The sequence below is a fragment of the Enterobacter sp. 50793107 genome, from assembly GCF_001463365.1.
Lineage (GTDB): Bacteria > Pseudomonadota > Gammaproteobacteria > Enterobacterales > Enterobacteriaceae > Enterobacter > Enterobacter cloacae.
Map to the genome: position 1 here is coordinate 57,105 of NZ_LNII01000122.1, position 57,119 is coordinate 114,223.

57 protein-coding genes (2 of these 57 cut by a window edge) are annotated in these 57,119 nt (G+C 55.3%); 45 read left to right on the forward strand and 12 right to left on the reverse strand.

The window, feature by feature from the left end; all coding sequences use genetic code 11:
• Positions 1-903 carry the 5' portion of a flagella biosynthesis regulator Flk gene (flk, locus tag APU11_RS15995; protein WP_029881743.1) on the reverse strand. 102 nt of this gene lie to the left of the window's left edge, so the window shows 903 of its 1,005 coding nt (coding positions 1-903); the start codon lies at positions 901-903; its stop codon lies beyond the left edge, outside the window.
• A 113-nt stretch (positions 904-1,016) separates the two neighbouring features.
• Between flk and pdxB the strand changes: the two genes are divergently transcribed.
• From pdxB to hisP, 15 genes are all read left to right on the forward strand, one after another.
• Complete coding sequence (gene pdxB, locus APU11_RS16000; RefSeq protein ID WP_060578646.1) at positions 1,017-2,153, forward strand: 4-phosphoerythronate dehydrogenase PdxB; 1,137 nt, start codon at positions 1,017-1,019, stop codon at positions 2,151-2,153.
• Between the two features lie 67 nt (positions 2,154-2,220).
• Entirely contained in the window at positions 2,221-3,234 is a 1,014-nt protein-coding gene (locus APU11_RS16005; RefSeq protein ID WP_013098141.1) for an aspartate-semialdehyde dehydrogenase, read from the forward strand.
• Positions 3,234-4,046 (forward strand): tRNA pseudouridine(38-40) synthase TruA, encoded by an 813-nt coding sequence (gene truA / locus APU11_RS16010; RefSeq protein ID WP_013098140.1) that lies wholly within the window; start codon positions 3,234-3,236, stop codon positions 4,044-4,046. The genes APU11_RS16005 and truA overlap by 1 nt, the downstream gene beginning before the upstream one ends.
• A gap of 28 nt (positions 4,047-4,074) precedes the next feature.
• Positions 4,075-4,734 (forward strand): DedA family protein, encoded by a 660-nt coding sequence (locus APU11_RS16015; RefSeq protein WP_020690622.1) that lies wholly within the window; start codon positions 4,075-4,077, stop codon positions 4,732-4,734.
• Between the two features lie 154 nt (positions 4,735-4,888).
• Positions 4,889-5,794 carry an acetyl-CoA carboxylase, carboxyltransferase subunit beta gene (gene accD, locus APU11_RS16020; RefSeq protein ID WP_013098138.1) on the forward strand — a complete coding sequence of 302 codons (906 nt, stop codon included), beginning with the start codon at positions 4,889-4,891 and terminating at the stop codon, positions 5,792-5,794.
• A 70-nt stretch (positions 5,795-5,864) separates the two neighbouring features.
• A complete protein-coding gene (gene folC / locus APU11_RS16025; protein WP_013098137.1) occupies positions 5,865-7,133 on the forward strand; it encodes a bifunctional tetrahydrofolate synthase/dihydrofolate synthase in 1,269 nt (422 codons plus the stop codon).
• Positions 7,123-7,818 carry a cell division protein DedD gene (gene dedD, locus APU11_RS16030; RefSeq protein ID WP_014832787.1) on the forward strand — a complete coding sequence of 232 codons (696 nt, stop codon included), beginning with the start codon at positions 7,123-7,125 and terminating at the stop codon, positions 7,816-7,818. The genes folC and dedD overlap by 11 nt, the downstream gene beginning before the upstream one ends.
• Before the next feature lie 213 nt (positions 7,819-8,031).
• Complete coding sequence (gene cvpA / locus APU11_RS16035) at positions 8,032-8,520, forward strand: colicin V production protein (protein ID WP_000262116.1); 489 nt, start codon at positions 8,032-8,034, stop codon at positions 8,518-8,520.
• A 36-nt stretch (positions 8,521-8,556) separates the two neighbouring features.
• Positions 8,557-10,074: an amidophosphoribosyltransferase gene (gene purF / locus APU11_RS16040; protein WP_014832786.1), complete on the forward strand. Its 1,518-nt coding sequence runs from the start codon at positions 8,557-8,559 to the stop codon at positions 10,072-10,074.
• Between the two features lie 90 nt (positions 10,075-10,164).
• Positions 10,165-10,734, forward strand: a complete 570-nt coding sequence (locus tag APU11_RS16045; RefSeq protein ID WP_020690624.1) for a UbiX family flavin prenyltransferase — start codon at positions 10,165-10,167, stop codon at positions 10,732-10,734.
• 290 nt (positions 10,735-11,024) lie between these two features.
• Entirely contained in the window at positions 11,025-11,807 is a 783-nt protein-coding gene (gene argT / locus APU11_RS16050) for a lysine/arginine/ornithine ABC transporter substrate-binding protein ArgT (RefSeq protein ID WP_013098132.1), read from the forward strand.
• 226 nt (positions 11,808-12,033) lie between these two features.
• A complete protein-coding gene (hisJ, locus tag APU11_RS16055; protein WP_008502592.1) occupies positions 12,034-12,816 on the forward strand; it encodes a histidine ABC transporter substrate-binding protein HisJ in 783 nt (260 codons plus the stop codon).
• An 87-nt stretch (positions 12,817-12,903) separates the two neighbouring features.
• A complete protein-coding gene (locus tag APU11_RS16060; RefSeq protein WP_013098131.1) occupies positions 12,904-13,590 on the forward strand; it encodes a histidine ABC transporter permease HisQ in 687 nt (228 codons plus the stop codon).
• Positions 13,587-14,303, forward strand: a complete 717-nt coding sequence (locus tag APU11_RS16065; protein WP_008502590.1) for an ABC transporter permease — start codon at positions 13,587-13,589, stop codon at positions 14,301-14,303. Before APU11_RS16060 ends, APU11_RS16065 begins: the two co-directional genes overlap by 4 nt.
• Before the next feature lie 8 nt (positions 14,304-14,311).
• Complete coding sequence (gene hisP / locus APU11_RS16070; RefSeq protein ID WP_058651814.1) at positions 14,312-15,085, forward strand: histidine ABC transporter ATP-binding protein HisP; 774 nt, start codon at positions 14,312-14,314, stop codon at positions 15,083-15,085.
• A gap of 130 nt (positions 15,086-15,215) precedes the next feature.
• Here hisP and APU11_RS16075 read toward each other — a convergent pair whose 3' ends face one another.
• The 4 genes from APU11_RS16075 to yfcG all read right to left on the reverse strand — a co-directional run bounded on the left by APU11_RS16075 (position 15,216) and on the right by yfcG (position 17,750).
• Positions 15,216-15,725, reverse strand: coding sequence for a GNAT family N-acetyltransferase (locus APU11_RS16075; RefSeq protein ID WP_058651767.1), 510 nt, complete (start codon positions 15,723-15,725; stop codon positions 15,216-15,218).
• A 44-nt stretch (positions 15,726-15,769) separates the two neighbouring features.
• Entirely contained in the window at positions 15,770-16,663 is an 894-nt protein-coding gene (locus APU11_RS16080; protein ID WP_013098128.1) for a TIGR01777 family oxidoreductase, read from the reverse strand.
• Between the two features lie 13 nt (positions 16,664-16,676).
• Positions 16,677-17,045, reverse strand: a complete 369-nt coding sequence (gene folX / locus APU11_RS16085; protein ID WP_013098127.1) for a dihydroneopterin triphosphate 2'-epimerase — start codon at positions 17,043-17,045, stop codon at positions 16,677-16,679.
• A 75-nt stretch (positions 17,046-17,120) separates the two neighbouring features.
• Complete coding sequence (gene yfcG, locus APU11_RS16090; RefSeq protein ID WP_023621684.1) at positions 17,121-17,750, reverse strand: GSH-dependent disulfide bond oxidoreductase; 630 nt, start codon at positions 17,748-17,750, stop codon at positions 17,121-17,123.
• 140 nt (positions 17,751-17,890) lie between these two features.
• Between yfcG and yfcF the strand changes: the two genes are divergently transcribed.
• The 3 genes from yfcF to yfcD are packed head-to-tail and all read left to right on the forward strand — an operon-like array spanning position 17,891 to position 19,753.
• Positions 17,891-18,535, forward strand: a complete 645-nt coding sequence (gene yfcF / locus APU11_RS16095; protein ID WP_013098125.1) for a glutathione transferase — start codon at positions 17,891-17,893, stop codon at positions 18,533-18,535.
• A 56-nt stretch (positions 18,536-18,591) separates the two neighbouring features.
• Complete coding sequence (gene yfcE, locus APU11_RS16100) at positions 18,592-19,143, forward strand: phosphodiesterase (RefSeq protein ID WP_023621685.1); 552 nt, start codon at positions 18,592-18,594, stop codon at positions 19,141-19,143.
• 55 nt (positions 19,144-19,198) lie between these two features.
• Positions 19,199-19,753 (forward strand): NUDIX hydrolase YfcD, encoded by a 555-nt coding sequence (gene yfcD, locus APU11_RS16105; protein ID WP_013098123.1) that lies wholly within the window; start codon positions 19,199-19,201, stop codon positions 19,751-19,753.
• A 3-nt stretch (positions 19,754-19,756) separates the two neighbouring features.
• On the opposite strand, the gene APU11_RS16110 is transcribed toward yfcD, so the two are convergent.
• Positions 19,757-20,776 (reverse strand): LacI family DNA-binding transcriptional regulator, encoded by a 1,020-nt coding sequence (locus APU11_RS16110; RefSeq protein WP_013098122.1) that lies wholly within the window; start codon positions 20,774-20,776, stop codon positions 19,757-19,759.
• 235 nt (positions 20,777-21,011) lie between these two features.
• Here APU11_RS16110 and APU11_RS16115 point away from each other — a divergent pair, with 235 nt between their 5' ends.
• The 5 genes from APU11_RS16115 to APU11_RS16135 all read left to right on the forward strand — a co-directional run bounded on the left by APU11_RS16115 (position 21,012) and on the right by APU11_RS16135 (position 24,994).
• On the forward strand, positions 21,012-21,455 hold the full coding sequence (locus APU11_RS16115; RefSeq protein WP_013098121.1) for a PTS sugar transporter subunit IIA: 444 nt from the start codon (positions 21,012-21,014) through the stop codon (positions 21,453-21,455).
• A gap of 80 nt (positions 21,456-21,535) precedes the next feature.
• The gene (locus tag APU11_RS16120) at positions 21,536-21,808 is read left to right on the forward strand and encodes a PTS sugar transporter subunit IIB (protein WP_013098120.1); all 273 of its coding nucleotides are present in this window, start codon (positions 21,536-21,538) and stop codon (positions 21,806-21,808) included.
• 21 nt (positions 21,809-21,829) lie between these two features.
• Positions 21,830-23,221: a PTS ascorbate transporter subunit IIC gene (locus APU11_RS16125; protein WP_023622509.1), complete on the forward strand. Its 1,392-nt coding sequence runs from the start codon at positions 21,830-21,832 to the stop codon at positions 23,219-23,221.
• The gene (locus tag APU11_RS16130; protein WP_060578647.1) at positions 23,218-24,048 is read left to right on the forward strand and encodes a transketolase; all 831 of its coding nucleotides are present in this window, start codon (positions 23,218-23,220) and stop codon (positions 24,046-24,048) included. Before APU11_RS16125 ends, APU11_RS16130 begins: the two co-directional genes overlap by 4 nt.
• The gene (locus APU11_RS16135; protein ID WP_013098117.1) at positions 24,041-24,994 is read left to right on the forward strand and encodes a transketolase family protein; all 954 of its coding nucleotides are present in this window, start codon (positions 24,041-24,043) and stop codon (positions 24,992-24,994) included. Before APU11_RS16130 ends, APU11_RS16135 begins: the two co-directional genes overlap by 8 nt.
• Before the next feature lie 114 nt (positions 24,995-25,108).
• Here the strand turns inward: APU11_RS16135 and pta are convergent, their stop codons facing one another.
• Positions 25,109-27,250 (reverse strand): phosphate acetyltransferase, encoded by a 2,142-nt coding sequence (pta, locus tag APU11_RS16140; protein ID WP_058651765.1) that lies wholly within the window; start codon positions 27,248-27,250, stop codon positions 25,109-25,111.
• A 76-nt stretch (positions 27,251-27,326) separates the two neighbouring features.
• A complete protein-coding gene (ackA, locus tag APU11_RS16145) occupies positions 27,327-28,529 on the reverse strand; it encodes an acetate kinase (RefSeq protein WP_013098115.1) in 1,203 nt (400 codons plus the stop codon).
• Positions 28,530-28,865: 336 nt separating this feature from the next.
• On the opposite strand from ackA, the gene yfbV reads away from it, so the two are divergent.
• The 4 genes from yfbV to APU11_RS16165 all read left to right on the forward strand — a co-directional run bounded on the left by yfbV (position 28,866) and on the right by APU11_RS16165 (position 32,486).
• Complete coding sequence (yfbV, locus tag APU11_RS16150; RefSeq protein WP_020690637.1) at positions 28,866-29,321, forward strand: terminus macrodomain insulation protein YfbV; 456 nt, start codon at positions 28,866-28,868, stop codon at positions 29,319-29,321.
• Positions 29,322-29,413: 92 nt separating this feature from the next.
• Positions 29,414-29,908 carry a YfbU family protein gene (locus APU11_RS16155; RefSeq protein WP_013098113.1) on the forward strand — a complete coding sequence of 165 codons (495 nt, stop codon included), beginning with the start codon at positions 29,414-29,416 and terminating at the stop codon, positions 29,906-29,908.
• Positions 29,909-29,919: 11 nt separating this feature from the next.
• Positions 29,920-30,579: a sugar phosphatase gene (locus tag APU11_RS16160; RefSeq protein WP_038420266.1), complete on the forward strand. Its 660-nt coding sequence runs from the start codon at positions 29,920-29,922 to the stop codon at positions 30,577-30,579.
• A gap of 74 nt (positions 30,580-30,653) precedes the next feature.
• Entirely contained in the window at positions 30,654-32,486 is a 1,833-nt protein-coding gene (locus APU11_RS16165; RefSeq protein WP_020690639.1) for an SLC13 family permease, read from the forward strand.
• Positions 32,487-32,539: 53 nt separating this feature from the next.
• Here APU11_RS16165 and yfbR read toward each other — a convergent pair whose 3' ends face one another.
• A complete protein-coding gene (gene yfbR, locus APU11_RS16170; RefSeq protein WP_038420264.1) occupies positions 32,540-33,139 on the reverse strand; it encodes a 5'-deoxynucleotidase in 600 nt (199 codons plus the stop codon).
• Positions 33,140-33,256: 117 nt separating this feature from the next.
• Positions 33,257-34,471, reverse strand: a complete 1,215-nt coding sequence (alaA, locus tag APU11_RS16175; protein ID WP_013098109.1) for an alanine transaminase AlaA — start codon at positions 34,469-34,471, stop codon at positions 33,257-33,259.
• Positions 34,472-35,418: 947 nt separating this feature from the next.
• Between alaA and lrhA the strand changes: the two genes are divergently transcribed.
• The 14 genes from lrhA (at position 35,419) to nuoN (ending at position 51,927) form a co-directional block, all read left to right on the forward strand.
• Entirely contained in the window at positions 35,419-36,357 is a 939-nt protein-coding gene (gene lrhA, locus APU11_RS16180) for a transcriptional regulator LrhA (RefSeq protein ID WP_028028060.1), read from the forward strand.
• A gap of 630 nt (positions 36,358-36,987) precedes the next feature.
• Entirely contained in the window at positions 36,988-37,428 is a 441-nt protein-coding gene (gene nuoA, locus APU11_RS16185; protein ID WP_014171000.1) for an NADH-quinone oxidoreductase subunit NuoA, read from the forward strand.
• Between the two features lie 15 nt (positions 37,429-37,443).
• Positions 37,444-38,118 (forward strand): NADH-quinone oxidoreductase subunit NuoB, encoded by a 675-nt coding sequence (nuoB, locus tag APU11_RS16190; RefSeq protein WP_003861482.1) that lies wholly within the window; start codon positions 37,444-37,446, stop codon positions 38,116-38,118.
• An 89-nt stretch (positions 38,119-38,207) separates the two neighbouring features.
• Positions 38,208-40,010: an NADH-quinone oxidoreductase subunit C/D gene (nuoC, locus tag APU11_RS16195; protein WP_013098106.1), complete on the forward strand. Its 1,803-nt coding sequence runs from the start codon at positions 38,208-38,210 to the stop codon at positions 40,008-40,010.
• Between the two features lie 2 nt (positions 40,011-40,012).
• The gene (nuoE, locus tag APU11_RS16200; protein WP_003861486.1) at positions 40,013-40,513 is read left to right on the forward strand and encodes an NADH-quinone oxidoreductase subunit NuoE; all 501 of its coding nucleotides are present in this window, start codon (positions 40,013-40,015) and stop codon (positions 40,511-40,513) included.
• Positions 40,510-41,847, forward strand: a complete 1,338-nt coding sequence (nuoF, locus tag APU11_RS16205; protein ID WP_003861487.1) for an NADH-quinone oxidoreductase subunit NuoF — start codon at positions 40,510-40,512, stop codon at positions 41,845-41,847. Before nuoE ends, nuoF begins: the two co-directional genes overlap by 4 nt.
• A 54-nt stretch (positions 41,848-41,901) precedes the next feature.
• Positions 41,902-44,625, forward strand: coding sequence for an NADH-quinone oxidoreductase subunit NuoG (nuoG, locus tag APU11_RS16210; RefSeq protein WP_058651764.1), 2,724 nt, complete (start codon positions 41,902-41,904; stop codon positions 44,623-44,625).
• Positions 44,622-45,599, forward strand: coding sequence for an NADH-quinone oxidoreductase subunit NuoH (gene nuoH, locus APU11_RS16215; RefSeq protein ID WP_013098104.1), 978 nt, complete (start codon positions 44,622-44,624; stop codon positions 45,597-45,599). Before nuoG ends, nuoH begins: the two co-directional genes overlap by 4 nt.
• Positions 45,600-45,612: 13 nt before the next feature.
• Positions 45,613-46,155 carry an NADH-quinone oxidoreductase subunit NuoI gene (gene nuoI / locus APU11_RS16220; RefSeq protein WP_003861491.1) on the forward strand — a complete coding sequence of 181 codons (543 nt, stop codon included), beginning with the start codon at positions 45,613-45,615 and terminating at the stop codon, positions 46,153-46,155.
• Positions 46,156-46,165: 10 nt separating this feature from the next.
• Positions 46,166-46,720, forward strand: coding sequence for an NADH-quinone oxidoreductase subunit J (nuoJ, locus tag APU11_RS16225; RefSeq protein WP_008500212.1), 555 nt, complete (start codon positions 46,166-46,168; stop codon positions 46,718-46,720).
• A complete protein-coding gene (nuoK, locus tag APU11_RS16230; RefSeq protein WP_003861496.1) occupies positions 46,717-47,019 on the forward strand; it encodes an NADH-quinone oxidoreductase subunit NuoK in 303 nt (100 codons plus the stop codon). Before nuoJ ends, nuoK begins: the two co-directional genes overlap by 4 nt.
• Positions 47,016-48,857, forward strand: a complete 1,842-nt coding sequence (nuoL, locus tag APU11_RS16235) for an NADH-quinone oxidoreductase subunit L (protein ID WP_014832758.1) — start codon at positions 47,016-47,018, stop codon at positions 48,855-48,857. Before nuoK ends, nuoL begins: the two co-directional genes overlap by 4 nt.
• Positions 48,858-48,933: 76 nt before the next feature.
• Positions 48,934-50,463 (forward strand): NADH-quinone oxidoreductase subunit M, encoded by a 1,530-nt coding sequence (gene nuoM / locus APU11_RS16240; RefSeq protein ID WP_013098102.1) that lies wholly within the window; start codon positions 48,934-48,936, stop codon positions 50,461-50,463.
• Between the two features lie 6 nt (positions 50,464-50,469).
• Positions 50,470-51,927: an NADH-quinone oxidoreductase subunit NuoN gene (gene nuoN / locus APU11_RS16245; protein WP_058651763.1), complete on the forward strand. Its 1,458-nt coding sequence runs from the start codon at positions 50,470-50,472 to the stop codon at positions 51,925-51,927.
• Between the two features lie 92 nt (positions 51,928-52,019).
• Here the strand turns inward: nuoN and APU11_RS16250 are convergent, their stop codons facing one another.
• Entirely contained in the window at positions 52,020-53,024 is a 1,005-nt protein-coding gene (locus tag APU11_RS16250; protein ID WP_013098100.1) for a chemotaxis protein, read from the reverse strand.
• Between the two features lie 64 nt (positions 53,025-53,088).
• The gene (gene rbn / locus APU11_RS16255; RefSeq protein WP_058651762.1) at positions 53,089-54,006 is read right to left on the reverse strand and encodes a ribonuclease BN; all 918 of its coding nucleotides are present in this window, start codon (positions 54,004-54,006) and stop codon (positions 53,089-53,091) included.
• A 70-nt stretch (positions 54,007-54,076) separates the two neighbouring features.
• Here rbn and APU11_RS16260 point away from each other — a divergent pair, with 70 nt between their 5' ends.
• The 4 genes from APU11_RS16260 to menD form a co-directional block, all read left to right on the forward strand.
• The gene (locus APU11_RS16260; protein ID WP_058651761.1) at positions 54,077-54,538 is read left to right on the forward strand and encodes a GNAT family N-acetyltransferase; all 462 of its coding nucleotides are present in this window, start codon (positions 54,077-54,079) and stop codon (positions 54,536-54,538) included.
• A gap of 53 nt (positions 54,539-54,591) precedes the next feature.
• On the forward strand, positions 54,592-54,897 hold the full coding sequence (gene elaB, locus APU11_RS16265) for a stress response protein ElaB (protein WP_028028061.1): 306 nt from the start codon (positions 54,592-54,594) through the stop codon (positions 54,895-54,897).
• Between the two features lie 95 nt (positions 54,898-54,992).
• Positions 54,993-56,288, forward strand: a complete 1,296-nt coding sequence (menF, locus tag APU11_RS16270) for an isochorismate synthase MenF (RefSeq protein WP_058651760.1) — start codon at positions 54,993-54,995, stop codon at positions 56,286-56,288.
• A gap of 88 nt (positions 56,289-56,376) precedes the next feature.
• On the forward strand, positions 56,377-57,119 hold the start of the coding sequence (gene menD, locus APU11_RS16275; protein WP_058651759.1) for a 2-succinyl-5-enolpyruvyl-6-hydroxy-3-cyclohexene-1-carboxylic-acid synthase. 928 nt of this gene lie beyond the right edge of the window; only the first 743 of its 1,671 coding nucleotides appear in the window; its start codon is at positions 56,377-56,379; the stop codon falls past the right edge of the window.

Genomic DNA, 57,119 nt, shown 5'->3' on the forward strand with positions numbered 1-57,119 from the left:
CAGCGGGCTGTAGATCGGCTGAATATCCCTGACTTCCGGCACGCCGCCTTCGCGCTCGGCGCGGCGAATAAAAATCTGATTCAGCAAATCTTGCACCTGCGCGGTGGTCAGTACCGTTTGCGGCGTGGCCTGCCAGGTCTGCTGGGCGTAATCCCGAATCACCTCAAATTCATGCGGCTCCAGCGGCTGCTTCAGTGCCGCCTGTAGCGTATGCAGGGTAGGGGTACTTTGGGTGCTCAACGTCTGGCGAGCCTGTAGCCAGGTGACCAGATGCGTAAACTGTTTGGCCGGGATCAGCTCACCCGCTTTCACGCCGGAAAGCTCCAGCATCGACTGCCATATAAGCTTTGTTGATTCGCCGGTGGCGGCGGCCAGCCTGGTCACCATCTGGTTCAACGTATTGTGTTCAGCAGGCAGCAGCGGACGCTCGGTTGACGGACGCTGTTGCGGTTGCGGAATGGTCAGCTGATTGGTTTGCAGCAGCGTCAGCACGGTTTTCAACTGGTCTGGCGTTAGCTGGCTCAGGGCGGTCTGGCCAAACTGCTGGCGAATGAAATCACTGACTGCCTGACGGTTGTTGCCCTGGCCCAACAGCTCGGTCAGTTGTGCAACTATCTGGCGAGTGGTGTGATTTTGCTGTGCGGTGGTAATACGCTGATTCAGATTTTGCTCGGCCGCAGGGAAGTGGCGCGACTGCAACGGTGCATCGTTGCGGACGCCTAAATCATGCTTTACCCCGGCCCAGACTTCCGCATTTTGCTGTGAAGTGAGCGCGATCAGGCGCGTGATCAGGCGCTCCAGCACGGTGCGCTGTTGCGTGGAAAGCGGTTGTTCACCTGCAACGTTTGGCGTGACAGGGCCTTCACCCGGAGGGCGTGGTGGCGTACCTGAAATAGGCTGCATCGTCAAAAATCCTTAAAGTCAAAACTCAGCGTAAACCCGGCATGCATATATGCCTGGCGGCCAGATTATGGCACACTTGGCAGGTTTTCTTCCTCTCAAACAGGTACTCAGACGTGAAAATCCTCGTTGATGAAAATATGCCTTACGCCCGCGAGCTCTTTAGCCGCCTTGGTAATGTTAAGGCTGTCCCTGGTCGACCCATTCCGGTAAACGAGCTGGATGATGCCGATGCCCTGATGGTGCGCTCGGTGACCAAAGTAAATGAGGCGTTGCTCTCCGGCAAAGCGATTAAATTCGTCGGAACCGCAACGGCCGGGACGGATCATGTGGATGACAAATGGCTTACGCAGGCGGGGATCGGGTTTTCCGCCGCGCCTGGCTGTAACGCCATTGCGGTAGTGGAATACGTTTTCTCTTCTCTGCTGATGCTGGCAGAGCGCGACGGTTTTGCGCTGAAAGACCGCACCGTAGGCATTGTCGGGGTGGGCAACGTGGGAGGACGCCTGCAAAAACGCCTTGAGGCGTTAGGCATTCGCACCCTGCTGTGTGATCCGCCGCGTAAAGACAACGGTGATGAAGGCGACTTCCGCCCCCTGGATGAGCTGGTTGAAGCATGTGACGTCATCACCTTCCATACGCCCCTCTTCAAAGAGGGGGCCTATAAGACGCTCCATCTTGCTGACGAGGCGCTGATCCGTCGTCTGAAGGCTGGCACTATTCTGATAAATGCCTGTCGTGGCCCGGTCGTCGATAACGCCGCGTTGCTGAAATGTCTGGAAGAGGGGCAGGATCTCAGCGTGGTGCTGGACGTCTGGGAGCCGGAGCCCGATCTCAACGTTGCGCTGCTGAACAAGGTTGACGTTGCAACCGCGCATATAGCGGGTTATACGCTCGAAGGAAAGGCCCGTGGCACCACCCAGGTCTTTGAGGCCTATAGCGCCTTTATTGGCCGTCCGCAGCAGGTGGCGCTGGACACTTTACTCCCCGCGCCTGAATTTGGCCGCATTACCCTGCATGGCCCGCTCGATCAGGCAACGCTGAAAAGGCTGGTTCATTTGGTGTATGATGTGCGCCGCGATGATGCGCTGCTGCGTAAAGTGGCGGGGATCCCGAGGGAGTTTGACAAGCTGCGCAAGAATTACGTTGAGCGCCGTGAATGGTCTTCTCTGTATGTCATGTGCGATGACGCGTCGGCGGCAGCGCTGCTGCATAAACTGGGTTTTAACGCCGTTCATCACCCGGCGCATTAATGTCTTCTTAACGCTCCCTGTTGGATACTCCGACAGGGACGCTTTTTTATTTCTGGAGTAAACCACCATGTCTGAAGGCTGGAACATTGCCATTTTAGGTGCCACGGGTGCCGTGGGTGAAGCCCTGCTCGAAACCCTTGCTGAGCGTCAGTTCCCGGTGGGTGATATCTATGCACTGGCCCGCACCGACAGCGCCGGTGAGCATCTGCGTTTTGGCGGCAAATCCGTCATGGTTCAGGATGCCGCCGAATTCGACTGGACGCAGGCGCAGCTGGCCTTTTTTGCGGCAGGTGCTGAAGCCACCGCGTCGTACATTGAAGACGCGACGAATTCTGGCTGTCTGGTGATCGATCTGAGCGGCCTGTTCTCGATGGAGCCGGATGTCCCGCTGGTGGTGCCGGACGTGAACCCGTTTGTCCTGGCCGACTACCGTAACCGCAATATCATTGCGGTTCCCAATAGCCTGACCAGCCAGCTGCTGACCGCTCTTAAACCTTTAATCGACGATGGCGGTCTGTCGCGTATCACCGTGACCAGCCTGCTTTCCGCTTCTGCGCAAGGCAAAAAGGCCGTCGACGCGCTGGCCGGACAGAGTGCGAAGCTCCTGAACGGCATCCCGATTGATGAAGACGATTTCTTCGGCCGTCAGCTGGCATTCAATATGCTGCCGCTGCTGCCGGATCGTGAAGGCTCCGTGCGTGAAGAGCGCCGTATCGTCGACGAAGCGCGCAAAATTCTGCAGGACGAGGGGCTGATGATCTCCGCAAATGTCGTGCAGTCGCCGGTCTTTTACGGTCATGCGCAGATGGTAGGTTTCGAAGCCCTGCGTCCGCTGGCCGCAGAAGAAGCGCGTGATGCGTTCGGCCGCGGTGAAGACATTGTGCTCTCCGAAGAGAGTGAATTCCCGACGCAGGTTGGCGATGCCACCGGCAGCGCACACCTCTCGGTGGGCTGCGTACGGAATGATTACGGTATGCCGGAGCAGGTTCAATTCTGGTCCGTAGCCGATAACGTGCGCTTCGGCGGCGCGCTGATGGCGGTCAAAATCGCTGAAAAACTGGTGCAGGAGTATCTGTACTGATGTCAGACGTGGAACAAAAGCCGGTTCATAAAGTCGCCCTCGGTATCGAGTACGACGGCAGTAAATATTATGGCTGGCAGCGTCAAAATGAGGTGCGCAGTGTCCAGGAAAAACTGGAGAAAGCGCTCTCTCAGGTGGCGAACGAACCGATTAACGTCCTGTGTGCAGGACGCACTGACGCCGGTGTCCACGGAACGGGGCAGGTGGTTCACTTTGAAACCACCGCCGTGCGCAAGGACGCTGCCTGGACGTTGGGTGTAAATGCGAATTTACCTGGTGACATTGCGGTGCGCTGGGTGAAAGCTGTGCCGGATGATTTTCATGCGCGTTTCAGCGCCACCGCGCGCCGTTATCGCTATGTCATCTACAATCAGCGTCTTCGTCCGGCGGTACTAAGCCAGGGCGTGACGCATTTTTATGAACCGCTGGATGCAGAACGTATGCATCGTGCGGCGCAGTGTCTGATTGGTGAAAATGACTTTACCTCGTTCCGTGCGGTGCAGTGTCAGTCCCGCACGCCGTGGCGTAACGTCATGCACATAAACGTCAGCCGTTTTGGCGCGTATGTGGTGGTGGATATCAAAGCCAATGCCTTTGTACATCATATGGTGCGGAATATTGTGGGCAGCCTGATGGAAGTGGGTGCCGGACACCAGCCGGAGAGCTGGATTGCAGAACTGCTGGCAGCGAAGGACAGAACGCTTGCGGCAGCAACGGCGAAAGCGGAAGGGCTGTATCTGGTCTCGGTGGACTATCCGGACCGGTTTGACCTGCCAAAACCGCCAATGGGCCCGCTGTTCCTGGCGGACTAAACAAAGGTGCAATTAAGGCTTAGACAATATGGACGTAATACGTTTTCTGATTGATTTCATTCTGCATATTGATGTTCACCTGGCGGAGCTGGTCGCGCAGTATGGCGTCTGGGTGTATGCCATTCTGTTCCTCATTCTGTTCTGTGAAACCGGTCTGGTAGTCACGCCGTTTCTGCCGGGGGATTCGCTGCTGTTCGTCGCAGGGGCGTTATCTGCGCTGCCTGGCAACGATTTGAATGTGCACGTAATGGTGGTGCTGATGGTGATCGCCGCAATTGTCGGTGACGCGGTCAACTACACCATTGGACGGGTCTTCGGTGAGCGCTTATTCAGCAATCCGGACTCAAAAATATTCCGTCGTAGCTATTTAGATAAAACCCATGCGTTTTATGAGCGCCACGGTGGAAAAACCATTATCCTTGCGCGTTTTGTGCCTATTGTGCGTACATTTGCGCCATTTGTGGCGGGAATGGGGCACATGTCCTATCGTCATTTTGCGGCATACAACGTCATTGGCGCGCTGCTGTGGGTGCTGCTCTTTACCTATGCAGGCTACCTGTTTGGCGATCTCCCTGTGGTTCAGGAAAACCTTAAGTTACTGATTGTAGCGATTATTGTGCTTTCTGTTTTACCGGGTGTTATCGAAATTATTCGTCACAAGCGCGCGGCAGCAAAGCAAGCGAAGTAAATGCACGCAGGCGGTTCGACCACTTTTTTATCCAAAGTTTCGGGCTGTTATGTTTTAATGTGCAACATTCATGGTCTGTTGGAGGCAAAAATGGCATTATTCGCCTCTTACAGCAAAACTGGCATACGACCAGGTTCAGGCAGAAAGGTTATCAATGAGCTGGATTGAACGAATTAAAAGCAACATTACCCCAACGCGTAAAGCGAGCATTCCTGAAGGGGTATGGACGAAGTGTGATAGCTGTGGTCAGGTTCTGTATCGCGCAGAACTGGAACGCAATCTTGAGGTGTGTCCGAAGTGTGACCACCACATGCGCATGACGGCGCGTAATCGCCTGCACAGCCTGCTGGACGAAGGTTCTCTGGTAGAACTGGGTAGCGAGCTTGAGCCAAAAGATGTGCTCAAGTTCCGTGATTCCAAAAAATATAAAGATCGTCTGGCCTCTGCACAGAAAGAGACCGGCGAGAAAGACGCGCTGGTCGTGATGAAAGGCACCCTGCACGAGATGCCGGTAGTGGCCGCCGCGTTTGAGTTCTCCTTCATGGGTGGCTCAATGGGTTCCGTGGTCGGTGCGCGCTTTGTGCGTGCTGTTGAGCAGGCGCTGGAAGACAACTGCCCGCTGATCTGCTTCTCCGCCTCTGGCGGTGCACGTATGCAGGAAGCGCTGATGTCCCTGATGCAGATGGCGAAAACCTCTGCTGCGCTGGCTAAAATGCAGGAGCGCGGCCTGCCGTACATCTCTGTACTGACCGACCCAACCATGGGGGGCGTTTCCGCAAGCTTTGCGATGCTGGGCGATCTGAACATCGCTGAGCCAAAAGCGCTGATCGGCTTTGCTGGTCCTCGCGTTATCGAGCAGACCGTACGTGAAAAACTGCCGCCGGGCTTCCAGCGCAGTGAGTTCCTCATTGAGAAAGGCGCGATTGACATGATCGTCCGCCGCCCGGAAATGCGCCTGAAACTGGCAAGCATCCTGGCGAAGCTGATGAATCTGCCAGCGCCGAACCCGGATGAGCCGCGCGAAGGCGTGGTAGTACCGGATCAGGAACCCGAGGCCTGATAACTGAAAAGGGCAGGGCCGGTTGGCGCTGCCCTTTTGCTTTATAAACTGTTAATGACAACCGGGCATCATGGAAAATAAAAGCATTCCCCAAGCCACGTCGCCCCTGGCCACGTGGCTTTCTTATCTGGAAAACCTGCACAGTAAAACCATTGATATGGGGCTTGAACGCGTAAGCCAGGTTGCTGCGCGTCTCGATGTGCTGAAACCTGCGCCGTTTGTTTTTACCGTCGCCGGAACCAACGGTAAAGGCACCACCTGCCGTACGCTGGAAGCTGTCCTGATGGCTGCCGGTTACAAGGTTGGTGTCTACAGCTCTCCGCACCTGGTACGTTATACCGAGCGGGTTCGCGTGCAAAACAGCGAACTGCCAGAGTCTGCGCATACGGCGTCGTTCGCAGAAATTGAAGCGGCGCGCGGTGAGATCTCATTAACCTATTTCGAATACGGCACTCTGTCGGCGCTGTGGCTGTTTAAACAGGCGCAGCTGGACGTGGTGATTCTGGAAGTGGGCCTCGGCGGGCGTCTGGATGCCACCAATATGGTGGATGCCGATGTGGCGGTGGTCACCAGCATTGCCCTGGATCATACCGACTGGCTGGGCCCCGATCGCGAAAGTATTGGCCGTGAGAAGGCCGGTATTTTCCGCACGAATAAGCCCGCGGTGGTTGGCGAGCCGGATATGCCGCACACCATTGCCGACGTGGCGAAAGAGAAGGGCGCTCACCTGCTGCGCCGGGGTGTGGACTGGCAGTATGAGGTTCAGAACAACGGCTGGCGCTATCGCGATGCGCAGGGAACGCTGGAAAATCTGCCCCTGCCGCAGGTACCGCAACCTAATGCCGCCACCGCCCTGGCGGCACTGCGCGCAAGCGGGCTGGCGGTGAGCGAACAGGCCATCCGCGACGGTATTCAGAATGCGATTCTGCCCGGGCGTTTTCAGATTGTCAGCGACGCTCCGCGGCTGATACTGGATGTCGCACATAACCCGCATGCTGCGGCGTATCTCGCCGCGCGTCTCAAATCGTTACCAAAAACCGGGCGCGTGCTGGCGGTTATCGGTATGCTTCATGATAAAGATATCGGCGGTACGCTGGCCTGCATGGAGAGTGTGGTCGATAGCTGGTATTGTGCTCCTCTGGAGGGGCCGCGCGGTGCGACGGCTGAGCAGTTGCTGGAACATCTCGGCAAAGGCGCAATCTACAATAGCGTGGCTCAGGCCTGGCAAGCCGCGATGGCGGATGCTAAACCAGAAGATACCGTGCTGGTGTGTGGTTCGTTCCACACGGTGGCACATGTCATGGAAGTGATGGACGCGGGGAGAACCGGTGGCGAGTAAGTTTCAGAACCGTTTAACAGGAACCATTGTGCTGGTCGCGCTCGGGGTGATTATCCTCCCGGGTCTGCTCGACGGGCAGAAAAAGCATTACCAGGATGAATTTGCAGCCATTCCGCTGGTGCCGAAGCCGGGCGATCGCGACGAACCGGATATGCTGCCTGCGGCGACCCAGGCGCTGCCTGCTCAGCCGCCGGAAGGGGCGGCTGAAGAAGTGCGTGCCGGGGATGCGGCCGCGCCGTCCCTCGATCCGTCTCGTCTGGCGGCGAATAACAACATCGAAATCGATCCGGTGCCGGTAGAGCAGCCGAAACCGGTTGAAAAACCGAAGCCGGTGGAAAAAACACAGCCGAAACCGCAGCGGGATAAAGCAGCAGAACAGCTGGCCGCGGCTTCAGAGACGCCGCCTGCGGCAAAACCGGCCCAGCAAGAGGCTGCACCGACGGGTAAAGCCTACGTTGTACAGTTGGGTGCGCTGAAAAATGCCGATAAGGTCAATGAGGTAGTGGGTAAGCTGCGCAGTGCGGGTTATCGCGTTTACACTTCACCTTCCACGCCGGTGCAGGGTAAAATCACCCGTATCCTTGTGGGGCCAGAAGCGTCTAAGGATAAGCTCAAAGGCTCGCTCGGTGAGCTGAAGCAGATCTCTGGCCTGAGCGGTGTGGTGATGAACTACAGCGCGAACTGATAAGGTTCCCCTCACCCCAGCCCTCTTCCCAAAGGGGAGAGGGTGAGGGGGAGTGGCAGACGTCCAAAGAGACGTAATAAGCCAACGGCGTTGAACATTTTTTCAGCGCCTTTTTTATTTACGCGCGGGAAGGAAATCCCTACGCAAACGTTTTCTTTTTCTGTTAGAATTCGCCCCGAACTGGATGACAGGGCGTTAAATCGTGGGACACATATGGTCTGGATTGATTACGCCATCATTGCGGTGATTGGTTTTTCCTGTCTGGTTAGCCTGATCCGTGGCTTTGTTCGTGAAGCGTTATCGCTGGTGACTTGGGGTTGTGCTTTCTTTGTTGCCAGTCATTACTACACTTACCTGTCTGTCTGGTTCACGGGCTTTGAAGATGAACTGGTCCGAAATGGAATCGCCATCGCGGTGCTGTTTATCGCGACGCTGATTGTCGGCGCTATCGTAAATTACGTGATAGGTCAGCTGGTCGAGAAAACCGGTCTGTCAGGAACGGACAGGGTGCTCGGGATCTGTTTCGGGGCATTACGAGGCGTGCTGATTGTGGCCGCGATACTGTTCTTCCTGGATACCTTTACCGGGTTCTCCAAAAGTGAAGACTGGCAGAAATCGCAGCTCATTCCAGAGTTCAGCTTCATCATCAGGTGGTTCTTTGACTATCTGCAAAGCTCGTCGAGTTTCTTGCCCAGAGCGTAACCCGCTCTGAGATGTGGCTTAACGAGGAAAAGACGAATGTGCGGTATTGTCGGTATCGCCGGTTTCATGCCGGTAAACCAGTCGATTTATGACGCGTTAACGGTGCTTCAGCACCGTGGGCAGGATGCTGCGGGTATCATCACCATTGATGCAAACAACTGCTTCCGTTTACGTAAGGCGAATGGCCTGGTAAACGATGTGTTTGAAGCCCGCCATATGCAGCGTCTGCAAGGTAATATGGGGATCGGTCACGTTCGTTATCCTACTGCTGGCAGTTCCAGCGCCTCTGAGGCACAGCCTTTCTACGTCAACTCACCGTATGGCATCACGCTTGCTCACAACGGCAACCTGACCAACGCGCATGAGCTGCGTAAAAAGCTGTTTGAAGAGAAACGTCGCCACATTAACACCACCTCTGATTCAGAAATCCTGCTCAACGTGTTCGCGAGCGAGCTGGATAACTTCCGCCACTATCCGCTGGAAGCAGACAATATCTTTGCCGCCGTTGCTGCGACAAACCGCCAGATCCGCGGTGCCTACGCCTGCGTGGCGATGATTATCGGTCACGGAATGGTCGCCTTCCGCGATCCAAACGGTATCCGCCCGCTGGTGCTTGGTAAGCGTGACCTGGGTGATGGCCGTACCGAATATATGGTTGCCTCTGAAAGCGTGGCGCTGGACACCCTGGGCTTCGAATTCCTGCGTGATGTAGCCCCTGGCGAAGCGGTCTATATCACTGAGAAGGGCCAGCTGTTTACCCGCCAGTGTGCAGACAACCCGGTCAGCAACCCGTGCCTGTTCGAATACGTGTATTTCGCCCGTCCGGACTCGTTTATCGATAAGATCTCCGTCTACAGCGCCCGCGTGAACATGGGAACCAAGCTGGGTGAGAAGATTGCCCGCGAGTGGGACGATCTGGACATCGACGTGGTCATTCCTATCCCGGAAACGTCCTGTGATATCGCGCTGGAAATCGCTCGCATTCTGGATAAGCCATACCGTCAGGGTTTCGTGAAGAACCGCTACGTTGGCCGTACCTTTATCATGCCGGGTCAGCAGCTGCGCCGTAAGTCCGTGCGTCGTAAACTCAACGCTAACCGCGCTGAGTTCCGCGACAAGAACGTGCTGCTGGTGGATGACTCCATTGTGCGTGGCACCACCTCAGAGCAGATTATCGAGATGGCGCGTGAAGCCGGTGCGAAGAAAGTGTATCTGGCCTCTGCGGCACCGGAGATTCGCTTCCCGAACGTGTATGGCATTGATATGCCTACCGCGAACGAGCTGATTGCCCACGGCCGTGAAGTGGACGAGATTCGACAGATCATCGGTGCCGATGGCCTGATTTTCCAGGATCTGAACGATCTTATCGACGCGGTGCGCGCCGAGAACCCGGATATTCAGCAGTTTGAATGTTCCGTGTTTAACGGGGTTTACGTCACCAAAGATGTTGATCAGCAGTATCTGGACTATCTCGATTCGCTGCGCAACGACGATGCGAAAGCCGTCCAGCTGCAAAACGATCTCGAAAGCTTAGAGATGCACAACGAAGGTTAATTGTGCAGGCAAGTGAGGGCCTTCGCCCTCACTTGCAACTCCCCGCAAAATCCTGCACAGTCTGCCCTGAAATCAGTAAGGGCGAAAATCATGAAACGACTCATTGTTGGGCTTAGCGGCGCCAGTGGCGCGATCTACGGCGTGCGTCTGTTGCAGGTGCTGCGTGACGTGGCGGAAGTCGAAACCCATCTGGTGATGAGCCAGGCGGCGCGTCAGACCCTCTCCCTCGAAACCGATCTCTCCCTGCGCGATGTCCAGGCGCTGGCGGATGTGGTACACGATGCCCGCGATATCGCTGCCAGCATCTCCTCCGGCTCGTTTAAAACCGCGGGCATGGTGATATTGCCCTGTTCAATTAAGACCCTCTCCGGCATCGTTAACAGCTATACCGACACGCTGGTGACGCGTGCGGCAGACGTGGTGCTGAAGGAGCGTCGCCCTCTGGTGCTTTGTGTGCGCGAAACGCCGCTGCATCTGGGGCATCTGCGTTTAATGACCCAGGCCGCTGAACTGGGCGCGGTGATCATGCCGCCGGTGCCGGCGTTTTATCATCGTCCGGCCTCGCTCGATGACGTGATTAATCAGACAGTGAACCGCGTGCTGGATCAGTTTGATATCGACCTGCCCGAAGACCTCTTCACCCGCTGGCAGGGCGCCTGATTCTGTGCACAAACAGCGTGCATGAACAGAGACGATGCCCTGTTTCAGGGCAAAATTGCAACGGCGATCATATCCTCGACATTTAATTCGTTTTTTCCCTTTTTCTCTTTCCGGTTCGTTCGGCAGACCTGCTATCTTTCACCATTAAGGCAATATCGCAACGTTTTATTAACATATTTAACGTCGAAGTTTTGACCCGACGGCAATGTGGCATAAGACCTGCAAGAGAAGCCTGCAACACAACACACAACACAATACATAATAAAATCACGGTACTTGAGGGTAAATGTATGAAGAAGACGGTTCTGGCTCTGTCTTTGCTGGTGGGGTTAAGTGCAGCCGCAGGTAGCTATGCAGCGCTTCCACAGACAGTGCGTATCGGTACAGACGCAACCTACGCGCCATTCTCTTCCAAGGATGCGAAAGGCGATTTCGTAGGGTTTGATATCGATCTGGGTAATGAGATGTGCAAACGCATTGCGGTGAAATGCACATGGGTGGGCAGCGACTTTGACGCGTTAATTCCGTCGCTGAAAGCCAAGAAAATCGACGCCATTATCTCTTCTCTTTCCATCACCGAAAAACGTCAGCAGGAGATTGCCTTCTCTGACAAGCTCTACGCCGCGGATTCCCGTCTGATTGCGGCAAAAGGCTCCCCCATTCAGCCAACCATTGACTCCCTGAAAGGTAAGCATGTCGGCGTGCTGCAGGGGTCGACTCAGGAAGGTTATGCCAATGCAAACTGGCGTGAGAAGGGCGTTGACGTGGTGGCTTACCAGAACCAGGATCTGATTTATTCTGACCTGGCGGCCGGTCGTCTGGATGCGGCATTCCAGGATGAGGTTGCCGCAAGTGAAGGCTTCCTGAAACAGCCGGCAGGTAAAGACTACGCCTTTGCTGGCCCGTCCGTGAAAGACAAAAAATACTTTGGTGACGGCACCGGTATTGGCCTGCGTAAAGATGATACCGAGCTGAAAGCCGCCTTCGACAAAGCGTTTGCAGAACTGCGCAAAGACGGTACCTACGACAAACTGGCGAAGAAATACTTCGACTTCAACGTCTACGGTGATTGATACTCGATGATTGTGCACTGTTCTGGTGCGTTGCGGGTGTGATTGATCCAATATGGTGCGTTTCGTGCACCGTATTGGATCGCTGTGTGCATACTTACGCATTTATCATGCAAAAAATCTCGCCTGAAAGGCATTAATCTTTGCCTGATGGCGTGGATTGATGGCACATTAGCACCACCCCGTCGTCGTAAAAATCACGTAAGAAGACAGTTTGTTGAGGACAGATATGAAAAAACTCGTGTTGTCGTTATCTCTGGTGCTGGCCTTTTCCAGCGCTACCGCGGCGTTCGCAGCAATTCCGCAGAAAATTCGTATTGGTACCGACCCTACCTATGCCCCGTTCGAATCTAAGAATTCGAAGGGTGAACTGGTCGGTTTTGACATTGATCTGGCCAATGAGCTGTGCAAACGCATCAAAGCGCAGTGTACCTACGTTGAGAACCCGCTGGATGCGCTGATCCCTTCGCTGAAAGCAAAAAAAATCGACGTTATCATGTCCTCACTTTCCATCACTGAAAAACGTCAGCAGGAGATTGCCTTCACCGACAAACTCTATGCGGCAGATTCTCGTCTGGTGGTGGCTAAATCGTCTGACATCCAGCCAACCCTCGAATCACTGAAGGGCAAACGCGTGGGCGTGCTGCAGGGCACTACCCAGGAAACCTACGGTAATGAACACTGGGCACCGAAGGGGATTGAAATCGTCTCTTATCAGGGCCAGGAAAATATCTACGCTGATCTGACGGCAGGCCGTATCGACGCCGCTTTCCAGGATGAAGTCGCTGCGAGCGAAGGCTTCCTGAAGACGCCGGTAGGTAAAGATTACAAATTTGGCGGTCCATCCATTAAAGATGTGAAGTTGTTTGGTGTCGGCACCGGTATGGGTCTGCGTAAAGAAGACAACGAGCTGCGCGAAGCGCTGAACAAAGCGTTTGCTGAAATGCGCGCTGATGGCACGTACGACAAACTGGCGAAAAAGTACTTCGATTTTAATGTTTACGGCGGCTAATCGCCCCGTCAAATAACGTGCGGCCCCTCCCGCTCAGGGAGGGGATAAGACACGGTCCATCACTCACGATACGACAGGGCTCGCGGTATGCTGTACGGATTTTCTGGCGTTATTTTACAGGGCGCGCTTGTCACCCTTGAGCTGGCTATCAGCTCCGTGGTGCTGGCGGTGCTGATAGGTCTGGCAGGCGCAGGGGCGAAGCTTTCGGCTAACAAACCGCTGGCGCTGATTTTTGAAGGTTATACCACGCTGATTCGCGGCGTTCCCGATCTGGTGCTGATGCTGCTTATCTTTTACGGGCTGCAGATCGCGCTTAACAGCGTGACGGACGCCATGGGAATGGGGCAGATCGATATCGACCCGATGGTGGCCGGTATTATCACTCTCGGTTTTATCTACGGCGCGTACTTTACCGAAACTTTCCGCGGCGCTTATATGGCGGTACCGAAAGGACACATAGAAGCGGCGACCGCCTACGGTTTTACCTCCTCCCAGACGTTTCGCCGGATTATGTTCCCGGCCATGATGCGCTACGCGCTTCCGGGCATTGGCAACAACTGGCAGGTTATCCTCAAGGCCACGGCGCTGGTCTCTCTGCTGGGTCTGGAAGATGTGGTTAAGGCCACGCAGCTTGCCGGTAAAAGTACCTGGGAGCCGTTCTACTTTGCGGTGGTGTGTGGCGTGATCTATCTGGTCTTTACGACCGTCTCCAATGGTGTGCTGCTTCTGCTCGAACGTCGCTACTCCGTGGGTGTGAAGAGGGCTGACCTGTGATTGAGATTATTCAGGAATACTGGAAATCGCTGCTGTGGACGGACGGCTATCGCTTCACTGGCGTGGCCATTACGCTGTGGCTGCTGATCTCTTCGGTGGTGATGGGTGGCATTCTGGCGGTGTTTCTTGCCATCGGCCGCGTGTCGAACAATAAATTTATTCAGTTCCCGATCTGGCTGTTTACCTACGTATTCCGTGGTACACCACTTTACGTACAGTTGCTGGTGTTCTATTCGGGCATGTATACGCTGGAGATTGTGAAAGGCACCGAGATGCTGAACGCCTTCTTCCGCAGCGGCCTGAACTGTACGGTGCTGGCGTTGACGCTCAACACCTGCGCCTACACCACCGAGATTTTCGCCGGGGCTATCCGCTCCGTTCCTTACGGAGAAATCGAAGCGGCGCGCGCGTACGGCTTCTCGTCGGTGAAACTGTACCGCTGCATTATTCTGCCGTCGGCGCTGCGTATCGCATTGCCAGCCTACAGTAACGAAGTGATTTTAATGCTCCACTCCACCGCGCTGGCCTTTACCGCCACGGTGCCGGACCTGCTTAAAATCGCCCGCGATATTAACTCTGCGACCTATCAGCCGTTTACCGCGTTTGGCATTGCGGCAGTGCTCTATTTGATTATTTCATACGTCCTGATTAGCCTGTTCCGTAAGGCAGAAAAGCGCTGGTTGCAGCATATAAAACCCTCTTCGACGCACTGAGAATGATGATGGCTGAGAACAAATTAAACGTAATTGATTTGCACAAACGCTACGGCGAACATGAAGTGCTGAAAGGGGTGTCGCTGCAGGCAAATGCAGGCGACGTGATCAGTATTATCGGATCATCTGGCTCGGGGAAAAGTACCTTCCTGCGCTGCATCAACTTCCTCGAAAAGCCGAGTGAAGGCTCAATTGTGGTGAGCGGGCAGAATATCAATCTGACCCGGGATAAAGACGGCCAACTGAAGGTGGCAGATAAGAACCAGCTGCGCCTGCTGCGCACGCGACTGACAATGGTGTTCCAGCACTTCAACCTCTGGAGCCACATGACGGTGCTGGAGAACGTGATGGAAGCACCGGTTCAGGTGCTGGGTTTAAGCAAGCAGGAGGCCCGTGAGCGCGCGGTGAAATACCTGGCAAAAGTGGGTATCGATGAGCGACAGCAGATAAAGTACCCGGTGCATCTCTCTGGTGGTCAGCAGCAGCGTGTCTCTATCGCCCGCGCGCTGGCGATGGAGCCTGAAGTATTGCTGTTCGACGAACCGACCTCAGCACTTGACCCGGAACTGGTTGGCGAAGTGCTGCGCATCATGCAGAAGCTGGCGGAAGAGGGTAAAACCATGGTCGTGGTAACGCACGAGATGGGCTTTGCCCGCAACGTCTCGAACCACGTGATCTTCCTGCATCAGGGGAAAATCGAAGAGCAGGGACATCCGGATGCGGTGCTGGCGAATCCGCAAAGCCCGCGTTTGCAGCAGTTCCTGAAGGGCTCTTTGAAGTAGGTTTTGCCTTTCTCCCTCTCCCTTTGGGAGAGGGCCGCGGTGCAGCCCAATCGCCCGGTGGCGCTTCGCTTACCGGGCCTACAGGCTGGGTTTTCTCCCTCTCCTGTGGGAGAGGGCCGGGGTGAGGGCATCAGACCGCACCGCACTCCAGCCGATACACCCAGTCGTCATACCGTACGCCGTCAATCTCGTACGCCTTCTCCAGCACCTGCGTACGCACAAATCCCGCTTTCTCCAGCACCCGCACCGACCCGCCGTTGTCCGCCAGTACGTAGGCGTTAATCGCTTTCACGCCGGTCTGGTTAAACGCATATTCACATACCGCCCGCAACGCCTCACTGGCGATACCTTTCCCCTGTGCAGCAGGCACAACCGTATAGCCAATATCCGCCTCTTCACGATTCTCTGGGCTGATATGCAGGCCGATATCGCCCAGTGGCGTGTCATCATCATGAAAACGAATCACAAAAACGTGCGCCGCCGTTAAGCGCGCAGCAAATACGCGCCGGGTCTCTTTTTCCGGCGCGATGGCGGCCATGTAACGCATGATATTGCGATCTTCCCGCAACGAGCGGAAGAAGGCCCAGTCAGTGGGTTCGAAAGGGGTGAGGTGAAGCCGGGGTGTGGTGATGGTTGCCATTGTTACGCCATTTCATCGGGACATGGCGTACAAATGTAACATATTCATCCCACCACATCCCTCAACGCCTCTTCTAAGTCATACCAGCGAAACGCAAACCCGGCCGCTTCAAGCCGTTTCGGTAGCGCACGCTGCCCGCCCAGCACCAGCACGGACGCTTCACCCATCATCAGACGAATCACGGTTGCGGGCACGCGCAAAATCGCCGGGCGATGCAGAGCATGGCCCAGCGCGTGGGCAAACTGCTCGTTACGCACCGGGTACGGCGCAACCATATTGAACGGCCCACGCAGATCGTTATCCAGCAGCCAGAGAATACCGTTGACCATATCGTCGATGTGGATCCACGGCAGATACTGACGGCCATTACCGATGGGGCCGCCCAGTCCGAGCCGGAACGGAGGAAGCATCTTCGCCAGAATGCCGCCTTTCGGCGCGAGAACGACGCCGGTACGCAGCAGGCACACGCGGGTATTATCGCTCTGGGCAGCACAGGCAATACGTTCCCACTGGGCGCAGAGCTTATGGGTAAACTCGTTGTGCGGCGGCTCTTCTTCGGTCACGACCACCTCACCGAGATCGCCGTAATAGCCTACCGCAGAACCGGAAATCAGTACCGATGGCGGGGTATGGCTGTTACGGATGAGCTCGACCAGCTTTTCGGTGATGTTCCAGCGGCTGCTGCATAACAGCTGTTTTTGCTCTTCCGTCCAGCGTTTGTCGGCGATAGGTTCACCGGCCAGGTTGATGACGGCGTCAAAACCGTCCAGATTCTGCCGGTCAGCCAGATTTTTCCAGATGTCGATACCGGCACCCAGCACCTGGCGCGCTTTCTCAGGGCTGCGCGTTACCACGGTAATGTCGTGATGTAACGCCTGCAGGCGCGCAATGAGATGACGGCCAATCAGGCCTGTACCGCCGGTCAGCAGAATCTTCATACAACCTCCAGGTTTATGCCCGGCGCTGCCAGCTTAACGTCATGGAGACGGAGTCGGCATAACGCAGGGCGTGAAGTTTATCGATCTCTACTTCAGCATAAGTGACCCAGTGATGTTCGCGTGCGATGTCGAGCACATCCTGAGTTAATTTTTCCAGCAGAGAGAAGCGGTTATTTTCCACGTACTGAATAATGCTTTTCGTAATCGTGCGATAGTTCAGCGCGTCATTGATATCTTCACTGCCTCTCGCTTTGTCTGCCGGATAGTGGATAACCACATTAATCACGATATCCTGACGGTTGGCGATCTCCTCGTCTTTGATACCGATAAAGGTACGTAAGCGTAAATTTTTTATACGAATAATAGCGTCATGCTGCGACATTGCAGGTCTTCTCCGTGTCAGTATTTCCTCCCCATAATACATGAGAGCCTGACACGCGCCCAACCGGGCGCAGGCCTAAATCTCCTGGATTTTTTTCATCGCACGCTCGGTCGCCGGGCGGGTGCGGATACGTTCAAACCAGTTGTTAACCGCCGGGTAAGAGGCTAAATCAATACGGTGACGTTCATGGGTATTCACCCACGGCCAGCAGGCGATATCGGCGATACTGTAATGATCGCCCCCGAGCCACGGTGATTTTTCCAGCCGACGGTTCAGTACGCCGTACAGCCGCTGCGTTTCCACCTGATAGCGCTCTATCGCATATGGGATGGGTTGTGGCGCGTAAGCGGTAAAGTGGTGGTTCTGCCCCAGCATCGGGCCCAGGCCGCTTGTCTGCCAGAACAGCCACTGTAGCGTGTGGTGACGCTCGCGCAGTTCCCCGCTCAGCAGTTTGCCGGTTTTCTCCGCCAGATAGAGCAAAATCTCCCCCGATTCAAACAGGCTCAACGGTTTGCCGCCATCAGCTGGCAGGTTATCGATGATGGCCGGGATTTTGTTGTTCGGTGAGATGGCCAGAAAGAGAGGCCTGAACTGATCGCCTTTGCTGATATCCACGCGGATGATCCTGTATTCCAGCTCGGCTTCTTCAAGAAAGAGGGTGATCTTATGGCCGTTTGGAGTAGGGGCGTAATAAAGGTCGATCATTCTCAACTCCTGTCAGTGTGAAGTGTAATGCCATGACCAATCAGTATAGGTGGTTGTGCAAAATCGTGAGTTTTCATCAAGTGACAGCGGCGTAAAGAGACTATATGTTGAGGGAATACCGATCAGCCGATGAGGATGTTATGAACCAGCCTGTAATCACGTTGTGGTCCGATGCCCAATTCTTTTCACCCTATGTCATGAGCGTGTACGTGGCGCTGGCGGAAAAAGGGCTGTCATTTAGCCTGAAAACCGTAGATCTGGACGGCGGTGAACACCTGAAACCGCAGTGGCAGGGTTACGATCTGACCCGGCGCGTGCCGGTACTGGACATTGATGGTTTCGCCCTGAGCGAATCGTCTGCGATCGATGAATACCTGGAAGATCGGTTCGCGCCACCAGAGTGGGAGCGTATTTATCCTCACGATCTGCAAAAGCGGGCCCGGGCACGGCAAATCCAGGCGTGGTTACGCAGCGATTTGGTGCCGATTCGCGTTGAACGCTCCACGGATGTGGTATTTGCGGGTGTGAAAAAGCCCGCTCTGAGTACTGAGGGGGCGCAGAGCGCGCAAAAGCTGATTGACACCGCCACCTCGCTGCTGGCCCACGGTAACCCGAACCTGTTTGGCGAATGGTGTATTGCCGATACCGACCTGGCGCTGATGCTGAACCGCTTGATCCTTAACGGCGATGACGTTCCCCAGCTGCTGGTGGATTACGCCACTTTCCAGTGGCAACGTGCGTCGGTGCAGCGCTATGTGGCACTCTCCGCTAAGCGCGTCGGCTGATAAGCCCTGGCGCTTAAGGTATGATAAGGGCAGTCTGTTTTTCTGAGGAGTGACTGATGAAACTGATGTTTGCGTCGGATATCCATGGATCGCTGCCCGCGACCGAGCGCGTTCTTTCCCTGTTCGCACAAAGTGGGGCGCAGTGGCTGGTTATTCTGGGTGACGTGTTGAACCATGGCCCACGTAACGCATTGCCGGAAGGCTATGCCCCTGCGCAGGTGGCGGAAAAACTCAACCCGTATGCCTCGCGCATTATCGCCGTGCGCGGTAACTGCGACAGCGAAGTGGATCAGATGCTGCTGCACTTCCCCATTACCGCTCCGTGGCAACAGGTGCTGCTGGAAAAATGCCGTCTGTTCCTCACCCATGGTCATCTTTTTAGCCCGGATAATCTCCCGGCGCTGGCCGCTGGCGATGTCCTGGTTTACGGCCATACTCATATTCCGGTAGCAGAAAAACGCGGGGAGATTTATCACTTCAACCCAGGTTCGGTCAGCATTCCGAAAGGCGGATACCCGGCGAGCTATGGCATGCTTGATGAGCATACGTTAAGCGTTATCGCACTTAATGATCAGCAAGTTATTGCACAGGTAGCGATTAATCCGTAAGTTACACCTCAACTGTAAACGCGCCGTAAGAGCGCTTAGACGAGAAGGTTTCCCGATGGTGGAGCAGAGTCATTTGGCAAGTACAGAGTGGGTTGACATTGTCAACGAAGAGAATGAAGTGATCGCGCAGGCCAGCCGCGAACAAATGCGCGCTGAACGCCTGCGTCATCGTGCGACGTATATTGTTGTTCATGACGGCATGGGCAAAATTTTGGTTCAACGCCGCACGGACACCAAAGATTTTCTCCCTGGTATGCTGGATGCCACTGCGGGCGGTGTCGTTCAGGCGGATGAGGTCCTGCTGGATTCCGCACGCCGTGAAGCGGAAGAAGAGCTAGGCATTGCGGGTGTACCGTTTGCCGAGCATGGACAGTTCTATTTTGAAGACGAACATTGCCGTGTCTGGGGCGGGCTGTTTAGCTGCGTTTCCCACGGGCCGTTCGCCCTGCAGGAAGAAGAAGTGAGCGAAGTGAGCTGGATGACGCCGGAAGAGATCACCGCGCGTTGTGACGAGTTCACGCCGGATTCGTTAAAAGCGCTGGCGCTGTGGATGACCCGCAACGCCAAAAACGAATCGACCAAATCTGAGAAAGAAGAAGAGGCCGAATAAGCTTTAGCAGCTCTCCCTCAGACACAGACTGGATGCGATGGGTTTCTGATCGCGCCAGTCTCCGTCATTCAGACGTTCCAGCAATGCACGTCCCGCTTCAATACCAATCTTACGATGGGGTACTGCCATCGTCGTCAGCGGCGGCTGACAGACACGGCTGACGTCGCTGTCGCCAAACCCGACCACGGCCAAATCGTCCGGCACCTTGATCCGCCTGCGCTGGCACTCGTACAGCGCGCCACAGGCCAGTTCATCTGAGACGCAAACCAGCGCATCCAGCTCCGGCCACGCCAGCAGAAATTCAGGAAGTTGTGCGGCCCCTGTCGAAAAGCTCGGCGGCATGGCGGCGTTAATCACCCGGTTAGGCGACATATGGTGGCGCAGCATCGCTTTGTACCAGCCCTGCAAATGCTGCTGGAAAATCCACTGCTCCTGGTTGGCACACAGCAGGCCGATGTTTTGGTAGCCGCGTTTGATGACCATTTCCGTAAGTTCATACATGGCCGCGACGTTATCAATCCCGATATTCATATCGATAGGATCGGCGCGCATGGCGCCCATCTCCATCACCGGAATCGAGGCGTTTTTTAGCCAGTGACGCACGGTGTCAGTATGTTCGACGCTGAGCAATATCGCTGCGGCGATATTTGACGCCAGCAGCGTTTCCAGCAATTTCTCTTCCTGTTCAAGACGATGCTGGGATTCGGCCAGCATGATCTGATAGCCGGCGGGCTGTAACACCTGCTGGAGCCCGGCGAACATTTCGGAACAACCGGCTTCGGAAAGATTGGGGACGACCATCGCAATCGTCCATGACGAGGCCGAAGCCAGCGCACTGGCTGCAAGATTCGGCATATAGCCTAACTCTTGTACCGCGGCTTCTATTTTTTCTCGCAGTTTATCGGAAACCTGTTCAGGCGTGCGGAGAGCACGGGACACGGTCATTGTGCCCACACCGGCAAGCTGTGCGACATCGGCAAGTGTCACTTTACCGGTACTGCGCCGTTTTCGGGTTAGAGACATACACCTTCCTGCTGACAGGACGCCACTCATTTCATCCTTCGCTTCACGTGACAGGCAGTATACGCCTTAAATCCCTTTTTTTGCTGTGATTTCGCGCCAGGATGTCAATTTGATAGCGCTATCACACTTCTGAATGTTAGATCTTGGTAGCGCTATCTTTGTGATCCCGATCGCAGCCAATTCGTTATGCGTTGAATAAAGTTTGTTCATCTTTAGCGCGATGTCGGGAGGGAAAATGCTCAAAAAGTGGATATATGATACAACCATCACGCTGCAGGATAGCGTTGAGAGTTGGCCGCAGGCGCTGGAGATATGCGCGAAACCGTTGCTGGAGCTGCAGGTCATTGCGCCGGAATACGTAACGGCCATCATTGAGCAGCACCACACTTTAGGACCCTATTATGTGCTGGCACCAGGGCTGGCCATGCCGCATGCGCGGCCGGAAGAGGGGGCAAAAGGACTGGGCCTCTCATTATTAAAACTCAGGAAGGGCGTTTCATTCGGTGCAGGCGAATTTGATCCCGTCGATGTGATCGTTATGCTTGCAGCACCGGATAAACACAGCCATATCGAAATGATCTCCGCGCTGGCTGAATTATTTTCAAGCGATGAGGATATGGCGGAATTACATCAGGCGAATACCCTGGAGGAAATTAAAACGATAATCGACCGCTTCTGATTTAATTATTTAATCCGACTCGTCACACACATTACGCGCAAGCGTGATGGGACATACTCTACGCAAAAAAGGGGACAACAATGAAAATCATGGCTATATGCGGTTCTGGCCTGGGCAGTAGTTTTATGGTCGAAATGAATATTAAAAAAGTGCTTAAGAAGCTGGACATTGACGCCGAGGTTGAGCACTCCGATCTCTCTTCAGCCACGCCCGGTGCGGCCGATCTTTTCGTGATGGCGAAAGATATTGCCTCCAGCGCCAGCGTGCCGGAAAACCAGCTGGTGGTGATCAATAACATCATCGATATCAACGAACTTGAAGCGCAGCTGCGTGCCTGGTTCGAAAGACAATAACCCTGATAAGGCGAGGTGGATATGTTTATCCTTGAAACGCTGAATTTCGTTGTCGATATTTTAAAAGTCCCTTCAGTGCTGGTGGGCCTGATTGCCTTAATTGGTCTCGTTGCGCAGAAAAAAGCCTTTTCTGACGTTGTAAAAGGGACCATTAAAACTATTCTCGGGTTTATTGTGCTGGGCGGTGGCGCCACCGTGCTGGTGGGGTCTTTAAATCCATTAGGCGGTATGTTTGAACACGCCTTTAATATCCAGGGCATTATTCCCAATAATGAAGCGATTGTTTCCATTGCGCTGGAAAAATATGGGGCCTCGACCGCGCTGATTATGGCATTTGGGATGGTGGCCAATATTCTCGTCGCCCGCTTTACCCGTCTGAAGTATATCTTCCTGACCGGACACCACACGTTCTACATGGCGTGCATGATTGGGGTGATCCTCACGGTTGCGGGCTTTGAAGGGGTAGGGCTGGTCTTTACGGGGTCGCTGATCCTCGGGCTGGTCATGGCCTTCTTCCCGGCGATCGCGCAGCGTTACATGAAGCGCATTACCGGCAACGATGATATTGCTTTCGGCCATTTCGGCACCCTGGGCTACGTGCTGTCCGGCTGGATTGGCAGCAAGGTCGGCAAAGGTTCACGTTCAACCGAAGAGATGAACCTGCCGAAGAACCTGAGCTTCCTGCGTGACAGCTCGATCTCCATCTCTCTGACCATGATGATTATCTACCTGATCATGGCGGTGAGCGCCGGGCGTGAATACGTCGAGGCGACCTTCAGCGGCGGTCAGAACTACCTGGTCTACGCCATTATCATGGCAATCACCTTCGCCGCAGGGGTGTTCATCATCCTGCAGGGTGTACGCCTGATTCTGGCAGAAATCGTCCCGGCCTTTACCGGCTTCTCAGAAAAACTGGTGCCCAATGCGCGTCCGGCCCTGGACTGCCCGGTGGTCTATCCGTATGCGCCCAACGCGGTGCTGATTGGCTTCCTGTTCAGCTTCCTCGGGGGGATCGTGGGGTTAATTATCTGCGGCCAGTTTAACTGGGTGCTGATCCTGCCGGGCGTGGTGCCGCACTTCTTCACCGGCGCAACCGCGGGCGTGTTTGGTAACGCCACCGGTGGACGTCGCGGGGCAATGATTGGCGCCTTTGCCAACGGGCTCTTAATCACCTTCCTGCCGGTGCTGCTGCTGCCAGTACTGGGAGCCATTGGCTTTGCCAATACCACTTTCTCGGACGCTGATTTCGGCGCCGTCGGGATTGTGCTTGGCAACCTGGCGCGCTTCCTGTCACCACTGGCCATCACCGGGCTTGTCGTTGCGTTGTTCGCGCTGCTGGTGGCGTACAACGTGTTCGCGAAAAACAAATCTGCGGGTGGTAATGCGCAGGAAAACACCGGAGCCAAATCATGAATGAGAATGAGATAACCGAACTCGCGCGTCAAATTCGACTCGAGACCCTGAAATCGCTGACGCAGCTGGGATTTGGTCACTACGGCGGCAGTATGTCGGTCGTCGAAACCCTGGCCGTACTGTACGGTGCGGTAATGAAAATTGACCCGGCAGACCCGGACTGGCCAGAACGAGACTACTTTGTCCTGTCGAAGGGCCATGCGGGACCGGCCCTGTACAGTACGCTGGCGATTAAGGGCTATTTCCCGATGGAAGAGCTGAGCACGCTTAACCAGAACAACACACGCCTGCCAAGCCATCCGGACCGGCTAAAAACACGCGGTGTGGATGCCACGACCGGTTCGCTTGGCCAAGGGATCTCCATCGCGGGCGGCATGGCGCTGTCGCACAAGCTGGCCGGGCGGTCAAATCGGGTCTTTTGCATCGTCGGTGACGGCGAGCTGAACGAAGGGCAGTGCTGGGAAGCGTTCCAGTTTATTGCCCACCATCGTCTTAACAACCTGACGATATTTGTGGACTGGAATAAACAACAACTTGATGGCGAGCTGGATGAGATCATCTGCGCGTTCGATCTGGAAGGGAAATTCCGCGCCTTTGGTTTTGACGTGGTGACGGTGAAAGGAGATGACATCCCGGCACTGCTGAAGGTCACTGCACCGGTTCCGCCAGCGGATGCGCGTCCGCGGGTGGTGATCCTCGACAGCATCAAAGGACAGGGAGTGGCGTATCTGGAACAGCTGGGTAACTCGCACCATCTGCGATTGACCCCGGAGAGCAAAGCGGCCCTCGACGAGGCGATCCGCCAGCTGGAGGTAACACATGATTAAGGTTGCACCTGCAGGACAGAAAGATGCCATAGAGATGCGTAAGATCTACGCGGGCTTTGTGGCAAAACAGATTGAAGCCGGGAGCGAGATCATCGCCCTGGAAGCGGATCTGATGAGCTCAATGGCGATGGACGGCGTGGCGCGCGATTATCCGCAACATGTGATCAACTGCGGCATTATGGAGGCCAACGTGATCGGTACCGCGGCCGGGCTGTCACTCACCGGCCGCAAGCCGTTTGTTCATACCTTTACCGCGTTTGCCAGCCGTCGCTGCTTCGACCAGCTGTTTATGTCCCTGGACTACCAGCGTAATAACGTGAAGGTTATTGCCTCGGATGCGGGCGTGACGGCCTGCCACAACGGCGGGACGCATATGTCGTTCGAGGATATGGGCATTGTGCGCGGTCTGGCGCATTCGGTAGTGCTGGAGGTGACCGACGCGGTGATGTTTGAAGACATACTGCGCCAGCTTATCGACCTCGACGGGTTCTACTGGGTACGTACTATCCGTAAGCAGGCGCCGAGCGTGTATGCCCCGGGTTCAACGTTTACCATCGGCAAAGGCAATGTGCTGCGCGAAGGAAGCGACATTACCCTGATTGCCAACGGCATTATGGTGGCCGAAGCGCTGGAAGCGGCCCGTCAGCTTGAGCAGGAGGGCGTTAGCGCGGCAGTGATAGACATGTTTACCCTGAAGCCCATCGACCGGATGCTGGTGAAAAACTACGCCGAGAAAACCGGGCGGATCGTGACCTGCGAAAACCATAGCATTCACAATGGGCTGGGCTCGGCGGTGGCGGAAGTGCTGGTGGAGACCTGCCCGGTGCCGATGCGTCGCGTGGGGGTGAAGGAGCGTTACGGCCAGGTAGGGACGCAGGACTTCCTGCAGAAGGAGTATGGCCTGACGGCGCATGACATTGTTTCAGCGGCGCGAGAGCTGCTGTAAATAAAAAAGGCGACCCGTGAGTGGTCGCCTTTTTGTTGCCCGGTGGCGCTAGCGCTTACCGGGCCTACGGTCCTGTAGGCCGGATAAGCGAAGCGCCATCCGGCAAGACCTTATTTACTGCTGCTGAGAAGACTGGATCGCCGTCAGCGCGATGGTGTAGACGATATCGTCTACCAGCGCGCCACGGGACAGGTCGTTCACAGGTTTGCGCATACCCTGCAGCATTGGCCCGATGGAGATCAGGTCTGCTGAACGCTGTACCGCTTTGTAGGTGGTGTTACCGGTGTTCAGATCCGGGAAGATGAACACGGTAGCGCGACCTGCAACCGGGGAGTTTGGCGCTTTGGATTTCGCAACGTCAGCCATAACTGCGGCATCGTACTGCAGCGGGCCGTCGATCATCAGATCAGGGCGTTTTTCCTGTGCAATACGGGTCGCTTCACGCACTTTCTCTACGTCGCTACCTGCACCAGAGGTGCCGGTGGAGTAGGAGAGCATCGCGACGCGTGGTTCGATACCGAAGGCAATCGCGGAGTCCGCGGACTGGATTGCGATTTCAGCCAGCTGCTCTGCGGTTGGATCCGGGTTGATCGCACAGTCGCCGTAAACGTAAACCTGTTCAGGCAGCAGCATGAAGAACACGGAGGAAACCAGAGAGCTGCCTGGAGCCGTTTTGATCAGCTGCAGCGGTGGACGGATGGTGTTCGCGGTAGTGTGAACCGCACCGGATACCAGGCCGTCAACTTCGTCCTGCTCCAGCATCAGCGTACCCAGCACCACGTTGTCTTCCAGTTGCTCACGCGCAACGGCTTCGGTCATGCCTTTGTTCTTACGCAGCTCGACCAGACGGGCAACGTAGCTTTCGCGAACCACTTCTGGATCAACGATTTCGATGCCAGCACCCAGCTCAACGCCCTGGGATGCCGCAACGCGGTTAATCTCATCCGGGTTACCCAGCAGCACACAGGTCGCGATGCCGCGCTCTGCACAGATAGCTGCCGCTTTCACGGTACGTGGTTCGTCGCCTTCTGGCAGAACAACACGTTTGCCCGCTTTACGCGCCAGCTCGGTCAGCTGGTAACGGAAGGCCGGAGGAGACAGACGACGGCTGCGCTCGGAGGTCGCGGTCAGGGATTCGATCCAGTCTGCGTTGATGTAGCTTGCAACGTATTCCTGAACTTTCTCGATACGCTCGTGGTCATCAACCGGCACTTCCAGGTTGAAGCTCTGCAGGCTCAGGGAGGTCTGCCAGGTGTTGGTATTAACCATGAATACCGGCAGGCCAGTCGCGAACGCGCGTTCGCACAGCTTGCTGACGCGTGGATCCATCTCGTAAGCACCGGTCAGCAGGATAGCACCGATTTCTACGCCATTCATCGCGGCCAGGCAGGCAGCAACCAGCACGTCTGGACGATCTGCGGAGGTCACCAGCAGGGAACCTGCACGGAAGTGCTCCAGCATGTGCGGAATGCTGCGGGCGCAGAAGGTCACGGATTTCACGCGGCGGGTATTGATGTCGCCTTCGTTGATCACGGTGGCGTTCAGGTGGCGCGCCATATCGATGGCACGGGTGGCAATCAGATCGAAGCTCCACGGCACCGCGCCCAGAACCGGCAGCGGGCTGGATTCCTGCAGTTTAGCCGGGTCAACTTTAATGACTTTCGCTTTGGAAGAGTCGTCGAAGATCTCGGACAGGTCAGGACGCGTACGGCCCTGCTCATCCACAGGCGCATTCAGTTTGTTGACGATTACGCCCGTGATGTTGGTGTTTTTAGTACCACCGAAGCTGCTGCGGGTCAGTTCGATACGCTCTTTCAGCTGCTCTGGGGTATCTGTGCCCTGAGACATCACAAAGACGATCTCGGCGTTCAGGGTTTTCGCAATTTCGAAGTTCAGCGACTGGGCAAACTGGTGTTTGCGGGTCGGAACCAGGCCTTCAACCAGCACCACTTCCGCGTCTTTTGTATTGGCGTGGTAGTTGGCGATGATCTCTTCCATCAGCACGTCTTTCTGGTTGCTGGAGAGCAGAGATTCAACGTGGTTCATCTTCAGCGGTTCGGCCGCTGGCAGATTGGAGTTCTTACGAACGATGGTGGTGGTCTGGTCTGGCGCATCGCCACCGGCACGTGGCTGGGCGATTGGCTTAAAGATGCTCAGACGAACGCCTTTGCGTTCCATAGCACGGATCACGCCAAGGCTGACGCTGGTCAGGCCGACGCTGGTTCCGGTAGGGATCAGCATAATAGTACGGGACACGGTTTATCCTCTTTCGTTACCGCCTGATTGTGGCGGGTGACAAAACAGCACCGCCAGCAGAGCTGGCGGTGTGGAATCAAGCAGTCAGACGGTGCGCGTCTTGCGCGATGACCAGCTCTTCGTTTGTTGGGATAACGAGAGCAGGGCGGGTGCCTTCTTTGTTGATGAAGCCAGACTTGCCGAAGCGGGCAGCCAGGTTACGCTCGTGATCAACCTCAAAGCCCAGAACGCCCAGTTTGCCCAAGGACAGTTCGCGAACCATTGCCGCGTTCTCACCGATACCACCGGTGAAGACAACAGCGTCAAGACGGCCATCCATCAGCGCAGTGTAAGAGCCGATGTATTTCGCCAGACGGTGGCAGTAAACGTCCATTGCACGTTTAGCGTCTTCTTTCTCTGCGTAGTTGTCTTCAACGTAACGGCAGTCGCTGGTGACTTCGGTCAGACCCAGCAGGCCAGACTCTTTGGTCAGCATTTTGTTGATCTGGTCAACGCTCATGCCCAGGGTGTCGTGCAGGTGGAAGATGATCGCCGGGTCGATGTCACCGGAACGCGTACCCATCACCAGACCTTCCAGCGGGGTCAGACCCATGGAGGTATCAACACATTTACCGTTGCGGATTGCAGAAACGGAACCACCGTTGCCCAGGTGGCAAGTGATGATGTTCACTTCTTCAACCGGTTTGTTCAGCACTTTTGCCGCTTCCTGAGTTACATAGAAGTGGCTGGTGCCGTGCGCGCCATAGCGACGAACACCGTGCTCTTTGTAGAGGCTGTATGGCAGGGCATAGAGGTAAGACTCTTCCGGCATGGTCTGATGGAACGCGGTGTCAAACACGGCCACGTTTTTGTCTTTCAGATTCGGGAAGGATTTCAGCGCTTCAGCGATACCGATCAGGTGCGCCGGGTTGTGCAGCGGTGCAAAAGATGCAGAGTCTTTGATGCCCTGGATAACAGAGTCGTCAATCACGACGGAACTGGTGTATTTCTCGCCACCATGGACGATACGGTGACCAATCGCAGTCAGCTGAGCAGACAGTTCTGGTTTTTGTGCCAGAATAGTGTTAACGATAAAGTTCAGCGCTTCACTGTGAGCGGCGCCTGCACCTAAAGCCGCTTCTTGTTTGCTGCCGTCCATCTTCCACTTGATACGTGCTTCAGGCAGATGGAAACATTCGGCCAAACCAGAGAGGTACTCGTCACCGTTGAGCGCATCGATGATGGCGAATTTCAGTGAGGAGCTACCGCAGTTCAGAACCAGTACTAACTTACTCGACATGGAAGTACCTATAATTGATACGTGGCTAAAAAAACGTCAAAGAGTCTAAAAGCGTAACGCATGCTGACCCAGACATTTATGATTAACATCATGCCAAACGAACATTCTGGCAGGATGGAAGAAATACCTATGATTTTAAGCCATTTTGAACATTTTTCAGACAATGGCATAATATGCGATAATTTGACGAGTTAACGATTCTCGTCTACGGCCCTATCAGGCTGGCACAGGATACCCGATACGGGGTAGTGATGACAAAATATTTTGAACGTTGTCATAGCTTGTTGTGGTTTTGCACGAAAATTTTAATTTTTATATGTGAAGTTGAGGTATGCCATGTCGACACCTGAGATCCCGTCCGTGAATTTTTTTAGTCTGTTTCGTCGGGGACAGCATTACGCGAAGACGTGGCCGATGGAAAAACGCCTTGCGCCCATGTTCATTGAGAATCGCACAATCCGCGCCACGCGCTACGCGATTCGCTTCATGCCTCCTGTCGCTATTTTTACCCTCTGCTGGCAAATTGCGCTGGGCGGACAGCTCGGCCCTGCCGTGGCGACGGCGCTTTTTGCGTTGAGCTTGCCGATGCAGGGGCTGTGGTGGTTAGGTAAGCGTTCAATCACACCTCTGCCGCCTTCTATTTTACACTGGTTTTATGATGTTCGCGGGAAACTGGAAGAAGCCGGTCAGGCGCTCGCTCCGGTTGAAGGCAAGCCCGATTATCAGGCGCTGGCTGACACGCTTAAGCGAGCTTTTAAGCAACTTGATAAAACATTCCTCGATGATTTGTGATTGATCATCGAAACGACTAATAAAAGAAGGCACAGTAACACACCGTTACCGTGTCTTTTTTTTCAAGTGCCATGCGCTACAGGAGTCGAAAGATGGAAATGACCCATGCTCAACGTCTGATTTTGTCCAACCAGTACAAAATGATGACTATGCTTGATCCCGATAACGCTGAGCGCTACAGCCGCCTGCAGACCATCGTCGAACGCGGCTTTGGTTTGCAGATGCGTGAACTGGACCGCGAGTTTGGCGAGCTGAAAGAAGAAACCTGCCGCATCGTGATCGACATTATGGAGATGTACCACGCGCTTCATGTGTCCTGGACCAACCTGAAAGATCAGCAGTCCATTGACGAGCGCCGCGTCACTTTCTTAGGCTTTGATGCTGCGACGGAAGCGCGCTATCTGAGCTACGTCCGCTTTATGGTGAATACAGAAGGGCGTTATACGCACTTTGATGCGGGCACCCACGGCTTTAACGCGCAGACCCCTATGTGGGAAAAATACCAGCGCATGCTGAGCGCATGGCACGCCTGCCCGCGCCAGTACCACTTAAGCAGCAACGAAATCCAACAAATCATTAATGCCTGACGGAGGTGCGTGTGCAGTGTAGAGGTTTTCTGTTTGATCTGGACGGTACGCTGGTGGATTCGCTACCGGTTGTAGAGCGTTCATGGTGCCATTGGGCGGACAGACATGGCATCGACCATCAGGACGTGCTGAATTTTATCCACGGCAAACAGGCCATAACCTCGCTCCGCCATTTTCTGGCGGGACGCTCTGAGGACGAAATTCAGGCAGAGTTTAAATATCTGGAACACATTGAAGCCACCGATACGGACGGCATTACTGCGTTACCCGGTGCTCGTGAACTGCTTGAGCATTTGAATGAAGCGGAAATTCCGTGGGCCATTGTCACCTCCGGCTCGGTTCCCGTGGCTCACGCTCGTCATAAGGCGGCGGGTTTACCCACGCCGGACGTGTTCATTACCGCTGAGCGCGTGAAACGCGGCAAACCGGAGCCTGATGCCTTTTTGCTGGGTGCAGAACTGCTGGGCATCCCCCCGGCGGAGTGCGTGGTGGTGGAAGATGCGGCAGCGGGCGTGCTGGCCGGATTGAACGCCGGCAGCCACGTTATTGCCGTCAACGTTCCGGCCGATTCTCCCCGGCTGGACGAGGCGGACTTTGTGCTCAATACGCTGACCGCGCTTGATATCGCTAAGGCGCCAGACGGTATTGTAACCGTCTCGCTAAAAGTGTAATCCCATGATTTAGCCCCACGCTGCTGGGGCTTTTTATGGCACAATTTCGCATCTCTCTCTGACAAGGACATGTTGTGAACGGTGAACTGATCTGGGTGCTCAGCCTGCTTTTAATCGCCATCATTCTGTTTGCTACAGGCAAAGTGCGCATGGATGCCGTCGCTTTGTTTGTTATCGTTGCGTTTGCGCTGAGCGGTACGCTCACGCTGCCGGAAGCCTTCTCGGGGTTTAGCGATCCCAACGTCATTCTGATTGCCGCGCTGTTTATTATCGGCGACGGGCTGGTGCGCACCGGCGTGGCGACCCTCGTGGGGGCATGGCTGGTGAGGGTGGCTGGCAACAGCGAAACCAAAATGCTGATCTACCTCATGCTAACGGTCGCCGGGCTGGGAGCCTTTATGAGCTCGACGGGCGTCGTTGCCATCTTTATCCCGGTGGTGTTGAGCGTCTCCATGCGGATGCAAACCTCACCGTCGCGCCTGATGATGCCCCTGAGCTTTGCTGGGCTCATCAGCGGCATGATGACCCTGGTGGCCACGCCGCCAAACCTGGTGGTCAACAGCGAGCTGATACGTGAAGGGCTGGAGGGCTTTAGCTTCTTCAGCGTCACCCCGCTTGGGCTGGTCATTTTGTTGATGGGTGTGGTGTATATGCTGCTGACTCGTTTCGCCCTGAAAGGCGAGAAGCAGGATAAAACTAAAGATGGCTGGAAACGACGCACCTTCCGCGATCTGATCAAAGAGTACCGTCTGGCCGGCCGCGCCCGCCGTCTAGCTATTCGTCCCGGTTCGCCAATGGTCGGCCAGCGCCTGGATGACCTGAAGCTGCGCGAACGGTATGGCGCGAACGTGATCGGCGTGGAGCGCTGGCGTCGCTTTCGCCGGGTCATCGTCAACGTGAACGGGGTGTCCGAATTCCGGGCGCGTGACGTTCTGCTGATCGATATGTCCACCGCAGAGGTCGATCTGCGTGAGTTTTGCAGTGAGCAGCTGCTGGAGCCGATGGTGCTACGCGGAGAGTATTTCTCCGACCAGGCGCTGGATGTGGGTATGGCGGAAGTGTCGCTGATCCCGGAATCGGAATTGTTGGGCAAAACCGTGCGTGAAATGGGGTTCCGTACCCGCTACGGCCTTAATGTCGTCGGCCTGAAGCGTGATGGCGTGGCGATGGAAGGGGCCGTGGTGGATGAGCCTATCCTGCTGGGCGATATTTTTCTCGTGGTGGGTAACTGGAAGCTTATCAGCCAACTCGGCCAAAAAGGCCGCGATTTTGTGGTACTCAACATGCCCGTTGAGGAGAGCGATGCCTCTCCGGCCCACAGCCAGGCGCCTCACGCCATTTTTTGTCTGGTGCTGATGGTGGCACTAATGCTCACCGACGAGATCCCGAACCCGGTGGCGGCGATTATTGCCTGCCTGTTAATGGGCAAGTTTCGCTGTATTGATGCCGAGAGCGCCTATAAAGCAATTCACTGGCCAAGCATCATTTTGATTGTCGGGATGATGCCATTCGCCCTTGCCCTGCAAAAAACCGGTGGGGTGGATTTAGTGGTTAAAGGGCTCATGGACATCGGCGGGGGATACGGTCCGTATATGATGATGGTGTGCCTGTTCGTGATGTGCGCCACGATAGGGCTGTTCATTTCCAATACCGCCACGGCGGTGCTGATGGCGCCCATTGCACTGGCGATGGCGAAATCGATGGGCGTGTCGCCGTACCCCTTTGCGATGATGGTGGCGATGGCGGCCTCTGCGGCGTTTATGACGCCGGTCTCTTCGCCGGTTAACACGCTGGTACTGGGGCCGGGGAATTACCGCTTTAGCGATTTCGTGAAGATTGGCGTACCGTTCACCATACTGGTGATGCTGGTATGTGTGGTGCTGATTCCGGTGTTATTCCCGTTTTAGCGTGAGCGCAGAAACGTTGGCCGGGTAAGGCGAAGCCGCCACCCGGCGAAAAATTACAACGGAGAATCCTGGCTGATCTCATCCAGCGATAAATGGAAGCTCGGCACAAACACCTGCATAAAATAATCCATCTCTTCGCTGCGGCGGGAGTCCAGCGTCTTCTCCAGACGCGTTTTGGCCAGTAAAAATTCGTTATTCCCCGCGGACAACTCTTCCAGACATTTCAGATAGGCACACAGCGCGTCCGCCTGCTTCACCAGTGACTTTTCCTCTTCCGTATACTGATGTTCGTCAATCAGCGGCTCAAAGACGTCACGTAGCTCTTCCGGAACCATCTCAATCAGCTTTTGCTGGGCAATCTTCTCAATGGCCTTATATTCCTGTGCAATCTGCGAGTTGAAGTATTTCACCGGCGTGGGGAGATCCCCGGTCAGCACTTCGGACGCATCGTGATACATCGCCAGCAGCGCGATACGTTCCGCATTGACCTGACCGTTGAATTTGCGGTTTTTAATGGCCGCAAGGGCATGCGCGACCATTGCAACCTGCAGACTATGTTCTGAGACATTTTCGGTGCGCACATTGCGCATCAAAGGCCAGCGGTTGATGAGTTTCAGGCGGGAGAGGTGGGCAAAAAAATGACTCTGACTCATAGGTTACCTTTTGTCTTCACTGCGACAGACTTCATTGTGCGGGGAGGGGAGGGAAGATGCAAATTTGCGGATTTTGAAGGCCGGGTTAGCGTAGCGCCACCCGGCAGAATGATTGTGTTACTGGTGGTAGCCGGAGAGGAATCGCCCGAAGCGGCTGATGGCCATTTCGAGGTCGTCTTCGCGCGGCAACGTCACGATACGAACGTGATCCGGCCATGGCCAGTTAAAGGCCGTGCCCTGAACCAGCAGCACTTTTTCCTGCAGCAGGAAATCAAGCACCATTTTTTGGTCATCGTGAATGTTGAAGCGCTTCGCGTCGATTTTCGGGAACATGTAAAGCGCACCGTTAGGCTTCACGCATGAGACGCCAGGGATGTCGTTGATCAGCTCCCAGGCGCGGTTACGCTGTTCGTACAGGCGGCCGCCGGGCACGATGAACTCGCTGATGCTCTGATAACCGCCCAGCGCCGTCTGGATCGCGTGCTGGGCCGGAACGTTGGCACACAAACGCATGGAAGCCAGCATCTCCAGCCCTTCAATGTAACCTTTCGCATGTTTTTTCGGACCGTTGAGGACCATCCAGCCCTGGCGGAAACCGGCCACACGGTAAGTTTTAGACAGGCCGTTAAAGGTGACGGTCAGCAGGTCTGGCGCCAGCGCGGCGATAGAGTGGTGCTGCGCGGCGTCATACAGGATCTTGTCGTAAATTTCATCAGCGAAGATGATCAGGTTATGCTGACGGGCGATCTCCACGATCTCCATCAGCAGCGCTTTAGAGTAGACGGCACCCGTCGGGTTGTTCGGGTTAATAATCACGATGCCGCGCGTACGCGGGGTGATTTTTGCACGAATATCATCGAGGTCCGGGAACCAGTCAGAGGATTCGTCGCAGAGATAGTGCACCGCCTTACCGCTGGAGAGTGATACGGCCGCCGTCCACAGCGGGTAATCCGGGGCGGGTACCAGCATTTCGTCGCCGCTGTTCAGCAATGCCTGCATGGCCTGCACGATCAGCTCAGAGACGCCGTTGCCGATATAAATATCCTCAACGGTAACGTCACGCATACCGCGTGCCTGGTAGTGCTGCATAATGGCTTTGCGTGCGGAGTAGAGTCCTTTTGAATCACAATAGCCTTGTGCAGTAGGCAGGTTGCGGATCACATCAACCAGGATTTCATCCGGCGCTTCAAAACCAAACGGCGCAGGGTTACCAATGTTGAGTTTCAGAACCTTATTGCCTTCTTCTTCCAGGCGTTTTGCCTCTTTGAGAACCGGGCCACGGATGTCGTAACAGACGTTATCTAGCTTGCTGGATTTTTCGATAGGGGACATGAACCTTTAACCTTTTCGCTATTATTGCCGCTCCCTGCCGTGGAAGTCAGCACGGAACAATGTACTCCCCCCTCGCTTCGTTTTGAAGGGTAAACAGAAGAAGATTTTGTGCAATAGAAAAAATTCTGTTGAATCTCTTTCGCTGCCTGCGTTGAAATTTTCTGGTCTAAAGTTATGCATGAAAGCGTTTTATTAGGTTAATTGTGCTGTTAATTTTAATCTTTGTTGCATATTGTGCTATTAAAAATAAAATAGCGGCCAGGGTTAAGGCGGAAGTTTACCTGAGTGACTTTTCGTAAAATCTGAGTGCTTCAATAGATCACGCTGTAATAGCAGGCTTTGGTTAAAAGTTGCTCATGTGAAATTAATGTTAAGTGTTATTAATGATTGGCCTTAATCTAAATTAAAATTTATTTATTATTAACCTACAAAATGCAACTTTAGTTAATTTTAATAAAATTAGTTTAGAAGCCTAACAACAACCTTTAATCCTGAATATTGCGATAAGACTTATAAATAAAGTGGATTTGAGTTAAGATGTCTTTAAGGAAAGCAGAGGAAAGACGTATGTGATTTGTATATCTTGCCCTGATTTTCTGAATTAATTGATTGTTATTGTTGGAGTTATCTCTGGCTGGCGTGTGCAAAGCACAACCTGCAACGTTGACAGCGCTGCGATAAAGATGGCAGAAAAGGTGTCATTACCTTTAATGTAATTTACATTAACCTGCGATCATCTAAATATCCTGAACGTTTAAGAGAATAAAAATAACGTCATGAAACGTGCTTTCTGACTGTTGATATATACACTAAAGCAGCACAATAACTATCTGTCAGGCAGTCTGCCGGGCCGGGATGCGAGGGAAAACTCCAGAAGGAATTGCTTAACTGTTACACACAGCTTCAACCCGGGCAGCTCCGCACGAGCAACCTGAAAGTGAATAGATATGATAAATGCAAATCGTCCGATAATGAATCTCGACCTCGATCTGCTGAGAACGTTTGTTGCGGTCGCAGACCTCAACACTTTTGCAGCAGCTGCTGCCGCAGTTTGCCGAACCCAGTCCGCCGTCAGTCAGCAAATGCAGCGTCTGGAACAACTGGTTGGTAAAGAGCTTTTTGCCCGTCATGGCCGTAATAAGCTCTTAACGGAACACGGTATTCAGCTACTGGGTTATGCCAGGAAAATACTTCGCTTTAATGACGAAGCATGTATGTCATTAATGTTTAGCAACCTTCAGGGTGTGCTAACGTTAGGTGCATCTGATGAGTCAGCGGATACTATATTGCCGTTCCTTCTTAATCGAATCAGTTCGGTTTATCCGAAGCTTGCGCTGGATGTTAGCGTGAAGCGTAATGCTTTTATGATTGAGATGTTAAAAGAGAACGAGGTTGACCTCGTGGTCACTACGCATCGTCCCGGCCAATTTAATTGCCTGACGCTGCGAACGTCTCCTACGCACTGGTATTGCGCGGCGGAATATGTGCTTCAGCAAGGCGAGCCTGTTCCACTGGTCTTACTGGACGATCCTAGCCCATTCCGCGATATGGTGCTGGCGGCGCTCAACGAGGCCAACATTCCGTGGCGACTGGCGTATGTGGCCTCCACATTGCCTGCCGTTCGCGCAGCGGTCAAAGCCGGCCTTGGCGTAACGGCGCGTCCGGTGGAGATGATGAGCCCGGATCTGCGGGTGCTGGGAAAATCCGATGGACTCCCTTCGCTGCCGGATACGGAGTATCTGCTGTGCCACAACACGTCCAGTAACAACGAGCTGGCGAAAGTGGTGTTCGAAGCAATGGAGAACTACCATAACCCGTGGCAGTTCGAGCATGTTACCCACGAAGGGGGGGATGACTCCCTGATCGTTGAAGGTGACTTTGAGTGATCGAGAGCTCAAAATTCTGGTAACAAAATGTAAGTGTAAAAAAATGCCACTCGCGCGATTTTCGCATGGAGTGGCTTTTTTTTTGCACAAATTCTCTCCGCTAATGAGAGTGAAATGAAAAGAGTTCTTAATTATCAATAAGTAAAATACAGTCGATTAAAGTCTGAACAAATTCTTTTCTCACTTCCTTCCCGCGCCCGGCATGTTAATAAAACAGGAAAGATGTTGCCGTTTTACCGGTTGAATTAACAAAAGCGTGTCTCAGATCAAGAAAATACTCCCATTTAGGGGGAGGAATCGTTGGCAAATCCTGTCAAAATAGGAGGGTTATTTTTTTTACTTCCAAAACGGACACGATTCAACAACATGCATTTGACGAAAAGTCAGGTAACCACCAGGGTTAAAGGGCACCAAATGTTAATGAGAATCGCTCGATGTAATTTAATGTGAAGAAACCTTTGTTAAAGTTGACAATAGGTTATAGAAAGGAGTAAAAAACCCCATCATTTTGCTGTCTACGTCTCATTTCTGACAGTTAGTGTAAGGTTATTTGTTCCTCCCCATGAATCGATGTGATGCCCATCTGCCAGCAAGAGCAGTGTCGTTGGTATCACTTTTGATGAGTAAGCAATGAGTATGTCAACATCCACAGAAGTCATCGCTCATCACTGGGCATTCGCAATCTTTCTTATTGTAGCCATTGGCCTGTGCTGCCTGATGTTAGTCGGCGGCTGGTTCCTGGGCGGTCGCGCCCGCGCAAGGCACAAAAACACCCCTTTCGAATCAGGTATTGATTCAGTAGGTTCCGCTCGCTTACGCCTGTCTGCCAAGTTCTATCTGGTAGCCATGTTCTTCGTCATCTTTGACGTGGAAGCGCTTTACCTTTTCGCATGGTCGACCTCCATCCGCGAAAGTGGTTGGGTAGGCTTTGTCGAGGCCGCAATTTTCATTTTAGTGCTACTGGCCGGTCTGGTTTATCTGGTGCGTATTGGCGCGCTTGACTGGACGCCTGCGCGTTCACGTCGTGAACACATCAACCCGGAAAACAGTATCTCTAATCGTCAGCAGTAACAGCGAGGCAATAAGATGGATTATACGCTCACCCGCATAGATCCTAACGGTGAGAATGACCGTTACCCCCTGCAAAAACAGGAGATCGTAACCGACCCCCTGGAGCAAGAAGTCAATAAAAGCGTGTACATGGGCAAGCTCGAACATGCCATGCACGATATGGTCAACTGGGGTCGTAAGAACTCCATCTGGCCATACAACTTTGGCCTTTCCTGCTGCTACGTTGAAATGGTGACGTCATTCACTGCGGTGCATGACGTTGCGCGTTTTGGGGCAGAGGTACTGCGTGCATCCCCACGTCAGGCTGACCTGATGGTGGTGGCCGGTACGTGCTTTACCAAGATGGCACCGGTTATTCAGCGTCTTTATGACCAGATGCTGGAGCCAAAATGGGTTATCTCCATGGGCGCATGTGCAAACTCTGGCGGTATGTACGACATTTATTCCGTTGTGCAGGGCGTAGATAAGTTTATTCCAGTGGATGTATACATCCCGGGTTGCCCGCCACGTCCGGAAGCTTACATGCAAGCGCTGATGCTGCTGCAGGAGTCTATCGGTAAAGAACGCCGCCCGCTGTCGTGGGTTGTTGGCGATCAGGGTGTCTATCGCGCGAACATGCAGTCTGAGCGCGAGCGTAAACGTGGTGAACGTATTGCCGTCACCAACCTGCGTACGCCTGACGAAATTTAATTTGCGCCTGTGGGCCTGGAGAACACCTTCGCATATCACTACTCAAATAGCGCGAAGCCAGGCTTAACAGTCACCACGGACCATTTGCAATGGTGAACAATATGACCGACTTAACCGCGCAAGAAGCCGCCTGGCAGACCCGGGATCATCTGGATGACCCCGTCATTGGCGAACTGCGCAACCGTTTTGGGCCGGATGCCTTTACTGTTCAGGCGACCCGCACCGGGGTACCCGTTGTTTGGGTGAAGCGTGAACAATTGCTGGAAGTTGTCGATTTCCTCAAGAAATTGCCAAAACCTTACGTCATGCTGTTTGACTTACACGGCATGGATGAACGTCTGCGCACGCACCGCCAGGGTCTCCCTGCTGCGGATTTTTCCGTTTTCTACCACCTGATCTCAATAGACCGCAATACGGATATCATGCTCAAGGTGGCATTGTCTGAAAACGACATGCATCTGCCGACGCTCACAAAACTTTTCCCGAACGCCAACTGGTACGAGCGTGAAACCTGGGAAATGTTCGGTATGACCTTCGACGGCCACCCGCATCTGACGCGCATCATGATGCCGCAGACCTGGACCGGCCACCCGCTGCGTAAAGACTACCCGGCACGTGCGACTGAATTCGATCCGTTTGAGCTGACCAAAGCCAAGCAGGATCTGGAGATGGAAGCGCTGACCTTCAAGCCGGAAGATTGGGGCATGAAGCGCGGTACCGAAAACGAGGACTTCATGTTCCTCAACCTCGGTCCAAACCACCCGTCTGCGCACGGTGCATTTCGTATTATTCTTCAGCTTGATGGCGAAGAGATTGTCGACTGCGTTCCGGATATCGGTTACCACCACCGTGGTGCTGAGAAAATGGGCGAGCGCCAGTCCTGGCACAGCTACATTCCGTATACCGACCGTATCGAGTACCTCGGCGGCTGCGTAAACGAAATGCCTTATGTGCTGGCCGTTGAGAAACTGGCAGGCATCACCGTGCCGGATCGCGTTAATGTGATTCGCGTTATGCTGTCAGAACTGTTCCGTATTAACAGCCACCTGCTGTACATCTCCACGTTCATTCAGGACGTTGGCGCGATGACCCCAGTCTTCTTCGCCTTTACCGACCGTCAGAAAATTTACGATCTGGTGGAAGCGATTACCGGTTTCCGTATGCACCCGGCCTGGTTCCGTATCGGCGGTGTGGCACACGATCTGCCGCGCGGCTGGGACCGTCTGCTGCGTGAATTCCTCGACTGGATGCCGAAACGTCTGGCCTCGTATGAGAAAGCCGCGCTGCGTAACTCCATCCTGAAAGGCCGTTCCCAGGGCGTTGCTGCCTACGGCGCGAAAGAGGCGCTGGAGTGGGGGACCACCGGTGCTGGCCTGCGTGCGACCGGTATTGATTTCGACGTGCGTAAAGCGCGTCCTTACTCTGGCTATGAGAACTTCGACTTTGAAGTCCCGGTTGGCGGCGGTGTTTCCGACTGCTATACCCGCGTGATGCTGAAAGTAGAAGAGTTGCGCCAGAGTCTGCGCATCCTTGAGCAGTGCCTCAACAACATGCCGGAAGGCCCGTTCAAGGCGGATCACCCGCTGACGACGCCGCCACCGAAAGAGCGCACGCTGCAACATATCGAAACCCTGATCACCCACTTCCTGCAGGTTTCCTGGGGCCCGGTCATGCCGGCACAAGAATCCTTCCAGATGATCGAAGCGACCAAGGGTATTAACAGTTACTACCTGACCAGTGACGGCAGCACCATGAGCTACCGTACCCGCGTGCGTACGCCGAGCTTTGCGCACCTGCAGCAGATCCCGTCCGCCATCCGCGGCAGTCTGGTCTCCGACCTGATTGTTTATCTGGGTAGTATCGATTTTGTTATGTCAGATGTGGACCGCTAATTATGCACGAGAATCAACAACCACAAACCGAGGCTTTTGAGCTGAGTGAAGCAGAGCGTGCCGCCATTGAGCACGAGATGCACCACTACGAAGACCCGCGTGCGGCGTCCATTGAAGCGCTGAAAATCGTACAGAAACAGCGTGGTTGGGTGCCGGATGGGGCGATCTATGCGATCGCAGAAGTGCTGGGTATCCCGGCCAGTGACGTAGAAGGCGTAGCCACGTTCTACAGCCAGATCTTCCGTCAGCCGGTGGGCCGCCATGTGATCCGCTACTGTGACAGCGTTGTCTGTCACATTACCGGTTATCAGGGCATTCAGGCTGCGATTGAGAAAAAACTCAATATCAAGCCGGGCCAGACCACGTTCGATGGTCGCTTTACTCTGCTGCCAACCTGCTGCCTGGGTAACTGCGACAAGGGGCCGACCATGATGATTGATGAGGATACTCACAGCCATCTGACGCCGGAAGCCATTCCTGACCTGCTGGAGCAGTACAAATGAAAACTGTAATTCGTACTGCTGAGACACATCCGCTGACCTGGCGTCTGCGCGATGACAAACAGCCGGTATGGCTCGACGAATACCAGAGCAAAAACGGCTATGCCGGGGCGCGTAAAGCCCTGGGCGGCATGGCGCCAGACGACATCGTTAATGCGGTGAAAGAGTCGGGTCTGAAAGGCCGCGGCGGCGCGGGCTTCTCCACCGGTCTGAAGTGGAGCCTGATGCCAAAAGATGAATCCATGAACATCCGTTACCTGCTGTGTAACGCGGATGAAATGGAGCCGGGTACCTATAAAGACCGTCTGCTGATGGAGCAACTGCCGCACCTGCTGGTGGAAGGCATGTTGATCTCCGCGTTCGCGCTGAAAGCGTACCGTGGTTACATCTTCCTGCGCGGTGAGTACATCGAAGCGGCGGAAAACCTGCGTCGCGCGATTGCCGAAGCGACCGAAGCGGGCCTGCTTGGCAAAAACATTCTCGGCACCGGGTTTGACTTCGAGCTGTTCGTGCACACCGGTGCAGGGCGTTATATCTGCGGTGAAGAGACCGCGCTGATTAACTCCCTGGAAGGCCGCCGTGCGAACCCGCGTTCCAAGCCGCCGTTCCCGGCAAGCTCCGGCGTGTGGGGTAAACCGACCTGTGTGAACAACGTCGAAACCCTGTGTAACGTTCCGGCTATCCTCGCCAACGGCGTGGAGTGGTATCAGGGCATCTCCTCAAGCAAAGATGCCGGTACCAAGCTGATGGGCTTCTCCGGCCGCGTGAAAAACCCTGGCGTCTGGGAACTGCCGTTCGGTACCACCGCCCGCGAAATTCTTGAAGACTACGCCGGTGGCATGCGCGATGGCCTGAAATTCAAAGCCTGGCAGCCGGGTGGGGCAGGGACAGACTTCCTGACCGAAGCCCACCTTGACCTGCCGATGGAATTCGAAAGCATTGGTAAAGCAGGTAGCCGTCTGGGTACGGCGCTGGCGATGGCCGTCGACCACGAGATCGGCATGGTCTCGCTGGTGCGTAACCTGGAAGAGTTCTTCGCCCGTGAGTCCTGCGGCTGGTGTACACCGTGCCGTGACGGTCTGCCGTGGAGCGTGAAGATCCTGCGTGCTATCGAACGCGGCGAAGGCCAGCCTGGTGATATCGAGACACTTGAGCAACTGTGTCGATTCTTAGGGCCGGGCAAAACCTTCTGTGCCCACGCACCGGGTGCCGTCGAGCCGCTGCAGAGCGCGATTAAATATTTCCGCGACGAATTCGAAGCAGGCATCAAGCAGCCGTTCAGCAATACCCATTCAATCAATGGTATTCAGCCGAACCTGCTGAAAGCACGCTGGTAAAAACAGAATTTTGATTAACGCTCGAAGCAATTCGAGACAACTGGAAGCATGCTAATGGCTACGATTCATGTAGACGGCAAAGAATACGAAGTCAACGGGGCGGACAACCTGCTGGAAGCTTGTCTGTCTCTTGGCCTCGATATTCCGTACTTTTGCTGGCATCCGGCGCTGGGCAGCGTCGGTGCTTGCCGCCAGTGTGCGGTGAAGCAATATCAAAACGCGGAAGACACGCGTGGTCGCCTGGTGATGTCCTGTATGACGCCAGCCACCGAAGGCACCTTTATTTCGATTGATGACGAAGAAGCAAAACAGTTCCGTGAAAGCGTTGTGGAATGGTTGATGACCAACCACCCGCACGACTGCCCGGTCTGTGAAGAGGGCGGCAACTGCCACCTTCAGGATATGACCGTAATGACCGGTCACAGCTTCCGTCGCTATCGCTTTACTAAACGTACTCACCGTAACCAGGATCTGGGGCCGTTCATCTCTCACGAAATGAACCGCTGCATCGCCTGCTACCGCTGCGTGCGTTACTACAAAGATTACGCAGACGGTCAGGATCTGGGTGTGTATGGCGCACATGACAACGTCTACTTCGGTCGTCCGGAAGACGGTACGCTTGAGAGCGAATTCTCCGGTAACCTGGTAGAAATCTGTCCGACCGGCGTATTCACCGATAAAACTCACTCCGAGCGTTACAACCGTAAGTGGGACATGCAGTTTGCACCAAGCATCTGCCAGCAGTGTTCGCTGGGCTGTAACACCAGCCCGGGTGAGCGCTACGGCGAACTGCGTCGTATCGAAAACCGTTACAACGGTACCGTAAACCATTACTTCCTGTGCGACCGCGGTCGTTTCGGCTATGGCTATGTAAACCTGAAAGACCGTCCGCGTCAGCCGGTTCAGCGCCGTGGCGACGACTTTATCACCCTGAACGCTGAACAGGCGATGCAGGGTGCGGCAGATATTCTGCGCCAGTCGAAGAAAGTGATCGGTATCGGCTCCCCGCGTGCCAGCATCGAAAGCAACTTCGCGCTGCGTGAGCTGGTGGGGGCGGAAAACTTCTACACCGGTATCGCTCAGGGCGAGCAGGAACGTCTGCAGCTGGTACTGAAAGTGCTGCGCGAAGGCGGTATTCATACCCCTGCGCTGCGCGAAATCGAATCGTATGATGCGGTTCTGGTGCTGGGCGAAGATCTGACGCAGACCGGCGCTCGCGCGGCTCTGGCGGTTCGCCAGGCGGTGAAGGGTAAAGCACGTGAAATGGCAGCGGCACAGAAAGTGGCTGACTGGCAGATTGCGGCAATCCTTAACATCGGCCAGCGCGCGAAGCATCCTCTGTTTGTGACGAACGTCGACAACACCCGTCTGGACGATATCGCCGCGTGGACCTACTGCGCGCCGGTTGAAGATCAGGCGCGTCTTGGCTTTGCCATTGCTCATGCGCTGGACAACAATTCTCCGGCCGTTGAACTGGATCGTGACCTGCAAAGCAAAGTCGACGTGATTGTTCAGGCGCTGGCGGGGGCGAAGAAACCACTGATTATCTCCGGGACAAACGCCGGTAGCGCCGAGATCATTCAGGCTGCAGCGAACGTCGCCAAAGCCCTGAAAGGCCGCGGTGCGGACGTTGGTGTCACCATGATTGCCCGTGCGGTGAACAGCATCGGTCTGGGTATGATTGGCGGCGGCTCGCTGGAAGAAGCGTTAAGCGAACTGGAGTCCGGTGCTGCTGACGCCGTTGTGGTGCTGGAAAATGACCTGCATCGCCATGCCTCTGCCGCGCGCGTTGACGCTGCGCTCTCTAAAGCACCGCTGGTGATGGTAATCGACCATCAGCGCACCGCGATTATGGATAAAGCGCACCTGGTGCTCTCTGCGGCAAGCTTCGCAGAAAGCGACGGTACGGTTATCAACAACGAAGGCCGCGCACAGCGTTTCTTCCAGGTTTATGACCCGGCGTACTACGACAGCAACACCGTGATGCTGGAAAGCTGGCGCTGGCTGCACTCCCTGCACAGCACCGTGCAAAGCCGTGAAGTGGACTGGACGCAGCTCGACCACGTTATCGATGCGGTAGTCGAAAAACTGCCTCAGCTGGCGGGCATTAAAGATGCTGCGCCTGAAGCGAGCTTCCGTATTCGCGGCCAGAAACTGGCGCGTGAACCGCACCGTTACAGTGGCCGTACCGCGATGCGTGCCAATATCAGCGTGCACGAACCGCGTCAGCCGCAGGATAAAGACACCATGTTCGCCTTCTCCATGGAAGGGAACAACCAGCCGTCTGCGCCGCGTTCACAGATCCCATTCGCATGGGCGCCGGGCTGGAACTCCCCGCAAGCGTGGAACAAGTTCCAGGCGGAAGTGGGCGGTTCACTGCGTCACGGCGATCCGGGCGTGCGTCTGATTGAGGCCTCCGAAACCGGTCTGGACTTCTTCATGACCGTTCCGGCGAGCTTCCAGGCGCAGGACGGTAGCTGGCGTATTGCGCCGTACTACCATCTGTTTGGTAGCGACGAGCTGTCCCAGCGTTCACCGGTATTCCAGCAGCGTATGCCGCAGCCGTACATCAAGCTCAACCCGGCAGACGCCGCGAAGCTTGGCGTTAACGCGGGTGCGAACATTGCCTTTAGCTACGAGGGCCAGACCATCAGCCTGCCGCTGGTTATCTCTGAAAGCCTGACAGCAGGGCAGGTCGGTCTGCCGATGGGTATGCCTGGCATCGCGCCGGTACTGGCGGGTGCGCGTCTTGATAACCTGCAGGAGGCAAAAGCATGAGTTGGTTAACGCCGGATCTTATCGACATCCTGCTGAGCATTCTGAAAGCGATTGTCATTCTGCTGGTGGTGGTCACCTGTGGTGCGTTCATGAGCTTTGGTGAACGTCGTCTGCTTGGTCTGTTCCAGAACCGTTATGGACCAAACCGCGTTGGCTGGGGGGGATCACTCCAACTGGTCGCGGACATGATCAAGATGTTCTTCAAAGAGGACTGGATCCCACGCTTCTCGGATCGCGTGATCTTTACGCTGGCACCGATGATCGCCTTCACCTCGCTGCTGCTGGCGTTTGCTATCGTTCCTGTCAGCCCGACCTGGGTGGTGGCTGACCTGAACATCGGCATTCTGTTCTTCCTGATGATGGCAGGTCTCGCGGTTTACGCGGTACTGTTCGCAGGCTGGTCCAGTAACAACAAATACTCGCTGCTGGGTGCGATGCGTGCTTCCGCGCAGACGCTGAGCTACGAAGTGTTCCTGGGGCTCTCCCTGATGGGCGTGGTGGCGCAGGCCGGTTCATTCAACATGACCGACATCGTTAACAACCAGGCCGACATCTGGAACGTTATCCCGCAGTTCTTTGGTTTTGTTACCTTTGCTATCGCGGGCGTGGCGGTGTGTCACCGTCACCCGTTTGACCAGCCAGAAGCCGAACAGGAACTGGCCGACGGTTACCACATTGAATATTCCGGTATGAAATTCGGTCTGTTCTTCGTGGGCGAGTACATCGGTATCGTCACCATTTCCGCGTTGATGGTAACGCTGTTCTTTGGTGGCTGGCATGGCCCGTTCTTACCGCCGTTCATCTGGTTCGCGCTGAAAACCGCGTTCTTCATGATGATGTTCATTTTGATTCGCGCAGCGTTACCGCGTCCGCGTTATGACCAGGTAATGTCCTTCGGCTGGAAAGTGTGCCTGCCGCTGACGCTCGTCAACTTGTTGGTAACGGCGGCTGTCATTCTCTGGCAGCAGCCATAAGGGGCTATAGACCATGACCTTAAAAGAATTACTGGTAGGCTTCGGTACCCAGGTACGCAGTATCTGGATGATCGGCCTGCACGCGTTTGCCAAACGCGAAACCCGGATGTACCCGGAAGAGCCGGTATATCTGCCGCCGCGCTACCGTGGCCGTATCGTGCTGACGCGCGACCCGGACGGTTCCGAGCGCTGCGTTGCCTGTAACCTGTGTGCGGTAGCGTGTCCGGTAGGCTGTATCTCTCTGCAGAAAGCAGAGACGGTAGACGGCCGCTGGTACCCTGAGTTCTTCCGCATCAACTTCTCACGCTGCATCTTCTGTGGTCTGTGTGAAGAAGCGTGCCCAACCACGGCGATTCAGCTCACCCCGGACTTCGAACTGGGTGAGTACAAGCGTCAGGACCTGGTGTACGAGAAAGAGGATCTGCTGATTTCCGGTCCGGGCAAATACCCGGAATATAACTTCTACCGGATGGCGGGTATGGCAATCGACGGCAAAGATAAGGGCGAAGCAGAGAACGAAGCCAAGCCTATCGACGTCAAGAGCCTGTTACCGTAAGGAGAGGGCAATGGAATTCGCTTTTTATATCTGTGGCCTTATCGCCATCCTGGCTACGCTACGAGTGATTACGCACACCAATCCGGTGCATGCGCTGCTGTACTTAATCATTTCGCTGCTGGCTATTTCCGGGGTGTTCTTTGCGCTCGGCGCGCACTTTGCCGGTGCGCTGGAAATCATCGTTTACGCCGGGGCCATCATGGTGCTGTTCGTCTTCGTGGTGATGATGCTGAACCTGGGCGGCTCTGAAATTGAGCAGGAACGTCAGTGGTTAAAACCGCAGGTGTGGATTGGCCCGGCAATTTTGTCGGCCATCATGCTGGTGGTGATTGTTTATGCCATTCTCGGCGTGAACGACCAGGGCATCGACGGGACGCCAATCGGCGCGAAAGAAGTGGGTATCACGCTGTTTGGCCCATACGTTCTGGCGGTTGAACTGGCCTCTATGCTGCTGCTGGCGGGTCTGGTTGTTGCCTTCCACGTTGGCCGCGAAGAGCGTGCTGGTGAGGTGCTGAGCAACCGCACTGACGACCGCGCGAAAAGAAAAACGGAGGAACGCGCATGATCCCCTTAACACATGGACTGATCCTCGCTGCGATTTTATTCGTTCTGGGCTTAACCGGTCTGGTTATACGCCGCAATCTGCTGTTTATGCTGATCGGTCTGGAAATCATGATTAACGCCTCCGCGTTGGCCTTCGTGGTCGCCGGAAGCTACTGGGGCCAGACCGATGGTCAGGTGATGTACATTCTCGCCATCAGCCTCGCGGCTGCCGAAGCGAGTATTGGCCTGGCGCTGTTGCTGCAGCTCCATCGTCGCCGCCAGAACCTGAACATCGATTCAGTAAGTGAGTTGCGTGGATGAACATGCTTGCCTTAACCATTATTTTTCCGCTGATTGGCTTCGTGCTGCTGGCGTTTTCTCGCGGCCGCTGGTCTGAGAATCTGTCTGCGACCGTCGGCATGGGATCTGTCGGTCTGGCTGCGCTGGTAACAGCGTATGCGGGTATCGATTTCTTCAACAACGGGCGTCAGGCCTTCAGCGTGCCGCTGTGGACCTGGATGTCGGTCGGTGATTTCAACATCGGTTTTAACCTGGTGCTGGATGGTCTCTCGCTGACCATGCTCTCCGTGGTGACCGGCGTGGGCTTCCTGATCCATATGTTCGCCTCCTGGTACATGCGCGGTGAAGAGGGCTACTCCCGCTTCTTCGCCTACACCAACCTGTTTATCGCCAGCATGGTGGTTCTGGTGCTGGCCGATAACCTGCTGCTGATGTATCTGGGCTGGGAAGGCGTGGGTCTCTGTTCGTACCTGCTGATCGGGTTCTACTACACCGATCCGAAGAATGGCGCAGCGGCCATGAAAGCGTTCGTCGTGACCCGTGTGGGTGACGTCTTCCTCGCGTTCGCGCTGTTCATTCTCTACAACGAACTGGGCACGCTGAACTTCCGCGAAATGGTGGAACTGGCGCCGGCACACTTCGCCGCAGGCAACAACATGCTGTGGTGGGCAACGCTGATGCTGCTTGGTGGTGCTGTGGGTAAATCTGCACAGCTGCCGTTGCAGACATGGCTGGCCGACGCGATGGCGGGTCCAACCCCTGTCTCTGCGCTGATCCACGCCGCGACCATGGTTACCGCCGGTGTGTACCTGATTGCGCGTACCCATGGCCTGTTCCTGATGACCCCGGAAATTCTGCATCTGGTGGGTATCGTCGGTGCGGTCACGCTGGTCCTGGCAGGCTTTGCTGCGCTGGTGCAGACCGACATCAAACGCGTTCTTGCTTATTCCACCATGAGCCAGATTGGCTACATGTTCCTGGCGCTGGGCGTTCAGGCGTGGGACGCGGCGATTTTCCACCTGATGACGCACGCGTTCTTTAAAGCGCTGCTGTTCCTCTCATCCGGTTCCGTGATCCTGGCCTGCCATCACGAGCAGAACATCTTCAAGATGGGCGGACTGCGTAAGTCCATCCCGCTGGTGTATGTCTGCTTCCTGGTGGGCGGCGCGGCGCTGGCGGCACTGCCGCTGATTACCGCGGGCTTCTTCAGTAAGGACGAAATCCTTGCCGGTGCCATGGCGAATGGTCATATCAATCTGATGGTTGCGGGTCTGGTCGGTGCGTTCATGACCTCCCTGTATACCTTCCGTATGATTTTCATCGTATTCCACGGTAAAGAACAAATTCACGCTCATGCAGGGAAGGGGATTACTCACCACCTGCCGCTGATTGTGCTGCTGGTCCTGTCCACCTTCGTTGGCGCGATGATTGTGCCGCCGCTGCAGGGTGTACTGCCAGACACCACCGAGCTTGAGCACGGCCGCGTTCTGACGCTTGAAATCACCTCTGGTGTGGTCGCTATCGCGGGTATCCTGATTGCTGCATGGCTGTGGCTGGGCAAACGCACGCTGGTGACAGCCGTTGCCAACAGTGCGCCAGGCCGCCTGCTGGGCACCTGGTGGTACAACGCGTGGGGCTTCGACTGGCTGTACGACATGATCTTCGTTAAGCCGTTCCTGGGCATTGCGTGGCTGCTGAAGCGCGACCCACTGAACAGCCTGATGAATATCCCGGCGATCCTCTCCCGCTTTGCAGGTAAAGGCCTGCTGTACAGCGAGAACGGTTACCTGCGCTGGTATGTGGCGTCCATGAGCATCGGTGCGGTTGTCGTGCTGGCGCTGCTGATGGTGTTGCGTTGATCGTAAAGTGAATTTTATTCGAATTCGTTGAAAATCAGGCCCCTTCTGGGGGCCTTAAAAAGGAATGTAAATCGCCATGTTACTACCCTGGCTAATATTAATTCCCTTCATCGGCGGCTTCCTGTGCTGGCAGACTGAACGCTTTGGCGTGAAGATGCCGCGCTGGATCGCGCTGATCACCATGGGATTGACGCTCGCGCTTGGTCTGCAACTTTGGTTGCAGGGTGGCTACTCCCTGACCCAGTCTGCGGGCATTCCGCAGTGGCAGTCTGAGTTTATCCTGCCTTGGATCCCGCGTTTCGGCATTACGATCCACCTGGCGATTGACGGTCTGTCGCTGCTGATGGTGGTGCTGACCGGTCTGCTCGGCGTTCTGGCGGTACTTTGCTCCTGGCGAGAAATCGAAAAATACCAGGGCTTCTTCCACCTGAACCTGATGTGGATCCTGGGCGGCGTAATCGGCGTGTTCCTTGCCATCGACATGTTCCTGTTCTTCTTCTTCTGGGAGATGATGCTGGTGCCGATGTACTTCCTGATCGCGCTGTGGGGCCATAAGGCGTCCGACGGTAAAACGCGTATCACGGCGGCCACCAAGTTCTTCATCTATACCCAGGCGAGTGGTCTGGTGATGCTGATTGCCATTCTGGCGCTGGTGTTTGTGCACCACAATGCGACCGGTGTCTGGACCTTCAACTACGAAGACCTGTTGAAGACCCCGATGTCTCACGGTGTGGAATACCTGCTGATGCTCGGCTTCTTCATCGCCTTCGCGGTGAAAATGCCGGTCGTACCACTGCACGGCTGGCTGCCAGACGCGCACTCTCAGGCGCCAACCGCAGGTTCTGTTGACCTGGCGGGCATCTTGCTGAAAACAGCAGCCTACGGTCTGCTGCGTTTCGCGCTGCCACTGTTCCCGAACGCGTCCGCTGAGTTCGCACCGATTGCCATGTGGCTGGGTGTGATTGGTATCTTCTACGGTGCCTGGATGGCGTTCACGCAGTACGACATCAAACGTCTGATTGCGTACACCTCCGTTTCCCACATGGGCTTCGTGCTGATTGCTATCTACACCGGCAGCCAGCTGGCGTACCAGGGCGCGGTGATCCAGATGATTGCGCACGGTCTGTCCGCAGCCGGTCTCTTCATCCTCTGTGGTCAGCTGTACGAACGTCTGCACACCCGTGACATGCGTATGATGGGCGGTCTGTGGAGCAAAATTAAGTGGCTGCCAGCGCTGTCCATGTTCTTCGCGGTGGCGACCCTGGGTATGCCAGGTACCGGTAACTTCGTCGGCGAATTTATGATTCTGTTCGGCAGCTTCAAAGTGGTACCGATGATTACCGTCATCTCCACCTTTGGTCTGGTGTTCGCGTCCGTCTACTCGCTGGCGATGCTGCACCGTGCTTACTTCGGTAAAGCGAAGAGCGAAATTGCTGCACAAGAACTGCCGGGGATGTCGCTGCGTGAGCTGTTCATCATCCTGCTGCTGGTCGTACTGCTGGTGCTGCTGGGCTTCTTCCCGCAGCCGATTCTGGATACCTCGCACTCCGCGATGGGTAATATCCAGCAGTGGTTTGTTAATTCTGCTTCTACTACAAGGCCGTAATTCGCCATGACAATAACTCCACAACAACTGATCGCGCTGCTACCGCTGCTGATCGTCGGATTGACGGTGGTGGTTGTGATGCTCTCCATTGCGTGGCGACGCAATCACTTCCTGAATGCCACGCTGTCGGTCATCGGACTGAACGCCGCGTTAGTCTCTCTCTGGTTTGTTGGCCAGGGCGGGGCGATGGACGTCACCCCGCTGATGCGCGTTGACGGCTATGCCATGCTGTACACGGGGCTGGTTCTGCTGGCGAGCCTGGCGACCTGTACCTTTGCCTATCCGTGGCTCGAAGGCTACAACGACAACAAAGAAGAGTTTTACCTGCTGGTACTGATTGCCGCACTCGGCGGCATTCTGCTGGCGAATGCAAACCATCTGGCTGCGCTGTTCCTCGGCATTGAGCTTATCTCTCTGCCGCTGTTCGGCCTGATTGGTTACGCCTTCCGTCAGAAGCGCTCTCTGGAAGCGAGCATCAAGTACACCATCCTGTCTGCTGCTGCCTCGTCCTTCCTGTTGTTTGGTATTGCGCTGCTGTACGCGCAGACCGGTAACCTTTCGTTCATGGCGCTTGGCAAGAGCCTCGGCGACGGCATGCTGCACGAGCCGCTGCTGCTGGTGGGTCTGGGCATGATGATTGTTGGCCTCGGCTTTAAACTCTCTCTGGTTCCGTTCCACCTGTGGACCCCGGACGTTTACCAGGGCGCACCGGCGCCGGTTTCTACCTTCCTGGCGACGGCGAGCAAAATCGCTATCTTCGGTGTGGTCATGCGCCTGTTCCTGTACGCACCGGTAGGTGACAGCGAAGCAGTTCGCACGGTGCTGGGGATTATCGCGTTCGTCTCCATCATCTTCGGTAACCTGATGGCGCTGAGCCAGACCAACATTAAACGTCTGCTGGGTTACTCCTCCATCTCTCATCTGGGCTACCTGCTGGTGGCACTGATTGCGCTGCAGAGCGGTGAGATGTCGATGGAAACCGTAGGCGTTTACCTGGCCGGTTACCTGTTCAGCAGCCTCGGCGCGTTCGGCGTGGTGAGCCTGATGTCCAGCCCGTACCGTGGCCCGGATGCAGATTCACTGTTCTCCTACCGTGGCCTGTTCTGGCACCGTCCGATCCTGTCTGCGGTGATGACTGTGATGATGCTCTCTCTGGCGGGTATCCCAATGACGCTGGGCTTCATCGGTAAGTTCTACGTGCTGGCTGTCGGTGTGCAGGCGCACCTGTGGTGGCTGACTGCGGGCGTGGTTATCGGCTCGGCAATCGGTCTGTACTACTATCTGCGTGTGGCCGTGAGCCTGTACCTGAGCGCGCCTCAACAGCTCAACCGTGACGCACCAGGCAACTGGCAGTACAGCGCAGGTGGTATTGTGGTGCTGATCTCCGCGCTGCTGGTGCTGATCTTCGGTATCTATCCGCAGCCGCTGATTGATATCGTGCAGCGAGCAATGCCGCTGATGTAAAAGCAAAAAACCCGCCTCGGCGGGTTTTTTTATGGTTTTCGCCCTCTCCCTGTGGGAGAGGGGCGGGGTGAGGGCTCCAGCCCGCACCAGACTTAAGCCAGCTGTTTCCTGCTAATCAACGGCCCGTCAATCTTCTTCATCGAACGGTCCAGCACCTCTTCAATCACCGACGACAGCTCGTTCAGCTCAAACTTCGCCACGTAGCCGTCGGCCTTCACTTTACGAATATGATCTTCGTTGGCGTTGCCCGAAAGCGAAGAGTGGATCACAACAGGAATATCTTTCAGCAGCGGATCGGTTTTGATTTTGCGCGTCAGCGTGAAACCGTCCATCTCTGGCATTTCGAGGTCGGTCAGCACCAGGGCAATTTTATCGGTGATCGGCACCCCTTCAGCCTGCGCCTGCGCGGCCAGCACGCCAATTTTCTCCCATGCGTCTTTACCGGTGATATGCAGCTGCGCCGGGATCTCCATAGCCTGCAGACCCTTCTCCAGCATGGAGCGCGCAACTTTGGAATCTTCCGCCACAATCGCCACAGCGCCAGGCTTGATGTGGAACTTAGTGGTCTGCAGATTCGTGGCGTGCAGATCGTGGTTGGCCGGCGTGATGTCATACAGGATCTGCTCAACGTCCAGCACCATCGCCAGCTCGTTGGTATCGGTCTTTTCGTCCAGACAGGCGATACTGGTGATGTAACGTCCGCTGACGGCGGTTTCCGCCGCGTGGACCTGCTTCCAGTCGAGGCGCATGATGTTCTCAACCGATTCCACCGCAAACGCCTGCACGCTGCGGGCATATTCGGTGATCAGCAGGATGTTGAGCCCCGTCGTCGGCTTACAGCCCGCCACCGCGGCCAGGTCGATCACCGGGATCACCTGATCGCGGATATTCACCATCCCCATCAGCGGGGACTTCATCCCTGCGGGTTTGGTGAACTCCGGCATCGGCACAATTTCACGCAGCTTAAAGACGTTAATGCCAAACAGCTCGGATTTATTTTCATTCAGAGACGTGCCCAGACGGAACAGCAACAGCTCAAAACGATTCGACAGGGTGAGATTTGCCCTGTCATCAATATCTTTCTGGAAATTATCCATTCTACCCTCAAGTGAAATGCTGCCCTTTTAATCGTTATCGGCATCCTGAGAGAAAAATGAAGGACTAAACGCTGACCTTAGTGAAATCGTTGGCCAGCTCACACGCCGGGAACACGTCGCGGCACTCTGCCAGCAGTTTTTCACAGCCGCGGGCGTCATAGCGCGAGCTGACATGGGTGACAATCATTCTTCCAACGTTCGCTTCACGGGCAAGCGCCGCCGCCTGACGTGTTGAGCTGTGACCCCGGCTGTTGGCTTTCTCTTCCATCGCCGTTTCAAGCGTGGCTTCGTGCACCATCACATCCACCTCTCGCGCCAGTTGCAGGGCCGCAGGGCAGGGCGCGGTATCGCCAAAAATCGCCAGTTTTTTCCCTGGCTGCTGTGGGGCGAGATAGTCCTGGCCATTAATCGTGCGGCCGTCCTCAAGCGTGACGGTTTCGCCCTGTTTCAGGCGCTGAAAAAGCGGTCCGGGCTTCACACCATCGGCAATCAGCGCAGCGGCGTCGAGCGCGCCGGGCTTATCATGCGCTTCGATGCGGTAGCCATAGCACTCAACCGGATGATTCAGCGGCCGGGCGGTGACGGTATAGTCCCCGTCATCCAAAACCAGCCCCTCGGTTATCTCAATCACTTCCAGCGGATAATCCGTCCACGACCCGCTCAGGCGCAGCGTGGTTTCAACAAACTCACCAGTACCCGCCGGCCCGTAAATCGTCAGCGGGTTGGCATTACCCGCCATCGAACGGCTGCACAGCAGGCCCGGCAGGCCAAACAGGTGATCGCCATGCAGATGCGTGATAAAGATCTTATCCAGCTTACCGGGATGATAAGCGGTGTGTAACAGTTGATGCTGCGTTCCTTCGCCACAGTCAAACAGCCACAGTCCGCCACGGGTTGGGTGCTGCAGATCCAGCAGGATCGCGGTCACGTTTCGTGTGCGTGTTGGCACGCCAGCGGACGTACCCAGAAAAATCAGTTCCATAACGCAATCAGCCCTTTGCCGAATGGGGGAGGGTTTAGTATAACGTGATGAACCCAGGAAGGAGACCGACATGATCCAGTGGCAAGATTTACACCATAGTGAACTCACCGTTCAGACACTGTACGCCCTGCTCAAACTGCGCTGCGAAGTGTTTGTTGTGGAACAAACCTGCCCGTATCAGGACATCGATGGTGATGATCTGGTGGGCGAGAACCGTCATATTCTCGGCTGGAGGGATAACGAGCTGGTGGCGTATGCGAGGATTCTGAAAAGCGGGGACGATTTTGAGCCTGTCGTTATTGGTCGCGTCATTATTAGCGGCAAGGCGCGCGGTGAAAAACTGGGCTATCAGCTGATGGAAAAAACGCTGGAGGCATGCCAAAAACAGTGGCCAGACAAGGCGTTATACCTTGGCGCACAGGCGCACCTTCAGTCTTTCTACGGCCACTTTGGCTTTATGCCGGTCACGGACGTGTACGACGAAGACGGCATTCCTCATATCGGTATGGCGCGGGAAGTGAAACAGGCGTAATGGCAGGTCGTTGGCTATAGTTAGCGGACTGGTGTACTAACATGGAGAAAAATATGTCATTTCAATCCTGGGATACCCGTGTCGATGACGACCTGACGTTACTGAGCGAAACGCTGGAAGAGGTGTTACGTTCGTCCGGCGACCCTGCCGATCAGAAATATATCGAACTCAAGGCGCGTGCCGAACAGGCGCTACATGACGTCAAAACCCGCGTCAGCCATGCGTCTGACAATTACTACTACCGCGCAAAAAAAGCGGTGTATCGCGCCGATGATTACGTCCATGAAAAACCGTGGCAAGGGATTGGTGTCGGTGCGGCGGTCGGTCTGGTGCTGGGGCTGCTTCTGGCCCGTCGTTAACCCCTGAATCGGACGCTTAACCCCTCCCTATACGTGGGTACTGATATTTCTGATGGTACCCCGTATACTAAGCGTTTTTACAGGGAGAGGTTCGCGTGCATTCGATTTCCAACGCGCTGGAACGTCTGCGTACTCAGCTTGCGCAAGCGTTACCCGCTACACCCGGCTTACGTCACGTTGACGTCTCTTTCCCGCTAAACGACGCTTTCGACCCTCTCGCCTGGCTTGGTGCTCAGTGCCTGTTTCCCCAGTTTTACTGGCAGCAGCGTAACGGTGATGAAGAGCTGGCTGCGCTGGGCGCCGTCATCCATTTTTCCTCCCTGGCTCAGGCTTCGCAGTTTTTACAGCAACAGCCTGTAGCGAACGACACGCGGATTTGCGGCCTGAATGCCTTCACCCCGGAGCAGGGCAGTCTCTTTTTACCCCGCCTGCTGTGGCGACGTTCTGCCGGGACCGCCACGTTGCGTTTGCAGCTGTGGAGTGACCGTTCCCTTCAGGAGGATGCCGACGCGGCGCTGGCGTTCTTACAGCAGCTTCGCGATGCCCGACCAATCCGCCCGCTCTCCGCCCAGGTTGTGCAGGAGACCCATCAGCCGCAAAAACCGGAATGGCTGCGCCTTATCCGTCAGGCGACAGAGACCATTGCGCGCGGCGAAGTCGAAAAGGTGGTGCTCGCCCGGGCAACCGATCTGCAGTTCAGTCAGCCGGCGAATGCCGTGGCGCTGATGGCGGCCAGCCGTGCCCTGAATCTGAACTGCTATCATTTCTGCATGGTTTTCGATGCCAGCAACGCGTTTCTTGGCTCCACACCTGAACGGCTGTGGCGGCGGCGCGGCAACCTGCTGCGTACCGAAGCGCTGGCCGGTACCGTCGCCAGCCATCCCGATGACAAGCAGGCCCGCCTTCTGGGCGACTGGCTGATGAACGATGATAAAAACCAGCGTGAAAACATGCTGGTGGTAGAGGATATCTGCCAGCGGCTGCAGCACCATACCCGGACGCTGGAGGTCCTGCCAGCACAGGTTATGCGGTTGCGCAAAGTGCAGCATCTTCGCCGCTGCATCTGGACCGAGCTCAAGCATGCGGATGATGAGCAATGTCTGCATGTGCTGCAGCCGACGGCTGCGGTTGCCGGGTTACCGCGCCAGCCAGCACGCGAATTTATACACCGCGTTGAACCTTTCGACCGGGAATGGTACGCCGGATCCGCCGGATATCTGTCGCCAGAACAAAGCGAGTTCTGCGTGGCCCTGCGCTCGGCGCGCGTTCATGACGCCACCGTCCGTCTTTACGCCGGGGCGGGGATCGTCAGCGGTTCCGATCCGGAACAGGAATGGCAGGAGATCGAAAATAAAGCCGCAGGCTTGCGCTCTCTGCTCCTGAAGGATTAGTACTGATTCGCGCAATCCCGATTCATATCAAAATTCTATTTTTTTCTATTATTTATACTGTGTCGCATTCTTGATACCGGACAATCTCATGTCAGTAAGTTCTTTTAACCGACGCTGGGCGACGGTGATCCTTGAAGCCCTGACTCGCCATGGCGTCAGGCATGTGTGTATTGCGCCGGGCTCACGCTCCACACCGCTGACGCTGGCGGCAGCAGAGAACCGGGCATTTATTCACCACACCCATTTTGACGAGCGCGGCCTGGGCCACCTGGCTCTGGGGCTGGCAAAGGTCAGCAAGGAACCGGTGGCGGTGATCGTCACCTCCGGTACTGCCGTGGCAAACCTCTATCCGGCCCTTATCGAAGCCGGGCTGACCGGTGAGAAACTGGTTCTGCTGACGGCCGATCGCCCGCCCGAGCTTATTGACTGCGGAGCGAACCAGGCTATTCGTCAGCCGGGCCTCTTTGCCTCGCATCCTTCGCAGACGGTTTCGTTACCCCGACCCACGCAGGACATTCCCGCAAGCTGGCTGGTCTCGACCGTCGATCATGCCATGGAGACGTTGCGCAGCGGGGCGTTACATATTAACTGTCCGTTTGCCGAGCCGTTGTACGGCGAAATGGACGACACCGGTCTTGCCTGGCAGCAGCAGCTTGGGGACTGGTGGGAGAGCGAAAAGCCGTGGCTGCGCGAGCAGACACACCTTGAGAGCGCAAAGCAACGTGACTGGTTTTTCTGGCGACAAAAACGCGGCGTGGTTATTGCCGGGCGCATGAGCGCCGCCGAAGGCAGGCAGGTGGCCGAATGGGCACACACCCTTGGCTGGCCGCT

Excerpts from the sequence above, each read along its gene's own strand:
- APU11_RS16005 (WP_013098141.1), top strand. The coding sequence starts at position 2,221 with ATGTCTGAAGGCTGGAACATTGCCATTTTAGGTGCCACGGGTGCCGTG.
- truA (WP_013098140.1), top strand. The coding sequence starts at position 3,234 with ATGTCAGACGTGGAACAAAAGCCGGTTCATAAAGTCGCCCTCGGTATC.
- APU11_RS16015 (WP_020690622.1), top strand. The coding sequence starts at position 4,075 with ATGGACGTAATACGTTTTCTGATTGATTTCATTCTGCATATTGATGTT.
- accD (WP_013098138.1), top strand. The coding sequence starts at position 4,889 with ATGAGCTGGATTGAACGAATTAAAAGCAACATTACCCCAACGCGTAAA.
- folC (WP_013098137.1), top strand. The coding sequence starts at position 5,865 with ATGGAAAATAAAAGCATTCCCCAAGCCACGTCGCCCCTGGCCACGTGG.
- cvpA (WP_000262116.1), top strand. The coding sequence starts at position 8,032 with ATGGTCTGGATTGATTACGCCATCATTGCGGTGATTGGTTTTTCCTGT.
- purF (WP_014832786.1), top strand. The coding sequence starts at position 8,557 with ATGTGCGGTATTGTCGGTATCGCCGGTTTCATGCCGGTAAACCAGTCG.
- APU11_RS16045 (WP_020690624.1), top strand. The coding sequence starts at position 10,165 with ATGAAACGACTCATTGTTGGGCTTAGCGGCGCCAGTGGCGCGATCTAC.
- argT (WP_013098132.1), top strand. The coding sequence starts at position 11,025 with ATGAAGAAGACGGTTCTGGCTCTGTCTTTGCTGGTGGGGTTAAGTGCA.
- hisJ (WP_008502592.1), top strand. The coding sequence starts at position 12,034 with ATGAAAAAACTCGTGTTGTCGTTATCTCTGGTGCTGGCCTTTTCCAGC.
- APU11_RS16060 (WP_013098131.1), top strand. The coding sequence starts at position 12,904 with ATGCTGTACGGATTTTCTGGCGTTATTTTACAGGGCGCGCTTGTCACC.
- hisP (WP_058651814.1), top strand. The coding sequence starts at position 14,312 with ATGGCTGAGAACAAATTAAACGTAATTGATTTGCACAAACGCTACGGC.
- APU11_RS16075 (WP_058651767.1), bottom strand. The coding sequence starts at position 15,725 with ATGGCAACCATCACCACACCCCGGCTTCACCTCACCCCTTTCGAACCC.
- APU11_RS16080 (WP_013098128.1), bottom strand. The coding sequence starts at position 16,663 with ATGAAGATTCTGCTGACCGGCGGTACAGGCCTGATTGGCCGTCATCTC.
- folX (WP_013098127.1), bottom strand. The coding sequence starts at position 17,045 with ATGTCGCAGCATGACGCTATTATTCGTATAAAAAATTTACGCTTACGT.
- yfcG (WP_023621684.1), bottom strand. The coding sequence starts at position 17,750 with ATGATCGACCTTTATTACGCCCCTACTCCAAACGGCCATAAGATCACC.
- yfcF (WP_013098125.1), top strand. The coding sequence starts at position 17,891 with ATGAACCAGCCTGTAATCACGTTGTGGTCCGATGCCCAATTCTTTTCA.
- yfcE (WP_023621685.1), top strand. The coding sequence starts at position 18,592 with ATGAAACTGATGTTTGCGTCGGATATCCATGGATCGCTGCCCGCGACC.
- yfcD (WP_013098123.1), top strand. The coding sequence starts at position 19,199 with ATGGTGGAGCAGAGTCATTTGGCAAGTACAGAGTGGGTTGACATTGTC.
- APU11_RS16110 (WP_013098122.1), bottom strand. The coding sequence starts at position 20,776 with ATGTCTCTAACCCGAAAACGGCGCAGTACCGGTAAAGTGACACTTGCC.
- APU11_RS16115 (WP_013098121.1), top strand. The coding sequence starts at position 21,012 with ATGCTCAAAAAGTGGATATATGATACAACCATCACGCTGCAGGATAGC.
- APU11_RS16120 (WP_013098120.1), top strand. The coding sequence starts at position 21,536 with ATGAAAATCATGGCTATATGCGGTTCTGGCCTGGGCAGTAGTTTTATG.
- APU11_RS16125 (WP_023622509.1), top strand. The coding sequence starts at position 21,830 with ATGTTTATCCTTGAAACGCTGAATTTCGTTGTCGATATTTTAAAAGTC.
- APU11_RS16130 (WP_060578647.1), top strand. The coding sequence starts at position 23,218 with ATGAATGAGAATGAGATAACCGAACTCGCGCGTCAAATTCGACTCGAG.
- APU11_RS16135 (WP_013098117.1), top strand. The coding sequence starts at position 24,041 with ATGATTAAGGTTGCACCTGCAGGACAGAAAGATGCCATAGAGATGCGT.
- ackA (WP_013098115.1), bottom strand. The coding sequence starts at position 28,529 with ATGTCGAGTAAGTTAGTACTGGTTCTGAACTGCGGTAGCTCCTCACTG.
- yfbV (WP_020690637.1), top strand. The coding sequence starts at position 28,866 with ATGTCGACACCTGAGATCCCGTCCGTGAATTTTTTTAGTCTGTTTCGT.
- APU11_RS16155 (WP_013098113.1), top strand. The coding sequence starts at position 29,414 with ATGGAAATGACCCATGCTCAACGTCTGATTTTGTCCAACCAGTACAAA.
- yfbR (WP_038420264.1), bottom strand. The coding sequence starts at position 33,139 with ATGAGTCAGAGTCATTTTTTTGCCCACCTCTCCCGCCTGAAACTCATC.
- alaA (WP_013098109.1), bottom strand. The coding sequence starts at position 34,471 with ATGTCCCCTATCGAAAAATCCAGCAAGCTAGATAACGTCTGTTACGAC.
- lrhA (WP_028028060.1), top strand. The coding sequence starts at position 35,419 with ATGATAAATGCAAATCGTCCGATAATGAATCTCGACCTCGATCTGCTG.
- nuoA (WP_014171000.1), top strand. The coding sequence starts at position 36,988 with ATGAGTATGTCAACATCCACAGAAGTCATCGCTCATCACTGGGCATTC.
- nuoB (WP_003861482.1), top strand. The coding sequence starts at position 37,444 with ATGGATTATACGCTCACCCGCATAGATCCTAACGGTGAGAATGACCGT.
- nuoC (WP_013098106.1), top strand. The coding sequence starts at position 38,208 with ATGGTGAACAATATGACCGACTTAACCGCGCAAGAAGCCGCCTGGCAG.
- nuoE (WP_003861486.1), top strand. The coding sequence starts at position 40,013 with ATGCACGAGAATCAACAACCACAAACCGAGGCTTTTGAGCTGAGTGAA.
- nuoF (WP_003861487.1), top strand. The coding sequence starts at position 40,510 with ATGAAAACTGTAATTCGTACTGCTGAGACACATCCGCTGACCTGGCGT.
- nuoG (WP_058651764.1), top strand. The coding sequence starts at position 41,902 with ATGGCTACGATTCATGTAGACGGCAAAGAATACGAAGTCAACGGGGCG.
- nuoH (WP_013098104.1), top strand. The coding sequence starts at position 44,622 with ATGAGTTGGTTAACGCCGGATCTTATCGACATCCTGCTGAGCATTCTG.
- nuoI (WP_003861491.1), top strand. The coding sequence starts at position 45,613 with ATGACCTTAAAAGAATTACTGGTAGGCTTCGGTACCCAGGTACGCAGT.
- nuoJ (WP_008500212.1), top strand. The coding sequence starts at position 46,166 with ATGGAATTCGCTTTTTATATCTGTGGCCTTATCGCCATCCTGGCTACG.
- nuoK (WP_003861496.1), top strand. The coding sequence starts at position 46,717 with ATGATCCCCTTAACACATGGACTGATCCTCGCTGCGATTTTATTCGTT.
- nuoL (WP_014832758.1), top strand. The coding sequence starts at position 47,016 with ATGAACATGCTTGCCTTAACCATTATTTTTCCGCTGATTGGCTTCGTG.
- nuoM (WP_013098102.1), top strand. The coding sequence starts at position 48,934 with ATGTTACTACCCTGGCTAATATTAATTCCCTTCATCGGCGGCTTCCTG.
- nuoN (WP_058651763.1), top strand. The coding sequence starts at position 50,470 with ATGACAATAACTCCACAACAACTGATCGCGCTGCTACCGCTGCTGATC.
- APU11_RS16250 (WP_013098100.1), bottom strand. The coding sequence starts at position 53,024 with ATGGATAATTTCCAGAAAGATATTGATGACAGGGCAAATCTCACCCTG.
- rbn (WP_058651762.1), bottom strand. The coding sequence starts at position 54,006 with ATGGAACTGATTTTTCTGGGTACGTCCGCTGGCGTGCCAACACGCACA.
- APU11_RS16260 (WP_058651761.1), top strand. The coding sequence starts at position 54,077 with ATGATCCAGTGGCAAGATTTACACCATAGTGAACTCACCGTTCAGACA.
- elaB (WP_028028061.1), top strand. The coding sequence starts at position 54,592 with ATGTCATTTCAATCCTGGGATACCCGTGTCGATGACGACCTGACGTTA.